66 protein-coding genes and 1 other annotated feature (2 of these 67 only partly in view) are annotated in these 56603 nt (G+C 41.8%); of the genes, 51 read left to right on the top strand and 15 right to left on the bottom strand.

Translation table 11 applies throughout. The annotated features are described in order from the left end of the window. Positions 1-1173 carry the 5' portion of a glucose-6-phosphate dehydrogenase gene (gene zwf / locus NR125_RS04920; protein WP_019380210.1) on the bottom strand. Its footprint begins 330 nt before the window's first position, so 1173 of the gene's 1503 nt are visible here — the first part of the coding sequence; the start codon lies at positions 1171-1173; its stop codon lies beyond the left edge, outside the window. 331 nt (positions 1174-1504) lie between these two features. Here zwf and rnz point away from each other — a divergent pair, with 331 nt between their 5' ends. From rnz to NR125_RS04905, 3 genes are all read left to right on the top strand, one after another. Continuing rightward, a complete protein-coding gene (rnz, locus tag NR125_RS04915) occupies positions 1505-2443 on the top strand; it encodes a ribonuclease Z (RefSeq protein ID WP_256814783.1) in 939 nt (312 codons plus the stop codon). Next, positions 2444-2989: a histidine phosphatase family protein gene (locus NR125_RS04910; RefSeq protein ID WP_009332858.1), complete on the top strand. Its 546-nt coding sequence runs from the start codon at positions 2444-2446 to the stop codon at positions 2987-2989. It abuts the gene before it with no gap. A gap of 87 nt (positions 2990-3076) precedes the next feature. Next, positions 3077-3292, top strand: a binding site (T-box leader). A 143-nt stretch (positions 3293-3435) separates the two neighbouring features. Continuing rightward, positions 3436-4773, top strand: a complete 1338-nt coding sequence (locus tag NR125_RS04905; protein ID WP_256814782.1) for a sodium-dependent transporter — start codon at positions 3436-3438, stop codon at positions 4771-4773. Between the two features lie 256 nt (positions 4774-5029). Here the strand turns inward: NR125_RS04905 and namA are convergent, their stop codons facing one another. The 3 genes from namA to proC form a co-directional block, all read right to left on the bottom strand. After that, a complete protein-coding gene (namA, locus tag NR125_RS04900; protein WP_256814781.1) occupies positions 5030-6049 on the bottom strand; it encodes an NADPH dehydrogenase NamA in 1020 nt (339 codons plus the stop codon). A gap of 97 nt (positions 6050-6146) precedes the next feature. Further along, the gene (locus NR125_RS04895) at positions 6147-7286 is read right to left on the bottom strand and encodes a glycosyltransferase family 2 protein (RefSeq protein WP_009332855.1); all 1140 of its coding nucleotides are present in this window, start codon (positions 7284-7286) and stop codon (positions 6147-6149) included. A 69-nt stretch (positions 7287-7355) separates the two neighbouring features. Further along, positions 7356-8186, bottom strand: coding sequence for a pyrroline-5-carboxylate reductase (gene proC, locus NR125_RS04890; RefSeq protein WP_009332854.1), 831 nt, complete (start codon positions 8184-8186; stop codon positions 7356-7358). Between the two features lie 677 nt (positions 8187-8863). Here proC and NR125_RS04885 point away from each other — a divergent pair. Continuing rightward, positions 8864-9838, top strand: a complete 975-nt coding sequence (locus NR125_RS04885) for an MBL fold metallo-hydrolase (protein WP_009332853.1) — start codon at positions 8864-8866, stop codon at positions 9836-9838. 1 nt (position 9839) lies between these two features. Beyond that, positions 9840-10634, top strand: coding sequence for an SDR family NAD(P)-dependent oxidoreductase (locus NR125_RS04880; protein ID WP_009332852.1), 795 nt, complete (start codon positions 9840-9842; stop codon positions 10632-10634). Between the two features lie 37 nt (positions 10635-10671). Here the strand turns inward: NR125_RS04880 and NR125_RS04875 are convergent, their stop codons facing one another. Further along, complete coding sequence (locus NR125_RS04875; RefSeq protein ID WP_009332851.1) at positions 10672-10878, bottom strand: YqzH family protein; 207 nt, start codon at positions 10876-10878, stop codon at positions 10672-10674. A 239-nt stretch (positions 10879-11117) separates the two neighbouring features. Between NR125_RS04875 and NR125_RS04870 the strand changes: the two genes are divergently transcribed. The 3 genes from NR125_RS04870 (at position 11118) to NR125_RS04860 (ending at position 12966) form a co-directional block, all read left to right on the top strand. After that, positions 11118-12377: a Y-family DNA polymerase gene (locus NR125_RS04870; RefSeq protein ID WP_009332850.1), complete on the top strand. Its 1260-nt coding sequence runs from the start codon at positions 11118-11120 to the stop codon at positions 12375-12377. A 14-nt stretch (positions 12378-12391) separates the two neighbouring features. After that, positions 12392-12727, top strand: a complete 336-nt coding sequence (locus NR125_RS04865; protein WP_009332849.1) for a YolD-like family protein — start codon at positions 12392-12394, stop codon at positions 12725-12727. A gap of 80 nt (positions 12728-12807) precedes the next feature. Next, positions 12808-12966 carry a hypothetical protein gene (locus NR125_RS04860; RefSeq protein ID WP_019380330.1) on the top strand — a complete coding sequence of 53 codons (159 nt, stop codon included), beginning with the start codon at positions 12808-12810 and terminating at the stop codon, positions 12964-12966. Positions 12967-12985: 19 nt separating this feature from the next. Here NR125_RS04860 and NR125_RS04855 read toward each other — a convergent pair whose 3' ends face one another. Next, positions 12986-13204, bottom strand: a complete 219-nt coding sequence (locus tag NR125_RS04855; RefSeq protein ID WP_009332847.1) for a CDGSH iron-sulfur domain-containing protein — start codon at positions 13202-13204, stop codon at positions 12986-12988. Between the two features lie 114 nt (positions 13205-13318). On the opposite strand from NR125_RS04855, the gene NR125_RS04850 reads away from it, so the two are divergent. Both NR125_RS04850 and NR125_RS04845 read left to right on the top strand, forming a co-directional pair. After that, entirely contained in the window at positions 13319-13645 is a 327-nt protein-coding gene (locus NR125_RS04850) for an iron-sulfur cluster biosynthesis family protein (protein WP_009332846.1), read from the top strand. 191 nt (positions 13646-13836) lie between these two features. After that, the gene (locus NR125_RS04845) at positions 13837-14373 is read left to right on the top strand and encodes a hypothetical protein (RefSeq protein WP_009332845.1); all 537 of its coding nucleotides are present in this window, start codon (positions 13837-13839) and stop codon (positions 14371-14373) included. Positions 14374-14418: 45 nt separating this feature from the next. On the opposite strand, the gene NR125_RS04840 is transcribed toward NR125_RS04845, so the two are convergent. From NR125_RS04840 to NR125_RS04830, 3 genes are all read right to left on the bottom strand, one after another. Further along, on the bottom strand, positions 14419-15345 hold the full coding sequence (locus NR125_RS04840; RefSeq protein ID WP_009332844.1) for an alpha/beta hydrolase: 927 nt from the start codon (positions 15343-15345) through the stop codon (positions 14419-14421). Between the two features lie 124 nt (positions 15346-15469). Continuing rightward, entirely contained in the window at positions 15470-15601 is a 132-nt protein-coding gene (locus NR125_RS04835; protein WP_019380331.1) for a hypothetical protein, read from the bottom strand. A 117-nt stretch (positions 15602-15718) separates the two neighbouring features. Next, positions 15719-16627, bottom strand: coding sequence for a hydroxymethylglutaryl-CoA lyase (locus tag NR125_RS04830; protein ID WP_009332843.1), 909 nt, complete (start codon positions 16625-16627; stop codon positions 15719-15721). Positions 16628-16819: 192 nt separating this feature from the next. Between NR125_RS04830 and NR125_RS04825 the strand changes: the two genes are divergently transcribed. The 5 genes from NR125_RS04825 (at position 16820) to NR125_RS04805 (ending at position 20389) form a co-directional block, all read left to right on the top strand. Further along, the gene (locus NR125_RS04825; protein WP_009332842.1) at positions 16820-18007 is read left to right on the top strand and encodes an acetyl-CoA C-acetyltransferase; all 1188 of its coding nucleotides are present in this window, start codon (positions 16820-16822) and stop codon (positions 18005-18007) included. Positions 18008-18068: 61 nt separating this feature from the next. Beyond that, positions 18069-18758 (top strand): CoA transferase subunit A, encoded by a 690-nt coding sequence (locus NR125_RS04820; RefSeq protein ID WP_019380334.1) that lies wholly within the window; start codon positions 18069-18071, stop codon positions 18756-18758. Positions 18759-18782: 24 nt separating this feature from the next. After that, positions 18783-19451, top strand: coding sequence for a CoA transferase subunit B (locus NR125_RS04815; protein ID WP_009332840.1), 669 nt, complete (start codon positions 18783-18785; stop codon positions 19449-19451). Between the two features lie 243 nt (positions 19452-19694). Continuing rightward, on the top strand, positions 19695-20066 hold the full coding sequence (locus NR125_RS04810) for a VOC family protein (RefSeq protein ID WP_009332839.1): 372 nt from the start codon (positions 19695-19697) through the stop codon (positions 20064-20066). A 77-nt stretch (positions 20067-20143) separates the two neighbouring features. Then, positions 20144-20389 carry a YqkE family protein gene (locus tag NR125_RS04805; protein ID WP_009332838.1) on the top strand — a complete coding sequence of 82 codons (246 nt, stop codon included), beginning with the start codon at positions 20144-20146 and terminating at the stop codon, positions 20387-20389. Between the two features lie 163 nt (positions 20390-20552). Here NR125_RS04805 and NR125_RS04800 read toward each other — a convergent pair whose 3' ends face one another. Beyond that, entirely contained in the window at positions 20553-21476 is a 924-nt protein-coding gene (locus NR125_RS04800; RefSeq protein ID WP_256814779.1) for an aldo/keto reductase, read from the bottom strand. Between the two features lie 75 nt (positions 21477-21551). Then, on the bottom strand, positions 21552-21686 hold the full coding sequence (mciZ, locus tag NR125_RS04795) for a Z-ring formation inhibitor MciZ (protein ID WP_019380336.1): 135 nt from the start codon (positions 21684-21686) through the stop codon (positions 21552-21554). A gap of 78 nt (positions 21687-21764) precedes the next feature. On the opposite strand from mciZ, the gene NR125_RS04790 reads away from it, so the two are divergent. Both NR125_RS04790 and NR125_RS04785 read left to right on the top strand, forming a co-directional pair. After that, complete coding sequence (locus NR125_RS04790; protein WP_256814778.1) at positions 21765-22316, top strand: NUDIX hydrolase; 552 nt, start codon at positions 21765-21767, stop codon at positions 22314-22316. A 1-nt stretch (position 22317) separates the two neighbouring features. Further along, positions 22318-23484, top strand: a complete 1167-nt coding sequence (locus NR125_RS04785) for an endonuclease Q family protein (RefSeq protein ID WP_009332835.1) — start codon at positions 22318-22320, stop codon at positions 23482-23484. A 15-nt stretch (positions 23485-23499) separates the two neighbouring features. Here NR125_RS04785 and NR125_RS04780 read toward each other — a convergent pair whose 3' ends face one another. Continuing rightward, a complete protein-coding gene (locus tag NR125_RS04780) occupies positions 23500-24075 on the bottom strand; it encodes a GNAT family N-acetyltransferase (protein ID WP_009332834.1) in 576 nt (191 codons plus the stop codon). 169 nt (positions 24076-24244) lie between these two features. Between NR125_RS04780 and spoIIM the strand changes: the two genes are divergently transcribed. The 17 genes from spoIIM to lysA all read left to right on the top strand — a co-directional run bounded on the left by spoIIM (position 24245) and on the right by lysA (position 39075). Further along, the gene (gene spoIIM / locus NR125_RS04775) at positions 24245-24889 is read left to right on the top strand and encodes a stage II sporulation protein M (protein ID WP_256814777.1); all 645 of its coding nucleotides are present in this window, start codon (positions 24245-24247) and stop codon (positions 24887-24889) included. Between the two features lie 235 nt (positions 24890-25124). Then, positions 25125-25598: a ferric iron uptake transcriptional regulator gene (gene fur, locus NR125_RS04770; RefSeq protein ID WP_009332832.1), complete on the top strand. Its 474-nt coding sequence runs from the start codon at positions 25125-25127 to the stop codon at positions 25596-25598. 79 nt (positions 25599-25677) lie between these two features. Continuing rightward, positions 25678-25929 (top strand): hypothetical protein, encoded by a 252-nt coding sequence (locus tag NR125_RS04765; protein ID WP_256814776.1) that lies wholly within the window; start codon positions 25678-25680, stop codon positions 25927-25929. A gap of 153 nt (positions 25930-26082) precedes the next feature. Continuing rightward, complete coding sequence (locus NR125_RS04760) at positions 26083-26310, top strand: YqzK family protein (RefSeq protein WP_009332831.1); 228 nt, start codon at positions 26083-26085, stop codon at positions 26308-26310. 9 nt (positions 26311-26319) lie between these two features. Beyond that, positions 26320-27213 (top strand): site-specific tyrosine recombinase XerD, encoded by an 894-nt coding sequence (gene xerD / locus NR125_RS04755; protein ID WP_256814775.1) that lies wholly within the window; start codon positions 26320-26322, stop codon positions 27211-27213. 321 nt (positions 27214-27534) lie between these two features. Further along, complete coding sequence (deoB, locus tag NR125_RS04750; protein ID WP_256814774.1) at positions 27535-28719, top strand: phosphopentomutase; 1185 nt, start codon at positions 27535-27537, stop codon at positions 28717-28719. Positions 28720-28750: 31 nt separating this feature from the next. Continuing rightward, entirely contained in the window at positions 28751-29572 is an 822-nt protein-coding gene (locus NR125_RS04745) for a purine-nucleoside phosphorylase (RefSeq protein ID WP_019380339.1), read from the top strand. Between the two features lie 228 nt (positions 29573-29800). Further along, positions 29801-31105: a pyrimidine-nucleoside phosphorylase gene (locus tag NR125_RS04740; protein ID WP_019380340.1), complete on the top strand. Its 1305-nt coding sequence runs from the start codon at positions 29801-29803 to the stop codon at positions 31103-31105. A gap of 148 nt (positions 31106-31253) precedes the next feature. Further along, a complete protein-coding gene (locus NR125_RS04735) occupies positions 31254-32417 on the top strand; it encodes a D-alanyl-D-alanine carboxypeptidase family protein (protein WP_009332826.1) in 1164 nt (387 codons plus the stop codon). A gap of 225 nt (positions 32418-32642) precedes the next feature. Further along, positions 32643-32993 (top strand): anti-sigma F factor antagonist, encoded by a 351-nt coding sequence (gene spoIIAA, locus NR125_RS04730; RefSeq protein WP_009332825.1) that lies wholly within the window; start codon positions 32643-32645, stop codon positions 32991-32993. A 3-nt stretch (positions 32994-32996) separates the two neighbouring features. Further along, positions 32997-33437, top strand: coding sequence for an anti-sigma F factor (gene spoIIAB / locus NR125_RS04725; RefSeq protein WP_009332824.1), 441 nt, complete (start codon positions 32997-32999; stop codon positions 33435-33437). A gap of 12 nt (positions 33438-33449) precedes the next feature. Then, positions 33450-34208: an RNA polymerase sporulation sigma factor SigF gene (gene sigF, locus NR125_RS04720; protein WP_009332823.1), complete on the top strand. Its 759-nt coding sequence runs from the start codon at positions 33450-33452 to the stop codon at positions 34206-34208. A gap of 226 nt (positions 34209-34434) precedes the next feature. Next, positions 34435-35055 (top strand): stage V sporulation protein AA, encoded by a 621-nt coding sequence (locus NR125_RS04715; RefSeq protein ID WP_009332822.1) that lies wholly within the window; start codon positions 34435-34437, stop codon positions 35053-35055. Continuing rightward, the gene (locus NR125_RS04710) at positions 35045-35467 is read left to right on the top strand and encodes a stage V sporulation protein AB (protein WP_113884466.1); all 423 of its coding nucleotides are present in this window, start codon (positions 35045-35047) and stop codon (positions 35465-35467) included. The genes NR125_RS04715 and NR125_RS04710 overlap by 11 nt, the downstream gene beginning before the upstream one ends. A 56-nt stretch (positions 35468-35523) precedes the next feature. Then, entirely contained in the window at positions 35524-36114 is a 591-nt protein-coding gene (spoVAEA, locus tag NR125_RS04705) for a stage V sporulation protein SpoVABEA (protein ID WP_019380344.1), read from the top strand. Beyond that, a complete protein-coding gene (locus NR125_RS04700) occupies positions 36086-37570 on the top strand; it encodes a spore germination protein (protein WP_009332819.1) in 1485 nt (494 codons plus the stop codon). The genes spoVAEA and NR125_RS04700 overlap by 29 nt, the downstream gene beginning before the upstream one ends. Before the next feature lie 185 nt (positions 37571-37755). After that, entirely contained in the window at positions 37756-39075 is a 1320-nt protein-coding gene (lysA, locus tag NR125_RS04695; RefSeq protein ID WP_009332818.1) for a diaminopimelate decarboxylase, read from the top strand. 26 nt (positions 39076-39101) lie between these two features. On the opposite strand, the gene NR125_RS04690 is transcribed toward lysA, so the two are convergent. Continuing rightward, the gene (locus NR125_RS04690; protein WP_009332817.1) at positions 39102-39971 is read right to left on the bottom strand and encodes a DUF1002 domain-containing protein; all 870 of its coding nucleotides are present in this window, start codon (positions 39969-39971) and stop codon (positions 39102-39104) included. Between the two features lie 488 nt (positions 39972-40459). Between NR125_RS04690 and NR125_RS04685 the strand changes: the two genes are divergently transcribed. Next, positions 40460-40834 carry a GNAT family N-acetyltransferase gene (locus tag NR125_RS04685; protein ID WP_019380347.1) on the top strand — a complete coding sequence of 125 codons (375 nt, stop codon included), beginning with the start codon at positions 40460-40462 and terminating at the stop codon, positions 40832-40834. A gap of 3 nt (positions 40835-40837) precedes the next feature. Here NR125_RS04685 and NR125_RS04680 read toward each other — a convergent pair whose 3' ends face one another. Next, positions 40838-41359, bottom strand: coding sequence for a DUF309 domain-containing protein (locus NR125_RS04680; RefSeq protein ID WP_019380348.1), 522 nt, complete (start codon positions 41357-41359; stop codon positions 40838-40840). Positions 41360-41556: 197 nt separating this feature from the next. Beyond that, complete coding sequence (locus tag NR125_RS04675) at positions 41557-41655, bottom strand: YjcZ family sporulation protein (RefSeq protein WP_019380349.1); 99 nt, start codon at positions 41653-41655, stop codon at positions 41557-41559. A 211-nt stretch (positions 41656-41866) separates the two neighbouring features. On the opposite strand from NR125_RS04675, the gene NR125_RS04670 reads away from it, so the two are divergent. The 16 genes from NR125_RS04670 to NR125_RS04595 all read left to right on the top strand — a co-directional run. Next, complete coding sequence (locus tag NR125_RS04670) at positions 41867-42628, top strand: segregation/condensation protein A (protein ID WP_256814773.1); 762 nt, start codon at positions 41867-41869, stop codon at positions 42626-42628. 1 nt (position 42629) lies between these two features. Next, positions 42630-43217 carry an SMC-Scp complex subunit ScpB gene (gene scpB, locus NR125_RS04665; RefSeq protein WP_256814772.1) on the top strand — a complete coding sequence of 196 codons (588 nt, stop codon included), beginning with the start codon at positions 42630-42632 and terminating at the stop codon, positions 43215-43217. Between the two features lie 119 nt (positions 43218-43336). Beyond that, a complete protein-coding gene (locus NR125_RS04660) occupies positions 43337-43756 on the top strand; it encodes a hypothetical protein (protein ID WP_019380351.1) in 420 nt (139 codons plus the stop codon). A 31-nt stretch (positions 43757-43787) separates the two neighbouring features. Beyond that, on the top strand, positions 43788-44276 hold the full coding sequence (locus NR125_RS04655) for a YpuI family protein (protein ID WP_009332810.1): 489 nt from the start codon (positions 43788-43790) through the stop codon (positions 44274-44276). 183 nt (positions 44277-44459) lie between these two features. After that, a complete protein-coding gene (locus tag NR125_RS04650; RefSeq protein ID WP_071157035.1) occupies positions 44460-45350 on the top strand; it encodes a superoxide dismutase in 891 nt (296 codons plus the stop codon). A 224-nt stretch (positions 45351-45574) separates the two neighbouring features. Continuing rightward, positions 45575-46726: a D-alanyl-D-alanine carboxypeptidase family protein gene (locus NR125_RS04645; protein ID WP_034296515.1), complete on the top strand. Its 1152-nt coding sequence runs from the start codon at positions 45575-45577 to the stop codon at positions 46724-46726. Then, a complete protein-coding gene (locus NR125_RS04640) occupies positions 46719-47306 on the top strand; it encodes a nucleoside recognition domain-containing protein (protein ID WP_009332807.1) in 588 nt (195 codons plus the stop codon). Before NR125_RS04645 ends, NR125_RS04640 begins: the two co-directional genes overlap by 8 nt. A 7-nt stretch (positions 47307-47313) precedes the next feature. After that, complete coding sequence (locus NR125_RS04635) at positions 47314-47850, top strand: spore maturation protein (protein WP_009332806.1); 537 nt, start codon at positions 47314-47316, stop codon at positions 47848-47850. Between the two features lie 457 nt (positions 47851-48307). Beyond that, a complete protein-coding gene (rluB, locus tag NR125_RS04630) occupies positions 48308-49033 on the top strand; it encodes a 23S rRNA pseudouridine(2605) synthase RluB (RefSeq protein WP_019380356.1) in 726 nt (241 codons plus the stop codon). 184 nt (positions 49034-49217) lie between these two features. Continuing rightward, positions 49218-49742, top strand: coding sequence for a thiol-disulfide oxidoreductase ResA (resA, locus tag NR125_RS04625; protein WP_009332804.1), 525 nt, complete (start codon positions 49218-49220; stop codon positions 49740-49742). Between the two features lie 19 nt (positions 49743-49761). Then, positions 49762-51393 (top strand): cytochrome c biogenesis protein ResB, encoded by a 1632-nt coding sequence (gene resB, locus NR125_RS04620; RefSeq protein WP_009332803.1) that lies wholly within the window; start codon positions 49762-49764, stop codon positions 51391-51393. A gap of 12 nt (positions 51394-51405) precedes the next feature. Further along, positions 51406-52587, top strand: a complete 1182-nt coding sequence (gene ccsB, locus NR125_RS04615; protein ID WP_009332802.1) for a c-type cytochrome biogenesis protein CcsB — start codon at positions 51406-51408, stop codon at positions 52585-52587. Between the two features lie 623 nt (positions 52588-53210). Continuing rightward, positions 53211-53927, top strand: coding sequence for a response regulator transcription factor (locus tag NR125_RS04610; protein WP_019380359.1), 717 nt, complete (start codon positions 53211-53213; stop codon positions 53925-53927). Then, a complete protein-coding gene (locus NR125_RS04605) occupies positions 53924-55708 on the top strand; it encodes an ATP-binding protein (protein WP_256814771.1) in 1785 nt (594 codons plus the stop codon). The genes NR125_RS04610 and NR125_RS04605 overlap by 4 nt, the downstream gene beginning before the upstream one ends. A 254-nt stretch (positions 55709-55962) precedes the next feature. Then, complete coding sequence (sigX, locus tag NR125_RS04600; protein WP_009332798.1) at positions 55963-56514, top strand: RNA polymerase sigma factor SigX; 552 nt, start codon at positions 55963-55965, stop codon at positions 56512-56514. Beyond that, positions 56489-56603, top strand: the 5' end (the start) of a protein-coding gene (locus NR125_RS04595; RefSeq protein ID WP_071157037.1) for a hypothetical protein. Its footprint extends 1151 nt past the window's final position; only the first 115 of its 1266 coding nucleotides appear in the window; it begins with the start codon at positions 56489-56491; the stop codon falls past the right edge of the window. Before sigX ends, NR125_RS04595 begins: the two co-directional genes overlap by 26 nt.

The following is a 56603-nucleotide window of genomic DNA, read 5'->3' as shown; positions in this document are numbered from 1 at the left end:
ATTCAAATATAGAGTAATGCCTTCTTCAGGCTGAATATGGATGACCAGCAGGTTCGGATTTAACGTTTGCTCAGTCTGATAGTATAAGTTCATCGGAATATCCTTGAACTGGATAACAATTTTCGTTGATTTTGCAGCCATTCTTTTTCCAGTACGAATGTAGATTGGTACACCTGCCCAGCGGAAATTGTCAATCATCAGCTTGCCAGCTACAAAAGTTTCGGTGTTTGATTGTTCATCCACCATCGGCTCTTCATTGTATGCAGGGACTTCCTGTCCGTTTAATTGGCCTTTTCCGTACTGGCCGCGGACAAAGTATTCTTTCACCTGGTCCCCTTCAAGCGGACGCATGGCTCTTAATACCTTCACTTTTTCGGATCTGATTTCATCTGTTGTCAGGCGGATTGGCGGCTCCATTGCCAGGAGGGCAACCATTTGCAGCATATGGTTTTGAACCATATCACGAAGGGCGCCGCTTTTTTCATAGTAACGGCCGCGTTCTTCTACACCCAGTACTTCGCTTGATGTAACCTGGATATTTGAGATGTAGCGATTGTTCCATAAAGGTTCGAAAATGGCATTGGCAAAACGGATAACTTCAATATTTTGTACCATATCTTTCCCTAAGTAGTGGTCAATCCGGTAAATTTCATTTTCTGAAAAAGCTTTTCGAATTTGCTTATTAAGCTGTTTCGCTGATTCCAAATCATGACCAAAAGGCTTTTCAATGACAAGGCGCTTAAAGCCATCCACATCCGTCAGTCCATCTGCTTTTAAATGCTCTGCAATGGTACCGAAAAATTCAGGGGCCATGGCAAGGTAAAAAATGCGGTTGCCTTCAAGGGAATAATGAGCATCCAATTTTTCAGCCACACTTTTTAATGCCAAATAGGAGCCTGAATCCGTCACATCGTGCGAATGATAGTAAAAATGAGAAATAAAATCTTCAAGTTCTCCGTTATCTTTAATAGCTGACTCAACAGAGGCTTTGACACTTGCCTGAAACTCTTCATTCGAGAGCGGCCTTCTGGCGATCCCGACTACCGCGAAACGTTCAGACAGCCTGCCTTTTTTGTACAAGCGGTAAAGTGAGGGAAACAATTTTCTTTTTGCCAAATCCCCCGTTGCCCCAAATATCATTATTAATGCGGTCGGTTTTTCGTTTGATTTCACGATTCTAGAACCTCTTTTCGAAAATATTTCTGTATGTAAGGCTGGACTGGCATTTGCCCGCCCGCAGCTTGAATAAAAGCTGTTATATTGCATTCGCAAAAAACGTCTGTACAAGTATAAAATTGTATCTGTTTAAAGCTATTTTCGCAAATATTAAGTTTGCCTTTTTAACATAGTTTCTTTCTAAAGGCCAGGAACTATCCTGTTAAATAAAACAAAAAACAATTGATTTAAATATTCCGCAGTTGCTGTGGTATATTGTTTATATTCGAACTGGCAAGCTCTGACAGATTTTTTTATCCTGACTGCTGGAAAGGAGGTTGTTTTTTCAATGGATGTTTTTTTCTTGGGAACGGGTGCAGGTATTCCAGCTAAACTGAGGAATGTATCTTCGATGGCTTTAAAGCTCCTGGATGAAAGAGGGAGCATTTGGCTTTTTGACTGTGGGGAGGCTACCCAGCATCAAATACTGCATACAAGCATTAAACCGAGGAGAATTGAAAAAATCTTTATTACACATCTGCATGGAGATCATATCTATGGTCTGCCCGGATTGCTCTCCAGCCGCTCTTTTCAGGGCGGTGATACGGAGGTGACTCTCTACGGGCCAAAAGGGCTGAAAGAATATATTGAAGTCTCGCTCTCTGTCAGCGGTACATACCTTAAATACCCTTTGAAAGTTGCTGAAATCAGTGATGGCACTATATTGGATGAAAAAGACTTTAAGGTGGAAGCGCGCTTGCTCGAGCACGGGATTCCTTCATATGGCTACCGGGTTACTGAAAAGGACCGTCCGGGAACATTGCTCGCGGATAAACTTGCAGAAGCGGGAATTAAGCCGGGTCCGATATATAAGAAAATAAAAAATGGCGAAAACATAGAGCTTGAGAATGGGAGTATTCTGGAAGCAAAAAACTTTCTGGGCCCGGCTCAAAAGGGCAGAATCATCACGGTGCTGGGAGATACCAGGATTTGCGATGCGGCAATAGAATTAGCGGCTCATGCAGACCTATTAATTCATGAGGCAACCTTCTCACAGGGAGAAGAAAAGCTTGCATACGATTATTTCCATTCGACAACCCGGCAGGCTGCCAAAGTCGCGCTTGAGGCGAATGCAAGGAAGCTTTGTCTGAATCATATCAGTTCACGATATGAACGCCAGGATTGGGAACAGCTTGTGAAGGAATCGCAGACAATTTTCCCCAATACGGTAATTGCTGAGGACTTTAAAGAAATTCATATACCGCTTGATAAAGGAGAGGTGAATTAATTGAAAACTTTCTATGTCGTGCGCCATGCAAAGGCTGAGGGCCAGCCTTTCTCTGCCAGATTGACAGAAAGCGGAAGGGAACAGGCATTAAAATTAATTGATTTCTTTAAAGACAAGGAAATTAATCGCATCTATTCAAGCCCTTTTGTGCGGGCGATGGAAACTATCCGGCCGCTTGCACAGTCGAGAAACCTTGAGATTGTGGAGGAAAGCCGTTTGGGGGAAAGGGTGCTATCCTCCATTCTTTTTGATGATTGGCAGGAGAAGCTTAAGCAAAGCTTTTCCGATTTTGAACTGGTTTTCGAAGGGGGAGAATCCCATTCGTCAGGCATGGAACGAGCTGCTTCCCTGCTGGATGAATTAATCGCTTCCAGTGAAAATCATATCGTTCTGGTCAGTCATGGCAATTTATCCACTTTGCTGCTGCGCTATTTTGATGAAAATGCAGGCTTTGAGCATCTTATGAAGATGAGCAACCCGGATGTTTTCGAGATTAAGGCAGATAGTGAGGGTGCGGCATGGAGGCGGATTTGGAACGAAAAGTAATGTCTGGAAAAATTGAATTTTCAAATTTGGCATTGACGGTTTCCTGCAGGCATAATATAATCACACTTATACTTTAAAACATTATATTAAAAAGCTATGAAGAGACTCTATTAAGTCTTATCTCCCTGTTTATAGAGAGCCAGTGGATGGTGAAAACTGGCACAAAGATAAGATGAATTTCATCTTGGAGCTTATCTTTTCTGCTCAATAGCAGGAAAGACGGTTAATCCGTTATATTTCGAGTGGAAAGTCACATGCTTTCAAAAAGGGTGGTACCGCGTGAATCTGATTCGCGTCCCTTTTGAAGTATGTGGCTTTTTTGTTTTTTTGGGAAAGTTCTAAAAAATGGAAACCCGGCCGGTTTCTATTAAGAAAAGCTCCAGGCGCCAGCTTATCGCCGCCTGGAACCAGGCAGTATCTATATTGTAAATTATGGAGGTACAGGCATGCAGCAAAATGAGCAATGGTCATCGAAGATAGGATTTATTTTAGCCTCGGCCGGTTCGGCAATCGGACTTGGAGCTATCTGGAAGCTTCCTTATGTTACCGGGACAAGCGGTGGTGGAGCATTTATATTATTATTTCTGCTATTTTCACTATTAATTGGTTTTCCGCTTTTGCTGGCTGAGTTTGTGATCGGCCGCAGCACGGGGAAAGAGGCAATCTCGGCATACAAGGATATTGCTCCGGGAACTAAATGGCACTGGATTGGCTACCTTGGCGTATTTACCTGTTTTCTGCTTTTATCGTTTTATAGTGTAATAGGCGGGTGGATTCTGAAGTACATTGTATACGGGGTTACCGGTTCTATGAATGGAGCCGGCAATTATGAAGAGTTATTTGGCACATCCGTGTCAGACTCTGTGTCTGTTGTAGCGGCACAAGGGCTCTTTTTATTAATAACTGTTTTAGTGGTTGCTAAAGGTATCCAGAAGGGTATCGAGCAGGTCAGCAAAATTATGATGCCGGCTTTGTTCCTTTTATTTATTATCTTGATTGCACGATCCCTAACACTGGAAAATGCCATGGAAGGCGTCGCATTCTTCTTAAAGCCTGATTTTTCAAATCTGACGTCTGAAACCGTCCTTTATGCGATGGGTCAATCGTTTTTCTCTCTAAGTGTCGGGGTATCGGTTATGGTAACATACAGCTCTTATCTATCTAAAAATGAAAATCTGATGCAGCCGGCCTTTTCCGTTGTCGGAATGAATTTATTTATTTCTATTCTAGCTGGATTGGCTATTTTCCCGGCCGTTTTCTCACTGGGATTTGAGCCGGCTGCAGGTCCTGGTTTATTGTTCATTGTTCTGCCATCTGTTTTTGATCAGATTCTGTTCGGACGAGTGTTCTTGCTCTTATTCCTTGCACTGTTTCTATTTGCAACCTTAACTTCCGCTTTTTCAATGCTTGAGATAGTGGTGGCTGCTCTGACGAATAAGAAGGGAAGAGGCAGAACCCGTGCAGCCTGGCTGACAGGATTGGCAATCTTTATCGTAGGAGTCCCATCTGCACTTTCCTTCAGCAGCCTATCTGGTATTTCAATTTTCGGCAAAACGATATTTGACAGTGCTGATTTTCTTGTCAGCAATGTATTAATGCCGGTAGGGGCGCTCTTCATTTCTATTTTTGTTTCATACAAAATGAAGAAGGATCTGCTGAGAAATGAATTGATTCAAGGTTCAAAATCGCTGAATGGAATCTTTTCCGCCTGGTATTTCCTTTTGCGTTATGTAGTGCCTTTGGTTATCATCATTGTATTCCTTGATTCACTGCAGATTATTTAATAGAAAAGGGATGGCGAACCGCCATCCCTTTTCTTTATTTTAATTTCAGAATTTATAACTTTGTATACCTTGAGAGCTGTCTAGCGCAAGCAGCCTGCCCCCTCGAGGTGAGGCCCCACGATGGGGGTCATGCAGACGTTGCCGCAGGTCAAGGAAAGCTGCGGCAGCGATCGCACATCCGAAAGCGGCAGCTTTTTGGGAGGATGTGGCGTTCTTAGTCTGCGTTCCTTCGTGGGTAAGGTGCTTCTGCTTTTCTTTAAATCCAGCCGCGTTCATATTGCTTAGGCGGTTCAATTGCTGCTCCAAGTTCCTTTGCTGCTGTGCGAGGCCAATAAGGGTCCCTCAGCAATTCCCTCGCAATGAAGATTAAATCTGCCCGTCCGTTTTGCAGAATTTCTTCTGCCTGCAGGCCGGATGTAATTAGCCCGACTGCACCAGTCTGAATATTGGCACCTTCCTTAATGGTTTCAGAGAATTTGACCTGGTAGCCCGGGTAGCTATTTATTCTAGCCGGCACTACCGCTCCGGAACTTACGTCAATAAGATCCACTCCCTGCTCCTTCATCCATTTTCCCATTTCTGCATAATCCTCTGCAGTTAACCCCTCATCATGATAATCATGTGCTGATACTCTAACAAACAAAGGCCCATCCCAAACGGTTTTAACTGCTTCAATGACTTCACGGAGGAAACGGTAGCGGTTTTCGGCTGATCCCCCATACTCATCACTTCGTTTATTGCTTAGCGGTGAAAGAAACTCATTGATCAAGTAGCCGTGTGCCGCATGAATTTCAATTACTTCAAAGCCGGCTTTCTTCGCCCTTTCAGCCCCTTTTTTGAATGCCTCCACAGTTTCAGACACTTCTTCTTTTGTCATTTCTTTAGGTGTTTTCATTTTTTCATTAAAAGCAATAGCTGATGGGGCGAGAATTTCCCCTTCGACAGTCGCTTTTCTGCCGGCATGTGCAAGCTGTATCCCAGCTGATGCCCCGTGATCTTTCATTAGCCCGGTTAATTCTTTCAGGCCTGCGATATGGTCATCGTTCCATATTCCCAGATCCTGCGGAGAAATACGTCCCTGCGGAGTTACAGCAGTTGCCTCCAGGATGATTAATCCCACCTGGCCAACAGCCCGGCTCGTATAATGTGTCCGGTGCCAGTTTTCAACCATGCCGTCTTCATTATGGCTTGAGTACATGCACATCGGTGCCATAACAATTCTGTTCTTAAAGGTGATTCCTTTAATTGTTAAAGGGGAAAAAAGCTTTGTTTCCATAATCAATGCCTCCTTATTTCGCTATCCTAAATATTAAGTATATCAGGCGATTCCGCAAATGAAAAAGAACATGCACTTAGGAAGGTGTTTGCTTACTTCAGCGTTTATTCCTGAGTTCGCTTAATCTATATAATGTACCTCTCCAGACAATGCCGCCCCTTACAAAGGTTAGAATGCTGGCACGAAGTATGGAATAAATAAACAGGAGAGCTGTAATTGGAAATACAACAAACAGAAGCGGGGAAAATTTGGACATTCTTTTTGTAATAATTGTATAAACAACTGCTAAAAAAATGATGTTTACAAGGCTTAAACTGAAAATAACTTTTTCGGCTGAAAAAATTGTGATAAAGGGAAGCACCTGAGAAATGAATGTGCCGGCAATTGCAAACAGAACCATGCTAACCCGGTAATGAAGGCCTGCAAAAGTATTTTTCTCCAATCCTTTGAAGGCCTCTTTTAAGCTTTCATACCATTCAACTTCAATCAGGTCCATCGCCGTTGCAAATTTCTGTTTGAGGCCATTTTGTTTTATTTTCATTCCAAGCATTAAATCATCATCAGGCCGCATTCTTATTGCTTTATGTGTTCCGATTGCTTCATAGGATTGCCTGGATACCATGTTAAATGCCCCAATGCCAATGCCGGTTTTGGAACGTTGATTGTTCGCCAGCCAGGGGCGTTTATAATAGGAAAAACCGAAAAGAAAAAAAGCAATGAACGTGTTGAGCCAGAAACTCCTTCCCATCAAGCTCGGTGCCGCGGTTAAATGGTCAAGGTCATTCTTACTAAAATAATGAACCGCCCTGCTGAGGGCGTCCTTTTTAAATAATACATCAGCATCTGTGAACAAAATTAATTCCCCTGATGACTCCAAATATCCCATGTAAAGGGCATGGTTTTTTCCAAGCCATCCACTGGGAAGAGTCTTGATATCGATACACTTAACCCTTGAATCACTTTTCTGGAGGCGGTCCATGATGCTTCCTGTGCTGTCGGTTGAACGATCATTGACCAATATCCATTCAATGCGTTTATAGCTTTGCTGCAGCTGGGTTTTTAAGCTCTCCTCAAGCCTGGCTTCTTCATTCCTTGCCGCTGTTATGATAGAAAGAAGAGGGCCATCAGTCATCGTATTGCTATCTTCAAGGCGGTCCAGGCTTTTTAGTCCCAGAACGGCATCAATTAGTACTGCAATCCATACAAGGAGGCTTGCGCTTAATAGAATAGTGAGCATTTGCGTGTTTTTCATCCTTTTTTCATAGTTTGCAATAAGAAGACGTAATTACAGGGGAGATGCCCCTAGCTAAATTTTCACTGTGCTGCTGAAGCTTTGGCCAAGCCGTCTGGATTGGGCTGTCGCTTCCTTGATGCATTCAATAAAGGCTCGCTGCACCCCGTTTGCTTCAAGCACTTTTACACCTGCTTCTGTGGTGCCGCCGGGGCTTGTTACTTCCTTCCTAAGCTGCTGAGGATCCTTGGCCGACCTGGCCAGCATTTCGGCTGCCCCGATGAGGGTTTGGATGATGAATTCTTTCGCCATCTCCTTTTCGAGCCCGATTTCTTCCGCGCTTTTTTCCATGGCTTCTGCAAGATAATAAATATACGCTGGTCCGCTGCCTGACAGACCTGTCACGGCATCGAGCTGACGTTCCTCAACAAACGCTGACTTTCCCACTGTATCAAAAATGCCTCTTACTGCTTCCATCTGTTCTTTGGTCACTCTTTCATTAGCCGATAAGGCGCTCGCTGACTTTCCGACGGCTGCCGATGTATTCGGCATGGCTCTCACGACTGGCAGCTTTTTTTCCGCCAATAGTTCAATGCTTTCGATTGAAACGCCTGCCAGAACAGAAATGATCAGCATATCTTCCTGTAAATAAGGTTTTATTAGAGTAATGGCATCCGCTGCATCTTTTGGCTTCATCGCTAAAATAACCGTTTCAGCCCCCCTGAACAGTTCACTGTGATTATAAGTTGCCTGAACGCCATAGGCTTTTTGCATGGATTGCAGCTTTTCCCTGCTGCATTTGTTTGTGACCCAAATATTGCTGCCGGTTATGAGCCGGCTTTCAATCATTCCTGATATTAACGCTTCTGCCATTGATCCTGCTCCAACAATAACTAATTTTTTCATTTGCTGTTATTCCTCCTTTATTGATCCAAATGCCGGCTGACTAAAATAAAAAAAGCCTTTCCATCCAGTAAAGGACGAAAAGACTATGCTTCCGCGGTACCACCTTCATTGCCTTTCCTTCTGAGTGCAGCATGCCTGCTGCATCCGCTGTCTTTGAAAAGGGCATCTCGATCCCGATAACGCCGGGGGTGCGTTTAGGTTTTCCTAACAGCTCATAAGGCAGGTTCAATGGTCAAGTGGACTGTGAAGCCTTTCAGCCGCTGAGCTTCACTCTCTTTCGCCGTTTTCCATTTACTAATCTTATTCATCGCTATTTTCCTGCTGTCCAATAGTGCAGCTTGGTTTGTGAAATCAAATTTTAATTGTGATTATGCAAGAAGACACGCTTATTTGTCAAGCAGTATTTTCCTAAAAAATATTAATAATGTGCAAAAGTTATGTGAAAATAATGACAATTGATAAAAAGAACGGTACACTTATTTTTATATATGAAGATTTCTAAATTATGTTATGGAATTTCGGTAATTTGTACGCATGGCAAATGCTGATATTTTAAGGGTAAAACAAGTTGGTTTATCTAAAGGGCATATGGACTGTATGACTTGGATGGCCTGCGGAAGTATATAAAAAAACAGCTTTATTTTATTTAAATATAGTGATTTAGGGGGATTGTTAAAATGGCAAATTGGAAGAATGGAATTGCAAAGCTTGTTATCCCGACACCTTTTCCTGTCGGTGACGTTAATGTATATGCAGTGAAAGGGGAAAAGCTGACTCTTGTTGATGCCGGCCCTAAAACGGATGAAGCATGGGAAGCCTTAAAATCCCAGCTTAAAGAGCTGAATTTAACTCCCGGTGATTTTGAACAGGTTGTCCTCACACATCATCATCCCGATCATGCCGGGCTGCTTGACTTTTTCCCTGATAATCTCGATGTGTTCGGGCACCGGGTTAACCAAAGGTGGCTGTCCCGGACGGACCAATTTCTAAAATTTCATGATGAATTTTACATAAAACTGTTCAATGAATTTGGGATTCCTGAAAGTTATTTTTCCTTTATAAATAAGATGAAAAAGACTCTGCGCTATTCCTGCAATCGTACTCTGACGGGCGAACTGGAGGAAGGCAGGCAGCCTGAAGGGCTGGACGATTGGACGGTAATGGAGACACCCGGGCATGCACAGAGCCATATAGGTTTGTTCAGGGAGAAAGATGGTGTATTTCTTGGAGGAGACCATTTGCTTGCACACATTTCTCCTAATCCCATCCTGGAGCCGCCGCTTCCCGGCAATACGGAACGGCCAAAGCCGCAGATTCAGTATAATGAGTCGCTGAAAAAGCTGCAGCAGCTTCCAATATCCCTTTTTTACTCTGGACATGGTGAGGATATTACAAATGTGAATGAGTTAATAAACGAAAGGCTTGGCCGGCAGCATGAGCGGGCAATGAAAGTAAAGGCATGGCTCGAGTCCGAATCGCTCACTGTTTTTGAAGTGTGCCGCCGCCTTTTTCCGAAAGTTTATGAGAAGGAGCTTTCCCTGACGATTTCCGAAACGGTCGCTCAGCTTGACTATTTACATTCAATAGGAGAGATTTATATAAATAAAGAGGAGGAAGCATTCTTGTATTCCGCATCAAAAGAGGTGGTTTGATTTGTCAGACAGATTAAAGAATAAAAATGTGATTATTACAGGTGCATCCGGAGGGATCGGGGCCCAGATGGCTGTCCTTTGTGCCGAGAGGGGAGCGAACCTTGTCCTTCTTGCCCGCAGTTTTGACAAATTGCAGGAACTGCAGGCAGATTTGCTGAGGCGTTTTTCAGTGGATGTTTACATACATAAACTTGATGTTTCGGACACTGACGAGGTCTCGGCTGTTTTTTCCGAGGTACTTGCCCGGTTTGATCATATAGATGTTCTTGTGAATAATGCCGGGTTCGGCGTTTTCCGGGAAGCGCATGAAGCAAACGTTGAAGAAATAAAGGGAATGTTTGATGTAAATGTAGTTGGTTTAATGGCTTGCACCAGCATGGTGCTACCGGTGATGAGGAAGCAGAGGAGCGGCCATATTATCAACATCGCCTCACAGGCGGGCAAAATTGCCACACCGAAATCCAGTGTCTATTCCGCAACCAAGCATGCTGTTCTTGGCTATACGAACAGCCTTCGGATGGAGCTGGCTGACAGCAATGTCTTTGTGACTGCTGTTAATCCCGGACCGATTGAGACAAACTTCTTCAATATTGCCGATGAAAAAGGCACATATGTGAAAAATGTCAGCAAATTTATGCTTAAGCCCGAATATGTTGCGCTCAAGGTAGTTAATGCAATGCTCCGGCCGGTCAGGGAAATTAATCTTCCTCGGTGGATGAATGCGGGAAGCATCGTCTATACACTTTTTCCAGGGCTTTTCGAAAAAATTGGAAAACGTGCATTCAATCAGAAATGAAAAGAAGCCGGAGCAATCGCTTTGGCTTCTTTTTCATTCAAAAATATGGTGAACCAGTAATATACCCGTATACCACATCATTTACTATTTCATGCAGCTCGCTGTCTGCTTCTTTATTTTTCTCCTCTATTACTTTATTGAATATCTCTGCAAATTCCCTGCTCTCAAACGAAATGGAATGGCTGTCCTCGTTATATTGCTTTAAACAGTTTTGAACCATTTTATATATCAGTTTTTTGTTCATTATTTTTGCACCTCAAGCTGATTATACTGGCTTCTGGTAATATCGGCACCTGGCAAAAGAACCTGTTTTAAGAAAAAACGCGTAAAATTTCCATTGAAACCGAACGCATATTCGCTTAATATAATGGGTATACATATATAGAACGGATGTTCTTGTTTGTTTTTATTGGATTCAGGAGCTGCCGGCCAGCATAAGCAGGTACGGCGCCTTGCGCTTTTCTGAAGGAGGATGTCGATGTCATGGTTGATTACAGCGCAATGCCGAATAATCAAATTTTGTGTGTTGATATGAAGAGCTTTTATGCAAGCTGTTCTGCTGTCATGCTTGGTCTGGATCCTCTTGATTGCTATCTTGTAATTGCCGGGAATGTGGAACGGAAGGGCAGCGTTGTTCTGGCTGCCTCTCCGCGAATGAAAAAAGAGTTTGGGATAAAGACAGGGGCCCGGCTTTTTGAGGTTCCAAATGATCCGCGCATTAGAATTGAGGAGCCGAAAATGGCGACTTATTTAAGAATCTCCACTGAAATCACCAGGGTGTTTAACCGTTATGTCCCCAAGGAAGCCATCCATACCTACAGTGTCGATGAAAGTTTTATAAAGGTAGACGGTGCAGTGCATCTCTGGGGTGATGCCCAGACAATTGCCTGGAAAATAAAAGATGATATTGAACGGGAATTTCAGCTCCCCTGTGCCATAGGAATAGGGCCTAATTTGCTTATGTCAAAGCTCTGCCTGGATCTTGAGGCGAAAAAAAAGGGGGTTGCTGAATGGACGTACGAAGATGTGAAAGCAAAGCTGTGGAATGTATCCCCTTTAAGGGAAATGTGGGGCATCGGCCGCCGTGTTGAAAAGACATTGAATGGAATGGGGATTTTTACAGTTGGACAGCTTGCCCGCTATGATCTGGCTAAGCTTGAAAAAAAGTTTGGGATTATGGGCAATCAGCTCTATCACCATGCATGGGGTATTGATCTGTCGGAAATAGGGGCACCGATCATGGAAGGGCAGATCAGCTTTGGGAAAAGCCAGATTTTACTGAGGGATTATAAAGAGGAAAAGGAAATTAAGCATGTGGTCCTTGAGATGTGTGAGGAAGTGGCAAGAAGGGCCCGCAGCCACCGCAAAGCCGGAAGGACCATCAGTTTTGGCCTTGGCTACAGCCAGGATGAATTTGGAGGAGGCTTTTACCGCTCAAGGACAGTTGACCAGCCAACCAATATTACGATGGATCTTTATCGCGTTTGCCTCGAGCTTTTTGACGAGAATTATGAGGGCAAAACAGTGCGTCAGATTTCCATTTCCCTCGGCAATATTACGGATGACAGCGAAATGCAGCTGAATCTGTTCGATTTGGATGGCTGGAAAAAAAGGGAGCTCGGCTACACAGTGGACCGGATCCGCTCCAAGTTTGGAGGAGGAGCTTTGCTAAGAGCCGTCTCTTATACAAGCGCAGGAACCGCCAAGCACCGTGCGACATTGGTTGGCGGCCATAAGATGTAAAAGGGGGTCAGCTCATGATTCGCGATCGGGGCAGAATAAAATGGACTTCTATGATGCTGCCGGAACATGTAAAGCTCTTGAGAGACTGGGCAGAGGAAGATACGTACGAGCAAAAGCGGGAATTGGATGAGCAGAAATTTGAATATATGAATGAAATTCTTTCGGAGGCAATGGAATTTCAAAAAAGCGTTACACTTACTCATTACAGGGGCAGAAATTATGAACTGGTCATCGGGAGCATCCATTACTGGGATGAACTTGGCCAAAAGCTTCATATTGTTGATCGATTTGGGGAGATTCACCGTATTTCCATTAACGCTATAGCGGATGCGCGGTTCACGGAAGAATAGAGCTGTCTGAACTGGATGAATTTAAAACGGGTAGTTTTTGGGCGCGGGAAGCACCTTAACAGCAGGGGGGTGTAAGAAATATGCCTAGAGGAAAAGAACTGGAACAGCTGCCGATGGCTAATATCGCACCAGGGGCAGGAGAAGACAGTACGGACAGGGACCGGGAAATGCTACAGGGGATTGTACAGGATGAAAGAGCAACACCCGCAGGAATAAAAAATGAAAAAAAACGGGGATGACTGTCCCCGTTTTCCACCCTTATTGCTTGTCGTCGAGAGCTTTCTCCGCACGGACACAGGATTGGAAAGTTCCTTTATGAGTGCCGTCACAAAATGGGATTTTTTGGGACCTCCCGCAGCGGCAAAGGGAGAAGGTTTGTTTTGTTTCAAATTTATTGCCATCCATATCAATTAACTCTACATCACCTGTTACACGCAGCGATCCATTATCCATTACTTTAATCTGCGCCTTTGACATATCCAATCATCCTTTCACATTTTGGTGGCTGAATAAGCAACTGTCTCTTTCAGAAGCATGTTATTCCTATCTGTGTTAAAATACAGCATATGCAAAGGGGAGGTAGTTTTAAACATGGAAATTGCATTAACTGAATTGGCGGCTGAAAAATTGTCCGAACGGATTGCCGGCAAAGATGGATTCATAAAACTAAAGTATGATATAGATGGCTGCGGCTGTGTAGTAAGCGGGGTAACGGCTCTCTGGCTTGTTAATGACCTGGATGAAGATGACAGGGAAATTAAAACGAACGCTGGCAGCATATATGCGGAAAAATCAAAGGAAGTATTTTTGGATGACGATTTAACAATAGACTTTTCAGTGAAAGCAAATTGCTTTCAGTTAAAAAGCCCAAATCAGTATTTAAACCCTAGGATGAGCTTTATTGATAAAACAAAATAATGATGTAGCAGGCGGCCGCTGAGGGAAGGCGGTCTTTTTTAATAGGTTACATAGGTAAAAATACCCTTCCAAAATTCTGGAAAATAAGGTTTTAATATATTAGTAAAAGGTTACAGGCTAAATAGAATAACAATAACAAAGATGTTTTGTCATTATTGGTGAAGAGAGAGTGCTGATGGGGGGAGATTCGAATGAAGCAGAAGTTATTTTTGCTGGCAGCAGCTTTCCTGATGCTGTCAGGGTGCAGTACAGCAACAATGGGCCAGGCGATTGATGATGGAATTCCATTCAACGTAAAAGAAGTCTTACATAAAGAAAAAGTAAAAGATGGAGTCATACTGCTGTATTTAACGCAGCAGAATGATGGACAAAACGAGGTCGAGGCCATGGCGGCTGCCTATTTGAAGGGCAGTGACAAAAAAGGCTGGAAAAATGAAGGCCATAACCATTGGGAATATTATGAGAATGAACATATGACCGTTTATAAAGATACTTTTTATGATTACGATAAGGAAGGTAAATTAGAAAACAGATTACCGATTATTTTTGGCGAGATTCAGAGCGGAGATATAAAAAAAGTAGAGGTGGCCGGCAAGGAAGAGAAATTTGAAGAAGCGGCTATTATTAAAAAAGAAAACAAACGCTATTATTTTAAAATGGGAGATTTTCATACTGCAAGAGGGCTGTCGGCAGAGGGCAAGGAAATCATAAAGAAAAAGAAAAATTAGAGGATCCTATATGAAGCAGCTGGCTCACATTGAAGCCAGCTGTTTCTATTGTGATAAAGTATCTTTGCTGCTGACATACTGATCCAAAAACTCGTCGATGACTTTTTCATAATCTTCTCTGTTTTCATTGAAGGATTGGGCATGGATTCCATTGACAGCAAGGTAAAGTTGTTTAGGGCCTTTTTTCTTCTCGTATAAAGCCTCGGACATGGTCGGCAAAATAAAATCATCTTTTTCACTGTGTATGAACAGGATGGGTTTCTTTATATTTTCAATTACAGAAATAGGCGATACATCTGCGATGGAGTATTTCTCACGCATCCGCAGAAATAGATCGGCAACAGGCAAAAAGAGCTTTGGAGACAGCCTCATTTCTGCTTTCAGACGGTAAGCCAGCTGCTCTTTAAAGTCTGAAAAAGGGCAATCGGCGATGTAAAAGTCGGCACCGTCTTCGAGCATTCCCGCATAGAGGATCATTGTAGCAGCTCCCATGCTTTCGCCATGAATGCCAATCTGAATAGTTGGCCCTTTTTCCGCTTTAAGCCAATCAATAATTGCTTTTAAATCAAACTTTTCATAATGTCCGTAACTTGTCGTTCTTCCTCCGGATTCTCCGTGGCGGCGATGATCATAGATAACCGCATTAAATCCCCGGTCCAAAAAAAGGTTCATATATTTAATCGAGTTCATTTTATTTTCCGTAACCCCGTGGGAAATAACAATATAGCGACTATTTTTATGCGGTTCGACAGCCACAGCTTTTAAGTTATAGCCAAATGGGGAGGGAATAAGCACTTCTCTTTTTGGCAGGCTTTCATACTTGATAAGATCAAGTCTGCCGGACTCCTTCTCCCTTTCTAAAATAAAGTCATCTTCCTTCTTTCTCATAAACATAAGCCTATTGGTAAAATAGACGCCGAGTGATGAAAGAAAGAGTACGATGGAAAATAAATAACGTAAAAACCTTCTCAAACCCATCCCTCCATCTTTTTTCTTTATTTTACCATTCCGGATAAAATTAAAACAGAGATGTGAGCCGGGACATGCAGAAATTTCAGAAGGAATCTCGGCATGAAAAAAGCCGCTTTTCGGCGGCTTATTGCTTTGCGTTTTGTCTTTTAGTTGGATGAATTGCCTTTTCTAAATCCTCGGCAGCAATCGTCTGGTTTACTGTATCGGAATTCGGCTTTCCCTTCTGGCTATATCCTTTATCGCGTTTTTGGCTCATCGGATAATCCCCCTTCTAATAGGCTTCAGCTGATTTGAGTTCGTCAGCTGCTTTAGCAGTTGCTTTCATCTAATAAGATGCTATAAGAAAGGGCGTATTATTCATCTTAAGAAGCTGCTATTGAACAGTTTGAGCGTTCAGCCTGAAATAGGTGCTTTCAATCGGCCTGGAAAGATGAGGCTGAACAATTTTTACCGCTTCAAGTAATTGATTAAGATTAACATTGGTTTCAATTCCCATACGCTCTAGCATATACACAACATCTTCAGTTGCCGCATTGCCTGCAGCGCCCGGGGCAAATGGGCATCCGCCAAGTCCTCCGGCGGAAGTATCAAAGCGGTCGACACCTGCCTGTAAGGCTGCAAAAATATTAGTGAGAGCCATTTTTCTTGTGTCATGGAAATGTGCAGTCAGCAGGGTAGTTGGAAACTCTTCTTTTAAACGGGAAAAAAGCCCGTGCGATTCATGGGGAGCAGCCATCCCGATTGTATCTGCCACGCTTAATTCATCAGCCCCTGCGTCAACAAATTGACGGCATAGCCCAACTGTATCTTCAGGGTCGATTGCTCCTTCATACGGACAATGAAATGCCGTAGAGATGCAGGCGCGGACAAAGTAACCTTTCTCCTTCAGTTCTCCGATAATCGGCTTTAGTTCATCCATGCTTTCCTGAGTGGATTTATTAATATTTTTCTTATTAAATGTATTACTTACACCGACGAAAACGGCAACGGCCCGGCATTCAGTCATATATACCCTTTCAATGCCCTTGCGGTTTGGGGCCAGCACGATATCCCTTGTATTTGCATCAAGGCAATCTGCCGTAATTTCAGCTGCATCCCCCATCTGCGGAACCCACTTAGGAGACACAAATGAAGTAAGCTCCAATTCTGTTAATCCTGCATTTTTTAAACTTCTAATAAAGTCTTTCTTGACTTCGGTGGGTACAAAGGACTTTTCATTTTGCAGTCCATCCCGAGGGCCCACTTCAATGATGGTTACTTTATTTGGAATTGCAAGCGTCATGTTTTCCTCTCCCGTTACATATTTTAGATTGTGCCTGGTAAGCGTTTTCTTAAAAATGTTAAATCCCTTGAATTTATTGTAGTAGGAAAGCATTTTTGATTGCAAGAATAATAAAAATTTTGACAAAATAAAAGGAATTTTGAGATCTTGGCACGAATACAAGCAGAGAGATGTTTTGAAAGGATGAGAGAGATGGCACAAACAGAAGTCGTAATAGTCAGCGCTGTCCGGACAGCAATCGGCAGTTTTAATGGAAGCCTTAAAGACGTATCAGCACCAGAGCTTGGGGCGATTGCGATAAAAGGCGCACTTGAAAAAGCAGGTGTAACCCCAGATCAGATAGATGAAGTAATCCTGGGGAATGTCCTGCAGGCAGGTCTGGGACAGAATCCGGCAAGGCAGGCAGCTCTTAAAGCGGGCCTTCCTGAAAGCGTTTCCGCGATGACGATTAATAAGGTCTGCGGTTCCGGGCTGAAAGCAGTTCATTTAGCTGCACAGGCCATTTTAGCCGGTGATGCAGAAGCGGTGATTGCTGGCGGCATGGAGAATATGAGTCAGGCTCCTTACATACTGAAAAATGCAAGAAATGGCTTTAAAATGGGAGATCAAAAGCTTATAGATTCGATGATATCAGACGGGCTCTGGTGTGCATTTAATGATTACCATATGGGAGTTACTGCTGAGAATCTCTGCTCTAAATACGAGCTGAGCCGGGAAGAACAGGACGAATTCGCAGCAGCCAGCCAGGAAAAGGCGGCAAAGGCAATTGAAGAAGGAAAATTCAATGATGAAATCGTTCCTGTGGAAATTCCTCAGCGAAAAGGGGATCCGATTGTTTTTAATACAGACGAGTATCCAAAAAAAGGGACGAATGCTGAAAAGCTCGCAGGCCTGCGCCCGGCGTTTAAGAAAGACGGCAGCGTAACAGCCGGTAATGCTTCCGGGATTAATGACGGTGCTGCGGTATTGCTTGTTATGAGCAAAAAGAAAGCAGATGCACTTGGACTTAAGCCATTAGTAACGATTAAAGGAAATGCAAGTGCAGGTGTGGATCCAAGCATCATGGGCATTGGCCCTGTTGCTGCGGTAAAAAAAGCTCTTGAAAAGGCTTCTGTTTCCATGGATGAATTGGAGCTTATTGAAGCAAACGAAGCATTTGCAGCCCAGTCGCTCGCAGTTGACAGGGAGCTTCGTTTTAACAAGGAGATTCTGAATGTAAATGGCGGGGCAATTGCGCTCGGACATCCAATCGGCGCAAGCGGTGCAAGAATTCTTGTAACTCTTATTCATGAGATGCAAAAAAGACAGGCGAAAAAAGGCCTTGCAACTCTATGCATCGGCGGTGGCCAGGGGGTAGCCACGGTGGTGGAGCTTGCATAGGAATATCGAAAATAAATGAAAAGCAAAAAAATTGAGTATTTCAATGAAAGGAGTGATTGAAGTGAAGAAAATTTGTACTTCCTTCAGTGAAGCAGTTCAGGAAATTCATGATGGCGCTGTCCTTATGGTTGGCGGCTTCGGTCTGTGCGGAATCCCTGAAAACCTTATTCTTGCTTTAGTTGATAAAGGGGTCAAGGACCTTACTGTCATTTCAAATAACTGCGGTGTTGATGATTGGGGGCTTGGGCTGCTATTAAAAAATAAACAGATTAAGAAAATGGTCGGTTCTTATGTCGGCGAAAACAAAGAGTTTGAGAGACAGGTTCTTTCAGGCGAAATTGAAGTAGAGCTGCTGCCTCAAGGAACGCTGGCGGAAAAAATTCGTGCAGGCGGTGCCGGCATTCCTGCTTTTTATACGCCGGCAGGAGTAGGCACACCGATTGCAGAGGGGAAAGAAACCAAGGTTTTTGACGGCAAGGAATATCTCCTTGAAGAGGCACTGAAAGCAGACTTCAGCCTTGTAAGAGCATGGAAGGGCGATAAAATGGGCAATCTTGTATATCACAAAACTGCCCGGAACTTCAATCCGATGATTGCAGCAGCAGGCAAAGTGACAATTGCAGAAGTGGAGACACTTTATGAAATTGGTGAATTGGATCCTAACTATATTCATACGCCGAGCATCTATGTCCAGTCGCTGATTGAGGGAAAACAGGAAAAGCGCATTGAAAGACTGACTGTGAAGAAATAGATACGGACGGAAGGAGAGGGACTCATGAGTAACGATAAAGCAGCAGTCCGCGAGAAAATTGCCAGACGTGCTGAGAAAGAAATTGAAAATGGCTTTTACGTTAATTTGGGAATCGGCATGCCGACATTGGTTGCAAACTATATTTCTGATAATAAAGAAGTAGTCCTTCAATCTGAAAATGGATTACTGGGAATTGGACCATACCCTGCCGAAAGCGAAGTTGATCCGGATTTAATTAATGCAGGAAAAGAAACAGTTACCGCAATTTCGGGGGCCTCCTATTTTGATAGTGCTGAATCTTTTGCGATGATCAGGGGAGGCCATGTGAATATTGCCATTCTCGGCGGCATGGAGGTTTCTGAAAAAGGGGATCTGGCAAACTGGATGATTCCCGGGAAAATGATCAAGGGAATGGGCGGTGCAATGGATCTGGTTCATGGCGCCAATAAAATCATCGTCATCATGGACCACACCAATAAAAATGGAGATTCGAAAATCCTTAAAGAATGCAGCCTGCCTTTAACAGGAAAAAACGTTGTTGACCGCATTATAACTGAGCGGGCAGTCATCGATGTCACTGATTCTGGTTTGAAGCTTGTTGAAGTCGCTAAAGGCTTCACAATCGAGGACATAATCAATTCAACAGAACCTGAATTGCAAATTGATGAAAACGTTGTAACAGAAGCTTATTAATTTCTTTTGAAAAGTACAGCTGCATGCTGTGCTTTTCATTATTTTTGAATTGTTTTTAATAAATTTCAGTGTTTATATTTGCACATAACTCAATGTCCTGCGGGAGGAGGCTCTCGTTCCTCTCCGCGGGAAAGCTTGAGTGCCTGCAGCGGAAATCAACGGGCAGCATTCAAAAGTGCAAACAACTAATGAGAAATAGAAATAGGCCTCTTAATAAGAGGTTGAAAGAAAAGAGGAGAAAAAATGAGTTTTTCATTTAAAGGAATCGATCATATCCAGCTGGCAGCTCCAAAAGGCTGCGAGGATGCAGCGAGGAAATTTTACGGTGAGCAGCTTGGACTGAAGGAAATTCCCAAGCCTGAAAATCTTCAGAAGCGCGGCGGCTGCTGGTTTATATGCGGAGATCAGGAAATCCATATCGGGGTGCAGGAAGGCTTCCTGCCGGCCAAAAAAGCCCACCCTGGATTTATTGTAGAAAACCTCGAAGACTTGAGAAGCAGTCTCCAAGAGCAGAAGATAGCTATAAAGGAAGAACCGCCAATAGAAGGAAGGAAGCGATTCTTTGTTGATGATCCATTCGGAAACAGAATTGAGTTCCTGGAGTATTTGTCGTAATAGCCATGCAGCCTGTTCCTTCATGAATAGAAAAATATGATATAATAAATGGCAAAATTAGTTGATGAGGGGATTATATGAAAAAGAAAAAACACCATTCCCAGCCTAAAAAAGACGATAAGCCAGTCACGCTTGGCGATATGCTAAACCAGGACTTAATGGAGCAATTAAAAGGGAAAAAGCAGGAATTAAAAGCTGCCGAAGATAAACAGAAGGAAGAAGATGAGCGCAAAAAAAGAGAGGAAAGAAGACTGCGCGAAAAAAATAAAAGTTTTGAAGAACTGCTTGGAGAAAGCGATCTTAACTGGAAAGAGTTCAAATAATAAGAAAAGCGGAAGGCGCACGCTTAGCAGCTTAGGCCCGAGAGCCGATGGTGCCTGAGCTGGACAGGTATCTAACTTCAGAAATTACATATTCTTATCTTTCAAAAAAAGAAGGGGCTGACTTTCCATCAGCCCCTTCTTTTCTCATTATTACAAGCTATTATTATCGATGCTGCTCATATTTGTTTAGCTTGGCAATGGATTGAATAATAGTCAATTCGTCTTTATTCAGGGGATTAGCTCTTACTGCTCTTGCATTTGCTCTTACTTGCTCTGCCTTGCTGGCACCTGCCGTCACGGAAGCGACAGCGGGATCCGCAAGATTATACTGAAATGCTATCTCAGTCATGGAGCGCTCATCTGGAATTTTTCCCCTGATGCTGGTAAGTGTTTCTTCCAATTCAGCATAGCTGTAATCCAAATAGCCTTTCTTTTTAACTGACTCCGTTGCCTTATCCAGCATTTTGTCGCTGAGCAGACCTTTAGCGAGCGGACCTCTTGTAACCGCGCTGATGCCTTTTTGATTTAGAAGCGGTAAAGCTTCTTCTTCCGGTCGCCGATCTAGAATGCTGTATTGCATCATGACTGAAATGATGGAGGACTTTGAAGCATATTCACGGATCACATTTGGACGGATGGAGGATATGCCATATTGCCGGATGTATCCTTCTTCCTTCAGTTCCTCAAATGCTTCAATGGTTTCATCAATAGGATCTTCAATTGTGCCTCCATGAAGCTGATATAAATCAATATAGTCTGTGCCCAGCCTTTTTAAACTGTCCTTTACAGCTTCTTTGATGTGGCTTTTTGAGGGATCCCAGCTCCAGCCATCTTTATTATTATTCCAGCGGTTGCCGGCTTTGGTAGCAATGATAACCTGTTCCCGGACACTCTTTAAGGATTGTCCGACAAGCTTTTCATTTTCGCCAAAGTCATATAAGTCAGCTGTATCAAAATAATTGATTCCTTCCTCAAGGGCAGCTTCAATAATCTCCTGAGCCTGGGAAGGGTTGGTGCCAATTGACATGCAGCCCAGCCCAAGCTCGCTTACGTACAAGTCTGAGTTTCCAAGTCTTCTCTTTTTCAATTACCCACCTCATTTGAGTGTTTTCTATAATTGTACATAAACAAATGAGGCATACTCAAATTTAGAGGCTTATCATTATTTTATATTGTTCTGAGATTCAACCCAGTCTTTTACAAGAACGTACTGCCTGCTGTATTGTTTTAATTTCTCACGGACTTCCCAGGCTTTTCCGGTCAGAATAATTCCCCTTTTGTGGACATACACCTTCATGCCATACTCCCCCTCATCAAGTATGATAAAATGTATGAGCAATCATTATCGGAATAGAACAGGAGTGACTTAAAAACAATGAGCCGCCTAGAAGAAAGAACGATTAATACGGAAAAAATCTTCACTGGTAAAGTCATTACTCTGCAGGTGGAAGATGTTGAATTGCCGAATGGCAAAACATCGAAGCGGGAAATTATCAAACATCCCGGGGCAGTAGCTGTATTGGCTGTAACAGAAGATAATAAAATAGTGATGGTCGAACAATATAGAAAAGCGCTGGATAAGATTATTGCTGAAATCCCTGCCGGAAAGCTTGAAGCAGGAGAAGAGCCCAGAGTTTGTGCAGAAAGGGAACTTGAAGAAGAAACGGGGTACGGCTGCACGGAAATGGAATGGCTGATCTCATTCTACACTTCTCCTGGATTTGCCGATGAGCTGGTACATTTATATATAGCAAAGGGTCTTATGAAAAAAGAAAATGCCGCTTCGCCTGATGAGGATGAATTTGTGAATCTTATGGAAGTAACGCTTGATGAAGCAATTTCCCTGCTGAAGCAGCAAAGGATTTATGATGCGAAAACCGCCTATGCTATCCAATATCTGCAGCTGCAAGAGGCGCAGAAAAAATAGCATGAAGCGCTTTTTTACTGATCTCCATATCCATATTGGACGTACGTTTACGGGAAAGCCGGTTAAAATAACAGGCGCTAAATCCTTAACCTTCACAAATATCATCAGGCATGCCCGAAATGAAAAAGGGCTTGATATCATCGGCATTATTGATTGTCATTCTCCTGAAGTCATTCTTGAAATCGAGGATTTGGCTCAAAAAGGACTGGTAACTGAACATAGCGACGGGGGACTTCAGTATGGAGATTTAACGATTATACCTGGCTCAGAGCTTGAAATATATGATGAATTCTGTAAAGGCCCCATTCATGTTCTTTGCTTCTTTCCGACCCTTTCAGCTATGAAGGTTTTCTCAGCCTGGCTATCGGGACATTTAAAGAATATAACATTAAGCTCACAGAGAATTTATGCCTCAGGCAGAATTCTTCAGAAAAAAGTGAAGGAACTGGATGGGCTTTTTATACCTGCCCATGTTTTTACCCCATTTAAAAGTTTATTCGGGAAAGGGGTGGAGCGGTCGCTGTCAGAAGTGTTTGATCCTGGCTTAATTGATGCAATAGAGCTGGGGCTCAGTGCAGATACTATGATGGCTGACCAAATAGCTGAACTACACAGATATACCTTTTTAACCAACTCAGATGCCCATTCACTAAAAAAAATTGCAAGAGAATATCAAATCCTTGAAATGGAGTCACCAACATTTGCTGGCCTGAAAAAGGCTTTGGCTGAAAAAGAAAAATGCAAGGTGAAAGCCAATTTCGGGCTCGATCCGCTGCTTGGAAAATACCATCAGACTGTTTGCTCTGAATGTTTTGCCCCATTTGATGGAGCAAAGGGCATATGCAGAAATTGCGGTAACCACAAATTTATCAAAGGCGTGGCTGACCGGATCTCTGAACTAAAATCATCTGGAGAATTGCTCGTTGAACGGCCTCCCTATATTCATCAAGTACCGCTTGAGTTCATTCCAGGGTTAGGCCCGAAAATGCTGGAGAAGCTGCTGAATCATTTCGGCACTGAAATGGCCATTCTTCACGATGTTCCTTTATCAGAAATAAGCAAAGTAATCCCTGAGAAAACAGCCAGGCTTATTGAGAAAGCCCGAGGAGGAACATTAAACCTCAAGGCAGGGGGCGGGGGCAAGTACGGCAAAATTATGGATATCTAAAAAACATAGAGCCCATCAGGCTCTATGTTTTTTAGATACTTTAGCATAAATGCATGTATCCCTAAGCTCTTTTCCATCTGCGCTCAGACTGTCATTGATTAGTACCCCTTCAAGCGTGTATCCCAGCCTTTCGGGAATCCTTCGGCTGTTTATGTTTTTCGGATCACATCTAATTTCCACTCTGTTCGCTTGAAAATGCTCAAAGGCAAATTTCGTCAAACCTTCGGCAGCTTCAGTAATATATCCTTTTTTCTGAAACCTCGAATCTCCCCAATAACCTATTTCGAATTTGCGGACATCCCAATCAATACGATGCAGGCCAGTGGAGCCAATAAAGACATCGTCTTCTTTCCTATAAATATGGATACGGAAATCTTCCCTAAGGATAAACTTGGCATAAGATTTGCGGATGCCAGCTTCAGTTTCTTCCACTGATTGTTCATTCTGTGCAAAAGGAAGCCATTTTCTTAGCTCAGCAGCTGAAACTAATATAGCTTCATGCACTGTTTTCCCATCTCCGGGCAAGGCAGGTCTCATATATAGCCTTTCGGTTTCAATCCTCTCTGGAAACTCATTTAAAATCGAATCCATTTTCTCATTCCCCTCTATGACAATTTAAATAATTTTGAAAATTATAGCGGAAATAACTGAAGTATTCAAGACTTTTTTTCCATTGGGGAGTAACCAATTCTTTGTCATACAAATCTGGGACAGGCATAGAATTTAATATCCAATCTGTTTTGTTTTAGGAGGAAGAGCAATGAAGAAAAAAATGTACCAGAACGCTGCAGCAGCCCACTTTCGCGAACATTCCTCAATCTATTTATTTGTTGTTGTATTATTCCTGATGGGTGTCATTTTTGGGGCTATCGTTGTGAATAGCTTAAGCTTTACACAAAAGGAAGATTTATTTTATTATCTGTCGCAGTTTTTTGGCCAGGTATCAGATGGACATGTTGCAGCAGCAGATGAATTATTCAAACAGAGCTTTTTTCATAATACAAAATTTATAGGAATGATGTGGATTTTGGGAATCTCCATAATTGGACTGCCTGTCATTCTGATTCTTCTATTTATGAAAGGGATGGTGGTTGGCTTTACAGTTGGTTTTCTCGTTAACCAAATGGGATGGGAAGGGTTTTTGCTTTCCTTTGTATCGGTCCTTCCCCAGAATCTGATCATTATACCTATATTTATTCTCGCTGCAGCACTGGCTGTTTCTTTCTCTTTAAAAATGATAAGAAGACAATTTATGAAAAAAGTCGGTCAGCCCATGATGCCTCTTTTTGGAAGGTATATGGTTGCTTTTGCAGTAGCCATTCTGTTTCTAATTGCTGCAGCCGGAGTGGAGGCGTTTATCTCGCCTGTCTTAATGAAGTCTGTTGTCAACTCAATCCAATCCTAACATATGAATGAATGTAATGGCAGAGCTACCAGCTCTGTCTTTTGTTTGTGCAGGAAAAGGGATAGAAACAAAGAAGATAGGGTACATATAAAGAGGTTTAAATATGTTTTGAATCATATTATAATAATTATTATATGAAAGTAATTTTTATCTGTTATTTATAATTATTTTATTTTGAATGTGATCTCATTTCTGTTATAATGAGAATGTTAGTGGCGAGGGAGGGACTTTCGGTATGGAAAGCAGAATTGAAAGAATAAAAAAACAGTTGCATTCATCCAGCTATAAACTAACACCACAGCGAGAGGCAACAGTTCGCGTCCTGTTAGAACACGAAGAGGATCATTTAAGTGCGGAAGATGTCTACCTCCTAGTAAAAGAGAAATCGCCTGAGATAGGCTTGGCAACTGTATATAGAACACTTGAATTGCTGACTGAACTAAAAATTGTCGATAAAATTAACTTTGGTGATGGAGTTTCCCGTTATGACCTGCGTCAGGAAGGGGCAGCCCATTTTCACCACCATTTAGTCTGTATTGAGTGCGGAGCTGTTGATGAAATTCAGGAAGATTTGCTTGAAGACGTAGAGGAAGTGGTTGAACGCCGCTGGAACTTTAAAATAAAGGATCACCGCCTTACGTTTCATGGCATCTGCTACCGCTGCCAGGATAAACAGACAGACAACGAAACCGAAACAGAAGAAAACTAATATTTATTGACAAAGCTTATTCTTACATTAGAATGGGCTTTTTATTTTGATCTATTTTCACAAAGTTTGCTGTTTTCGAATGGATAAAAATATTTTTTACCGCAAAGTTGATTGGAGCGGAGGGCACTTGATCCTCGAAAATGCTATCGCATTTCCTTCGTGCGGTGTTCATTCAAGGAGGTTTATTCAATGTTCTGCGGGAGGAGAGGGAAGGGAGAGACGCGAAGCCGAGGAGGCTCTCATTCCTCCCCGCGGGAAAGCTGGAGTGCCCCGTGCTGAAATCAACGGGCTTCTTTCAGAAAAACAACAATCCATAAGAGCCTGGTTATAAAAGTAAATCCCCAATAACAAACAAAAAGGAAGAGTGCCCTGAAGAAACGCCAATTATGCAGATTCAGGTATAATTCTTGTCCAAAATGGCATACCTTTTAATAATAGAAAGCATTTGAATCTTTGCTTATTAAAAGTGATGGAGGACCAAACAATGAAATCCTGGCTGAGTATGGCTTTTCAGACCATTAAAGTGTTTGTCATTTTTACTGGATGCACAATCCTTTTTTATTATGGTATTATGTGGTTAAACGAAGAATACCAGGATTATCACCGCTATGACGAACCACAGGGAGCGGCTGTTAAGGTGTCGGCGAGCGGTACAGATGAAGATAGGAGCTTGCTGGACCGGTTAATTCTTTTCTATTTAAATGGGGAGTAATGCAATCATATGGATGATCAGTTAAGGGACTTTATTCATTATTTACTTGTAGAAAAAGGCTTGGCCAAAAATACAATTGTATCTTATGAAAGAGATTTGAAAAGTTATCTGAAATATCTCAAGTCTGAAGAGAAGATTCCAAGCCTTGAGAGTGTGCAGCGGACACAGATTGTCCAATTTCTCGGCTTTTTAAAAAAACAGGGCAAATCCTCAAAAACCTTGGCCCGGCATATAGCCTCCATAAGGGCCTTTCACCAATTTCTGCTCCGCGAAAAAGCAGTTGGCCATGACCCTTCGGTCCATATAGAAACACCGCAAATGGAACGTTCGCTTCCAAAAGTATTAAATATGCTGGAAGTGGAAACTTTATTGGATTTTCCAGAGATAAAGGATCACTTTGGTTTGCGCGATAAAGCCATGCTTGAACTTTTATATGCTACAGGCATTCGCGTAAGTGAGCTGATTGGCCTGAACATAGGTGATGTCCATTTAACGATGGGCTTTGTAAGATGTATAGGCAAAGGAAACAAGGAGCGGATTGTGCCTATTGGCAAAACAGCCTCAGAAGCGCTGGAAAAATATTTAAATGAAGGAAGAGGAAAGTTTGCTCCAAAAAAGCATAAAGATGAAGCGTTATTTTTAAATCATCACGGCAAACGTCTTTCAAGACAGGGATTTTGGAAAATATTGAAGCGGCTGGCTCAGGAGGCAGGGATCGAGAAGGAACTTACTCCGCATACGCTGAGGCATTCATTTGCTACTCATCTGCTTGAAAATGGTGCGGATTTGCGGGCAGTCCAGGAAATGCTTGGACATGCCGATATTTCCACCACGCAAATTTATACGCATGTAACCAAAACTCGCCTTAAAGATGTGTACAGCCAATATCATCCCCGTGCTTAAACCATTAATTAACTAAGTAAATATAAATGTCATAAAGCTGCCATGAAAAATAGGCAGCTTTTTCTTGTCTTTTTACCTGTTTATTATGTAAAATATAGATGTCAGACTTCTGACGAATGAAAGGGCTATCTATATATTTATTTAACTGAAAGAATTACCTTTTTTACTGTCCAGGTCCATCGCCTGCCTCCTTGAGGTGTGTGGGCAGACAAGGCGTTCCGCTTTTCTTTCAGCAAGAGAATCAGTGTTAAATAAACCTAAAAAGGGTACTATACGAATATGATTTTTGTAACCGTATTCAAATAATTAGGAGGTTTACATATGTCTGCATATACATATAAGCGCGTTTTTTTAATCGTAATGGACTCAGTAGGAATTGGAGAAGCGCCTGATGCCGATAAGTTCGGTGATAAAGGCGCTGATACGATTGGCCACATTGCAGAAAAAATGAATGGCCTGAAGATGCCGAATATGGGCAAACTCGGGCTTAGTAATATCAGTGAAATCAAAGGAATCGAAAAAGCAGAGAAGCCAATGGCATTTTACACTAAAATGCAGGAAGCATCTAACGGAAAAGACACAATGACTGGACATTGGGAGATCATGGGCTTGAATATCCAAACCCCCTTTCGGGTATTTCCAGACGGGTTCCCGCAGGAATTGATTTCTGAACTTGAAGCCCGTACCGGGAGAAAAATAATCGGCAATAAACCGGCGAGCGGAACGGAAATTCTAGTTGAACTCGGGGAAGAGCATATGAAAACCGGCGCTTTGATTGTTTATACATCAGCCGATTCAGTACTGCAGATCGCGGCACATGAAGATATAATACCAATCGAAGAACAGTATGAAATCTGTAAGATTGCACGCGAACTGACGCTGGATGAAAAATATATGGTCGGCAGAGTGATTGCCAGACCATTCATTGGCGAGCCGGGAAATTTCCAAAGAACATCCAATAGACATGATTATGCGTTAAAGCCTTTTGACCGCACGGTAATGAACGAAATGGCAGACATTGGCCTCGATGTATTGGCAATCGGCAAAATTTCCGACATTTTTGATGGCGAAGGGGTAACGGAAGCCATTCGTACAACTTCAAATATGGACGGAATGGATAAGCTGATTGAAACATTTGAAAAAGAGTTTACGGGCCTGAGCTTTTTGAATCTTGTTGACTTTGATGCATTATTTGGGCATAGACGTGATCCGGTAGGCTATGGAAAAGCACTTGAAGAATTTGATGAGCGCCTGCCTGAAGTATTTGAAAAAATGCAGGACGGCGACCTATTAATGATCACTGCGGACCATGGTAATGACCCGGTCCACCATGGCACAGATCATACACGTGAATATGTTCCTCTTCTTGTTTACTCAAAAGACATGGAGGAAGGGCAAGAGCTTCCAATTAGCGAAACCTTTGCAGATATTGGAGCAACAATTGCTGATAACTTTAATGTAAAGATGCCGGCTTTTGGCAAAAGCTTTTTAAATCAATTGAAATAACGAATAAAAAAAGCAGATGAGGAGAATGACGATGAATTATAGCAAAATTCAAAATGCGGCTGAATTTCTTAAAAATAAGTATACTGGACAGCCAAAGATTGGGCTGATATTAGGGTCAGGACTTGGAGTGCTGGCAGACGAAATTGAAGAACCGGTTAAAATCCCTTATAACGAAATCCCTGATTTTCCTGTATCAACAGTAGAGGGCCATGCAGGACAACTGGTATTCGGACGTTTGAACGGCATTGAAGTGGTTGCTATGCAAGGCCGTTTCCATTATTACGAAGGATACTCATTTGATAAAGTAACCTTTCCGGTAAGAGTTATGAACGAAATGGGTGTTGAGAAGCTTATTGTTACGAATGCAGCAGGCGGAGTGAATGAAGCCTATTCACCTGGTGATCTCATGCTTATTTCAGACCATATCAACAATATGGGCAGCAATCCGCTTATTGGTCCCAATGATTCCCGCATGGGTCCGCGTTTTCCGGATATGTCAGAAGCATATTCCAAAGAATTGAGAAAGCTTGCCAGAGATATAGCCGATAAGCTAGACCTGAAGATTCAGGAAGGAGTTTATGTCGGCAATACAGGGCCAACTTATGAAACACCTGCAGAAATTCGCATGCTGAGAACAATGGGCGGAGATGCAGTCGGCATGTCAACTGTTCCAGAAGTCATTGTGGCACAGCATTCAGGAATGAATGTTCTTGGAATCTCCTGTATCTCAAATATGGCTGCAGGTATCCTGGATCAGCCGCTGAACCACGAAGAAGTAATCGAAACAACTGAGAAAGTCAAAGCCGATTTCCTTCGTTATGTGAAAGCAATTGTTAAGGAACTTGGTGTATAAGATTTTTTAAGGCATGTTGATTCTGAGGCTATGCGGCTAACTTAGTTTAATTACTAAGTTGGTTGGAGCGGAGGGCACTTGACTCCTGCTCAGAGGAGGCTCTCGTTCCTCCCTGCGGGAAGCAAGTGTCCCGTGCTGAAATCAACGGGCTGCTTATTGAACAAAAACAACAATCCGATTAGATTAGAGCCATAAGAAAAGAATAAATGAAAGCAGTGGTGTTTGATGATGAGAATGGTGGATCTTATTGAAAAGAAAAGGGATGGACTTGAGTTAACAACAGAAGAAATTCAGTTTGTCATTAAAGGATATACAGACGGATCAATCCCGGATTATCAGGTAAGTGCTTTAACAATGGCTATCTTTTTCCAGGGAATGACAGAGAGCGAAAGAGCCGACTTGACTATGGCGATGGTAGAATCCGGTGATCAAATCGACTTATCGAAAATAGAAGGCATTAAAGTAGATAAACATTCAACTGGCGGTGTTGGCGATACAACAACACTGGTCCTGGGGCCGCTTGTAGCGGCAGTGGGTGTTCCGGTTGCGAAGATGTCAGGCAGGGGACTCGGACATACAGGCGGAACAATCGACAAACTTGAGTCTGTAGTAGGTTTCCATGTGGAAATTGAAAATGATGAATTTATAAAGCTTGTTAATCAAAATAAAATTGCAGTAATTGGACAGAGCGGAAACTTAACACCAGCTGACAAAAAGTTGTATGCACTGCGCGATGTTACAGCTACAGTCGACAGCATTCCTCTAATTGCAAGTTCGATTATGAGCAAAAAAATCGCTGCAGGTGCTGACGCCATTGTCCTTGATGTTAAAACAGGCGCTGGCGCATTTATGAAGACACTTGATGATTCACGTGAATTAGCGAAAGCGATGGTTCGAATCGGAAATAATGTTGGCAGAAACACAATGGCAGTTATCTCCGATATGAGCCAGCCGCTGGGCTATGCAATTGGAAATGCCCTTGAAGTAAAAGAAGCGATCGATACATTAAAAGGCGAAGGTCCTGAAGATTTGACAGAACTTTGCCTGACCTTGGGCAGCCATATGGTTTTCTTGGCGAAAAAAGCGAATTCATTGAAGGAAGCGCGTGAGAAGCTTGAAAATGTTATTAAAGACGGTTCCGCTTTAGACACATTCAAAGTATTCTTAAGCTCTCAGGGCGGAGATGCTTCCGTTGTTGATGATCCGCAAAAATTGCCTCAGGCAAAATATACATTTGAATTAGAAGCAAAGCAGGATGGCTATGTTTCTGAGATTGCAGCAGATGAAATCGGAACAGCAGCCATGCTTTTAGGAGCAGGAAGAGCAACCAAGGAATCCGAAATCGACCTTGCTGTCGGCCTTATGTTAAGAAAGAAAATCGGCGACCAGGTACAGAAGGGCGAATCTCTCGTAACCATCTACAGCAACTTCGAAAATGTAGAAGAAGTAAGAAATATGCTTTATGAAAACATTGCTATGTCGACTGAAAAAGTACCGGCTCCAGTATTGATTCATGAAGAAATAACTGAATAATATAGCAGCAAAAAGCCGCCAGGACTTCATGTCTGGCGGCTTTTTGCTGTGGTGCTGTTTCTCTTATTTTCTTTTTAGTCAGCCAGAACTGTATAAATTTTCTTTGAATGGAAAAAATGGAGGCTATAAAGAATGGAGGTATTGTGTGATGAAACGACTCGTCTCATTGATGTTAATAACATTATTAATGGCAACAATCTTTGTTCCTTCAGGATTTGCAAGAGAAAGCAGTGCAGATTTAGCGGATAATGTGAAATCCGCAATTCTTATCGAACGTGATACCGGATCGATATTGTATGAAAAAAATAGCGGTGAACAGCTGCCGCCTGCGAGTATGACTAAAGTAATGACAATGCTTCTAATCATGGAAGCTATAGATGAAGGAAAGCTGTCATGGGATGAGAAAATCCGGACAAGCGAGTATGCGGCATCAATGGGCGGCTCGCAAATTTTCCTTGAGCCAGGTGAAGAAATGACCACAAAGCAAATGCTGCAGGGAATCGCTATTGGTTCAGGAAATGATGCGTCCGTTGCAATGGCTGAGAGAATTGCTGGTTCAGAAGAAGCTTTCGTTGAAATGATGAATAATAAGGCAAAGGAATTAGGCCTTAAGAACACTAATTTCCAAAACCCTACAGGCCTGTCAGCTAAAGAACATTACAGTACTGCACATGATATGGCAATAATGGCAAAAGAGCTCCTTAAATATGAAAAGATAACAGATTTTACTGGAACCTATGAAGCCTATCTTCGTGAAGACACAGATAAAAAATTCTGGCTTGTCAATACAAATCGCCTTGTGCGATTTTATCCAGGAGTTGATGGGCTTAAAACAGGTTTCACATCTGAAGCAAAATACTGCTTGACAGCAACTGCCGAGAAAGATGGCATGCGGGTAATAGCAGTTGTATTTGGCGCACCGACTTCCAAAGAACGCAATGCCCAAGTGACTAAAATGCTCGACTATGCATTTAGCCAATATAAGACACATCCAATGTATGAAAGAAATCATGTCCTTGGCAAAGTTGCAGTAAGCAAAGGGGAGAAGAAAATGGTTGAAGCCCTGACAAGCGAACCGATTTCCCTATTAACTAAAAAAGGTGAAAGCATTGAGGAAATTGAACAAAAAGTTACATTAAATAAAAATATTAAAGCACCTGTCCAAAAGGGCGATCAAATCGGGACACTAACCTTGAAAAAGAATGGAAAAGTCTTAGTTGAAAGCCCTCTGGTTGCTAAAGAAGATAGTATGGAAGCATCATGGTGGACCTTGTTTAAGAGATCTATGGGATTATTTTCAAAAGCTGAGTAAATAACCATTCATTTTTGTCGAAAAGAATCTTTATGTTAATTATTTTTAGCGAAAATGCACTAGTTTTGTCTCCAGGAAGGAAATGAAACATCATGCATCGAAATTGACTCACTATAAGGGCGGATACCGGAATTTTTTGAGATTCCGGCTTATCCTATCCGGAGAAAGAGCATGGAGTATTAGCGGCTTTTTCAGTTACGGGTACCAGATAAGGAGGCTAAGATAGTGAGTCTTAACATTAATTTGGAAGTGAAGCATGATGTCTTATGTATTCGTTTAAGCGGGGAGCTGGACCACCATTCGGCAGATGAGCTGCGTGAACAGGCAACAAGGGCGATTGAAGAGCATGACATCCATCACATTATTTTAAACCTTGAGCAGCTTTCTTTTATGGATAGTTCAGGGTTGGGAGTTATTTTGGGCAGATACAAACAAATCAAACAAAAGCATGGTGAAATGGTTGTTTGTGCGATTTCTCCAGCGGTGCAGAGACTATTTGATATGTCGGGTTTATTTAAGATTATCCGTTTAGAACCGACAGAAGAAAACGCACTGCAAAGATTGGGGGTTGCCTGAAATATGAAAAATGTGATGAACCTCGAATTCAGCGCACTTAGCCAAAATGAATCATTCGCTCGTGTCACTGTTGCTGCTTTTATTGCTCAGCTTGACCCGACAATGGATGAACTGACAGAAATTAAAACTGTCGTTTCCGAAGCTGTAACCAACTCCATTATTCACGGCTATGAAAATGATCCTAATGGGATTGTCTATATTTCTGTCCTGATTGAAGATGGATTCATTGATTTGACCATTAAGGATAAAGGCCTTGGAATTATGGATGTGGAGGAGGCACGTCAGCCGTTATTTACAACCAAACCTGAACTGGAAAGATCAGGTATGGGCTTTACCATCATGGAAAATTTCATGGACGAAATCGAAATCAAATCGCAGCCGGGGATAGGCACAGAGATCCGTTTAAGGAAGCATTTATCAAATAGTAAAATGCTATGCAATTAAGGGAGTCTTGCTATGGATGTGGAGGTTAAAGCAGAGAAGGGCCAAACCTATTTAAAGGACAATGAAGTCAAGGAGCTTATAAAGCAAAGCCAAAGCGGAGATCAGGGTGCGAGAGACAAAATTGTTCAAAAAAATATGCGTCTTGTCTGGTCTGTCGTCCAGAGATTCTTGAATAGAGGATATGAACCGGATGACCTTTTCCAAATTGGCTGTATTGGCTTGTTGAAATCGGTTGATAAATTTGATCTCAGTTATGATGTGAAGTTTTCAACCTATGCGGTTCCAATGATTATCGGAGAAATCCAAAGATTCATCCGCGATGATGGAACGGTGAAGGTAAGCCGTTCATTGAAGGAAATGGGCAATAAAATCAGGAAGGCCAAAGATGAGCTATCAAAAACGCTTGGCCGCATCCCAACAGTTACAGAGCTTTCCGAGTTTCTGGAAATCTCTCCGGAAGATATTATCCTAGCCCAGGAAGCAAGCCGGATACCTTCATCAATACATGAAACAGTTTATGAAAATGATGGAGATCCCATAACGCTGCTCGATCAGATAGATGATGGCAATGAAGGGAAATGGTTTGATAAAATAGCTCTAAAAGAAGCGATCCGCGAATTGGATGAGCGGGAAAGACTGATAGTTTATTTGCGCTATTATAAAGATCAGACTCAATCTGAAGTGGCAGCAAGGCTTGGTATTTCCCAGGTTCAGGTATCGCGTCTTGAAAAAAAGATACTCCAGCAAATGAAAGATCGAATGGATATATAAATCCATCCGGTCTTTTTTTTTATTTTCAAAATACCAAAGCATAAAGCTTTGGACATCGATAACTGTCTAGATCCCCCACTTCTGCTGCTTTTCTAAACAGCCAATTATTGGAGTTCATGAAGCTAATATATGTAACTCATACTAAATATAGACACAAAAGCGGAAACGCTCTAAATAGTCGTACCAAGTTTATAAAAAGGAAATCACTTTGTGGGAAGTGAGCGTTTTGGAGAAAACAGTTTATATTCGCTTGCGGCACCGTCTGCAAATACGGCCCAATCAGATAATACTGCTTAAAGATATTGCACAGGTCATTGCCGATGATGATATTTATGTAAAGCTTTGTGCACTTCCGCTATATAAAGTAAATGAGCATGACCAAAATATTGTGATAATTGACGTTATGAAGGTAATTCGTGCCATTACCCAATTATTTTCAAACCTGGAGGTCCAGTCGATTGGGCCGGCTCAATCGATAGTTGAGGTTGTTACAAAAAAGCAAAAAGTATCATTCCCTCTTTTCCTGCTGGTTTGGCTGCTTCTGTTTATTGGTGCCGCCCTGGCAATTATGAATTTTCATGAAGATGTGAGCATGCAGGCTGTACAGCTTAGAATTTACACTCTCATAACTGGGGAAGTGGACAGAAAGCCCCTCATTTTTCAAATTCCCTATTCCATAGGCCTGGGGCTCGGCATGATCATATTCTTTAATCATGTTTTTAAGAAGCGGCTTAATGAAGAGCCTAGCCCATTGGAAGTGGAAATGTTCAATTATCAGCTGGATCTTGATAATTATGTTGCATTGAAAGAAAACAAGGAGAGTATGAAGTATCTTGATGACCATTAATGTTGTCCTGGTAATGATCATTGGATTTGCGGGGGGGCTCGCTGTTGGTTCAGGGTTCGTTGCCTTTCTGGCTGTTTTAGGCATTATCCCGAGGCTGACCCAGCTGACCAAAACGATGAAAATGATCCATCATTATGAAGCTGCAGTTGTTATGGGTGCTTTGGCAGGTGCCCTGGCAACTTTATGGGATCCGGTGCTCCAGTTAACACCGCTGCTTTTAATCCCCCTGGGGCTCGCGTCGGGAATATTTATTGGAATGCTGGCAGCAGCTTTAACCGAAGTTTTGAATGTATTTCCAATCCTTGCGAAAAGAATCGGAGTGGATGGGAAAATTGCGATTTTATTAATGGCATTTGTATTTGGAAAGGTGTTCGGATCACTGTTTCAATGGATTTATTTTGTAAATAAATAAGCAATCGGCTGGGCATATTTAAAGAAAAAATGAGGATTCGGAAAGGAAAAGCCGCTATGGATGAACGGAGGCACGTCATTCTTATAACAGATGGAGACGATTTTGCAAGGAAGACAGTTGAACTTGTTGCTAAGGAAATCGGAGGAAGATGTTTGTCCTTGTCGCATGGAAACCCTTCAATCTTAACCGGTCAGCAAATCGTCAAGCTAATAAAAAAGGTTTCCCATGATCCTGTCCTGGTTATGTTTGATGACAGCGGGTTTATCGGGGAGGGAACTGGAGAGAATGCGCTGAAATATGTTGCGTGCCATAAGGATATCGATGTTCTGGGAATCATAGCAGTTGCCTCAAAAACAAGACAGGCCGAATGGACAAAAGTAGATGTGTGTATTGATAATAATGGCGAATTAACCCCCTACGGAGTTGATAAGTTTGGAGTTCCCGAGATGGAAATAGGCAGAATCAATGGTGATACCGTTTATTGTCTGGATCAGCTGGATGTGCCGATAATCGTGGGAATTGGCGATATCGGGAAGATGTCCAAAAAAGATCATTATGATGCAGGATCACCGATTACTAAAAAGGCAGTAGAACTTGTATTGGAAAGGAGCGGCTATTATGGCACAAAGGAAGACGAAAGAAGATAAGACACCCATATTTGAATCCGTACATGAAATTGAAAAATATATGAAAAATAGAGTCGGCCTGGGAGAAAGCTTCGATCTGGGTGTCAGAAAGCTAACGATCTTAAGGAAGGATGTACATTTCTATTATATTAACGGATTAACGGATACGAATTATATCATTGCTATCATTGAGGGATTGGTTGGAATCAATGACAGTGAAAAACTTTCCGCTAACCTTTTTAAAATCATTGAAAACAGGCTGAGGCATCAATCAATTGAACACATTAAAACAATGGATGAGCTGGTCGATCAGGTGCTCTCAGGTCTAATTGTGGTTGTAGGCGAGGGAGAGGGAGAAGGGCTTGTCATCGATGTCAGAAGCTATCCCGGGAGAACCCCTCAGGAGCCGGATACTGAAAAAGTTGTCCGCGGATCAAGAGATGGCTATGTAGAAAATATTATAGTAAACACGGCCTTAACCCGCAGAAGAATTAGGGATGAGAGACTGCGATTTGAGATAATGCGCGTAGGTGAAAGGTCTAAAACGGATGTTGCTATTGGTTTCATTAAAGATGTGGCCAATCAGGATTTAGTTGATTTAATTAGAAAAGAAATAAAAGCCATTGAAATAGATGGCATTACCATGGCTGATAAAACAGTTGAAGAATTTATATTGAAACAGGGTTACAATCCCTTCCCGCTGGTACGGTATACGGAAAGGGCGGATGTGGCAGCAGCCCATTTGCTTGAAGGGCATGTTATTGTTTTTGTTGATACTTCACCAAGTGTGATTATAACACCTACTACTTATTTCCATCATTTACAGCATGCGGAAGAATACAGGCAATCGCCAGCTGTCGGCACATTTGTCCGCTGGATTCGCTTTTTAGGTCTCTTGGCTTCTGTTGTGCTTTTGCCGCTATGGTTCTTGTTTGTTTTGGAGCCTTCGCTTCTGCCTGAAAGGATCGCGTTTATCGGACCAAACGAAGAAACGAATGTGCCTGTCATAGCCCAGCTGTTTCTTGCAGACATCGGAATTGAGTTTCTAAGGATTGCAGCCATCCATACACCTACACCGCTTTCAACAGCTATGGGCTTAATAGCCGCTGTACTTATAGGCCAAATTGCCATAGATGTTGGCCTGTTTGTTCCTGAAGTCATTTTATATGTATCACTTTCGGCAATTGGAACATATACGACACCAAGCTATGAACTGAGCATTGCCAATAAAATTCTGCGATTGTGTTTGCTTGTGGCAGTTGCCATTTTCCATACACCCGGCCTAGTCGTGGGACTCACACTAATCATTCTCCTGCTGGCAAGCATTAAATCTTTAAATACACCATATCTATGGCCATTTATTCCATTCAGCCCGGTGGCTTTAACCCAAATCCTGATTCGCCGTTCCATGCCCGGTTCAAAGATCAGGCCGAGTATTGTCCAGACTAAAAATCGTTATAAGCAGCCTGTTAAATAAGAAATACGCGTAATGCCGATTGCGGAAATACACGAAATATGGTAAAGTTTTTTTAATTAAATAAAGGATTAAAGGAAACAGAATAGACAGTCTCTTACGCAGCTGTCTTTTTCTTTCATAAACTGATTAATCACGGGGGCAGGGGAACCTGGCCTGGCTCCTGCGGAAAAGGAAGAGGGGGAACAATGTTTTTTCACGGCACCATGAAGGTAAATGAAAAAGGGCATCTTGAAATTGGCGGTATGGACACAGTCGATCTTGCCGGTCAATTTGGAACACCTTTATACGTATATGATGTGGCATTAATAAGAGAACGGGCAAGGGGATTTAAGCAGACTTTCGATAAGCTTGGAATAAAAGCACAAGTGGCATATGCAAGCAAAGCTTTTTCTACAGTGGCTATGGTTCAGCTTGTTGATGAAGAAGGTCTTTCTTTGGATGTAGTTTCAGGAGGAGAGTTATACACGGCTCTTGCTGCAGATTTTCCACCTGAAAGAATTCATTTTCACGGGAATAATAAAAGCAGAGAAGAATTGGAAATGGCTCTTAAGAATCAGGTCGGCTGTATTGTTGTCGATAATTTTTATGAGCTGGAATTATTAGAGGAGATTTGCGAATCTCTTGCAGCCAGGACAAAAATCTTACTGAGGGTTACACCTGGAATTGAAGCCCATACCCATGATTATATCTTAACTGGCCAGGAAGATTCAAAATTTGGGTTTGACCTTCAGAATGGACAGGCGGAAACGGCTTTACAAAAAGCGCTGAATTCAAGCTGGATCGAAACACTTGGACTGCATTGTCATATCGGTTCTCAGATTTTCGATACAACAGGATTCATTTTGGCTGCCAAGAAAATTTTTGAAAAGATGGCAGAATGGAAAGAAAAGCATGCTTATGAACCTATAGTGCTTAACTTAGGCGGAGGTTTTGGAATCCGCTATACAGAAGATGATGATCCGATTCATGCATCTCAATATGTTGAAGAAATCATTGGGGAAGTTAAGAAACAGGCTGAACATTACTCAATGAAGATGCCGGAAATTTGGATTGAGCCGGGGCGCTCCCTTGTGGGAGATGCAGGGACAACTTTATACCAGACGGGATCACGCAAAGAGGTTCCGAATGTCAGAAATTATCTGGCTGTAGACGGAGGCATGAGTGACAATATCAGGCCGGCTCTTTATCAGGCTAAATATGAAGCGGTATTGGCAAACCGGGTATTGGATAAACCCGAAGAGACAGTATCAATTGCCGGTAAATGCTGTGAATCAGGCGATATGCTTATTTGGGATTTGCCTCTTCCAAAAGCAGGGGATCAAGACCTCTTGGCGGTTTTCTGCACCGGCGCATACGGCTATTCCATGGCAAACAACTATAACCGAATTCCAAGGCCGCCTGTCGTTTTTATTGAAAATGGAGAGGCTAAGCTAGTTGTTAAAAGAGAAACATACGAGGACATTCTAAGATTGGATCTGCCAATCAATGAAAAAATAAAAAATTAAGCTGCCCGGCAAGGCAGCTTAATTTTTTAAGAAAAGAAGGCTTTAACAGCGTCTATGACACTCACAAAAAAACGCTTTAAACTTTCTAAAAACCCTTGGCCTTCTTCACTTTCAAGGTATTTGGATATTTTGTCTTTTGCCTGGTTAAGCTGCTCGCCGACCTGATTCCAGTCGATATCAAGCTCTTTCAGCTTGTTGAACAAATCTATTAAACTTAAAATCTCCTGTTCAGTCAGAGTGATGCCGAGTTCCTTGGCGGCATTTTCGATAATAGTTCTTAGTTCTGCATCGGTTTCAGGTGAGTTTTTTGCAATTTCCTCTTTAATTTTGGCAATTAAAGCAGCAGCATTCTCGTTTCCGACCGAATCGCCAAGCTTAGCTGTTTCGACCATTTCTTCATTAGCCGCCTGTTTTACTTCTTCAGGGATTGTTTTTTCGGCCGAAATTTCATATGCCTTGATGATGCCTGTTAAGGCAGCTGTTCCGGAAACATTCGCAGGAGCTGTTATATAGATTTTCGCATCTTTTACACCTGCAGTAATCAAGGCATTAATATACATTTCATCAGTAACCCAGTTGATATTCTTTGTCTCAACTTCAAGTCCGGAGCCTTGTTTTGCTATTGTGACAGCTGAAGAAGATATCGCTCTCGTGCCTATTAAAGCTTTAGAGATATAATTGCCAAGATATTTATGTTCTTCTTCATTTGAAACAGTAATGATGGCCGCATCTTTCGGAGCTTTCATTTCAGCCAGAAGCATATTTTTTTGTTCTTCTGATAGATTCTCTCCTAGGGTGACAATTACGTCACCTTCTGCCATATCGGCAAATGCCTGTATCGGCATAATAAATAATAGCGAAATCATGAATAGCGCAAGCATTTTATTCCATTTCATGCGGTTTCCTCCCGAAGCAAAAATAGGTAAGCCATGTATGACAAGTCTGCCTTAATTATAATGGCTTCCTGTAAATAGACGATTCTTATGCGGAAAAGTTTCAATTCTTCTTTACCTGAAACATTAGCTCAAAATGCCTATTTCAGCAAGCAGAATGGAATTATCAAAAAGAATAGTGTAAAATGAATGATAGTTTGTGAGTCATAGGATTTATATAAATGGGGGCAGTAAGGAATCATGAAAAAAAGCAATTGGCTTCTTTTTATTTTATTGCTTGTCTTAAGTATCGGATGGGGACTGGTTTACTGGTTTTTTATAGTTTAGAGCCGTCTTGTATCAAAAAAGGCGCTAAGGCAATGAATTATACGGTTTTTATTCGAAAATAGCAACATTCAGCATGAATACATATACTGTTATGGTAAGTTTATAAATATTAAAAAGTGGGAAAAATAGTTATGATGTTTTTATTCAAATAATGAGGGATTAATATGCTAATTCGATATAAAAAATCATTTGAAAAAATTGCAATGGGTCTTTTATCTTTCATGCCTAATGAAAAAGACCTGAAAAGGCTGCAGCAGACGATGAAGCAATATGAATCAGAAGAAAATTGGCAGCTGTTTTTGTGGAAGGAAGACGAAGATATAATTGGGCTGGTTGGGGTTACATCAAGTGATCAGACCATGGAGATTCAGCATATCTCTGTTAACCCGTCACACCGGCATCAAGGGATAGGCAAAACAATGATAAAAGCATTGGATGAACTATACCCTGGCAAAACGTTAACTGCAACTGATGAAACGGAAGCTTTTTTGAACAAGTGTGATATCAATAATGAAAATAAAGAAAAAGGCAGCGAATAATTATTATTCCTGCCTTTTTTTCTGATTCAGGGCATCCAGTCTCTCTTTAATGACCATTGTTCTATCTCTTCTTTTATGGCGGTGAACAATTTCTTTATCCAGTAGAATGCTGTCAGAGCACCAGGCAAATCCCTTGGAGGAGCAAACATCCATGCATTTTTCCTTAAGCAAGTGGTCTGTTATTGGCAAATTAACGCTCGTGTACTTACCGCCTTTTTGTATCAGCTCGAGCCTGTCCTTAAGGTCTTTCATCAATTGATCTGCATTAAGTCCCAGTGCCGTCAAATCTGCAGGACTGCACTCCAATATGCCGATTCCTTTGCGGAGAGTACGTTCGGCACCATTATTATTTTCTCTGCGATGATGATAAAAAGAAACTGCCATGAGAATTAGCCCAACCCATGTAGAACTTTTATTGTTTCGATCTGTATTCTTCCAGTATTCCTCCAGTATTTCGTGACATTCAAAATAATCACGGTCACCATGAAAATGGACCATGAACTCGATATATGCATCAGGATACATACTTTCACTCCTTGACAATTCTTTCTTTATTTTAACATAGGAGAAGCGGTTATCAGAAAAATAAAAACCCGGCGATTTAACCGGGCTTTTGAACACGTATATTTTGGCGCTTCTGGCTGGTCTCTGAAAGGCAATCCTTTTTCAGGTCCAGCCAGCAAAGTGCTGAATTTGTTATTTACTGTATTTAACGCAACAATTTAGAAGCACCAGGAAGCTCCTACAATAATTAAAAGGATGAACAACACTACAATTAAAGCAAACCCGGTTCCGCAATCTCCAAATCCAGAATTAGACATTCAAAATACCTCCTGTATCTTTATTTCCATACATCGTATGTAGGCAATTGCCTGAATGATTGGGCGCATCAAAAAAATTTGAAAATGAAATTGGGGGCATTCCGGACATCAGGGTTATTTTTCTATTGGATAACATTAATGAATAATCTATACTAGATATAGTCTTTTGGCGTTTAACGGAATCAATATTAGGAAAATTTGGTGGGTATTTATGCAATATGATCATTATAACGTAAAAATAGATGCGTTCGAGGGGCCGCTGGATCTCCTTCTTCATCTTATCAATCGGCTGGAAATCGATATCTATGACATTCCTGTATCAGAAATAACCGAGCAATACCTCATTTATATACATACAATGAAAGAGCTCCAGCTTGACGTAGCAAGCGAATATCTTGTGATGGCAGCTACACTGCTGGCTATTAAAAGCAAAATGCTCCTGCCAAAGCATGAAGAGGAAGAGCTGGAGGATGAATTTGGAATGGAAATGGAGGAAGATCCAAGAGATGAACTTGTAGAACGGCTGATTGAATACCGTAAATATAAGGAAGCTGCAGAAGAGCTTAAGGAGCGCGAACAGGATAGAAGTTTAATGTATACAAAGCCGCCTGCAGACCTTTCAGAATATGTGAATGATTCTCAGCAGGAAAAAGCTGATTTGAATGTAAGTCTTTATGATATGCTTGGTGCTCTGCAAAAGTTATTAAGAAGAAAGAAACTGCAAAGGCCGCTTTCTGCGAAAGTTGCCCGTCAGGAGATTCCCATAGAGAAGCGGATGTCTGAAATTGTGGACCAATTAAGGAATTTTAAGGGGAGGAAAAAATTCACCGACCTTTTTCCAATATCAGACAGAGAACATATAGTGGTTACTTTCTTGGCGGTGCTGGAGTTAATCAAGCGCAAAGAAATACAGGTCGAGCAGGACAGAAACTTCTCGGATATCTTTGTAGCGTCCAAGGAAGGAGACAAATAGTATGGAGATTATTAATTGGAAAGGAATTGCTGAAAGCCTTCTGTTTGCAGCCGGTGATGAAGGCTTATCCCTAAAGCAAATTGCCCATGTTCTGGAGGTGGAAGAACTTCAGGCCCGTGAAATCATGGACAGCCTTATTGAAGACTACAGCAATAGCAGCCGCGGAATTATGGTGGTTGAACTGGCAGGGACTTTTCAGCTGGTTACGAAAAAAGAGTTTTCTGCGTATTTAAAAAAGCTGGTAGAATCTCCATCGTCCGCTTCCTTATCCCAGGCGGCACTCGAGACATTGGCAATCATTGCTTACAGACAGCCTATTACAAGGACAGAGATTGAAGAGATAAGGGGAGTCAAGACAGAGAGGCCTCTTCAGACATTATCGGCAAAAGTACTGATTAAAGAAGTTGGACGGGCAGAAGGAACAGGGCGGGCCTACCTGTATGGAACGACTAAAGAATTCCTTGATTATTTTGGCCTTAAAAGCATAGAAGAGCTTCCGCCGCTCCACGATAAGGTTAGTGAAGAAGAGGATTCCTTCCAGGAAGAGGCAGATTTATTCTTTGAGAAGTTCCAGGAGCTAGATTCTTGAGTTTTCTGACACATTACATAGGAAGTGTGGTAAAATAGATTTATATTTTTCCCTTTCCTTTTAAAACAGCTGTCATACATATCATCTTAAAACCGTCGGGGGAAATAGGAGGGTTTTGCTTGCTGATTAAACATTGCATTGGATACGAGCTTGAAAAAGAAAAGCCGAACACTTCGGAAGACTTTTTTAACAGAAGCGAGATTGTGTTCGAAGAAGATGGGCAGGAGAAAACTTTTCATGTTTTATATGTCCGTTTCTTTGATGAATCCATGAATGAGTTCACACCCTATGAACAGGACCCGGTCTTCATTGCTGGTTCGAGAGAGGTGCAGTTCAAGGATCTTGTTGCTCTTTCATGTTTATTAAAGAACCCGGGTTTTAGGCATCGCAAACGAATTTATCTTAACTCAAAGGCTGATTTTGCATCCTATTTTCAGGATCTGGACTTTTCCAAGCTTCCATCCATTTTTGAAGCGCTGGAGAATAAAAAATCCTTTGACCTGCGATCACCTTTAGATTTTATTGTTCAACCGCAGTAATAGCCAGTGTATAAATACGGGGGTGTAATGGATGGGGAATTCAATCGTTAAATCACAAATGGAAGATGTGAAAAATTTCCTCGGTAATAGCGTTGCCGCTTTTGAAGATTTCTTAAATAATACAACGATTAAAGATCTTGAAACAGAAAAGCAGGGAAATGTGAATTATTATAAAAGCATTCTTTCACATGTCAGAAAACTCCTGGTTTATTGTGAAGAAGGGCTTGATACCTGCACGATCATTTTAAAAAGTGAACCCTTCCAAAAGGGGGCTGCCGAAAAGACATTATATCGGATTTACCATCAGTGCATTGAAGAGTTTTTCTCTCCGAAAAATGATGCCTGGTTTGAGAATAGCCGTTCAGCATATACTGGAAAAAACTCAATCCAATTCCACGAGGAAGTTCCTGACAGCCTAAAAACAATGTTCAGGCAGCTGGAAGGAGAGTTCCAGCGGATTCGGGAGGAACTTGAATATTACGAAACCGACTACCGGACAAAAATGATTCAATCAAAATAGGAATGTTGAAGAACAGCAGGCGGCTGTTCTTTTTTTTGTGGGCGGGTTTACTGCAGTCTAGCGGGCAGTAAAAGATTGAAGTTTCACTTTATATGCAGGTTTCCAATTTTCTTTGGAAAACGTACAAACTGCCACTCATACAAATAGAAAGTGAGCTATAAAAAGAAGTGAGTGAGGGATTGTATGAGTAAAATGGAAGATTACATCAAGGAAGTTACAAAATGGAACAAAGAGCTAAGAGATTTCTTAGACTCGGAGGATGTTGAACAAAACAATGAACTGTGGCAAAGGCTGGATCATTTTACCGAAATTATGGATGGAATAAACGGTCCCCTCGATATTGAAGCCCTGGAAAAGCTGCAGGAACACGTAGATACTCTTCATTCCGATATGGAGAATTATTTTACTAATAGACAGCAGCTTGGAAATATCTATATCAATGAACCGTACATTTCTGCGGGTAAGCACTTTTTGCCTCCGCTCCCTTATGATTACAGTGCACTTGAACCGCATATCTCAGGTGAAATTATGAGACTGCATCATGATAAGCATCATCAATCTTATGTGGATGGATTGAATAAAGCAGAAGTGATGCTTCAAAATGCGAGAGACAATAATGACTACAGTCTCGTAAAACACTGGTCCCGTGAACTAGCCTTTCATGGATCGGGCCATTATTTGCATACGATATTCTGGAATAATATGAGCCCTGAGGGCGGAGGAAAACCTTCTGGGGCACTCCTCAAAGAAATTAACAAATACTTTGGGAGCTTTGAGAGGTTCAAAAACCATTTCACTGAAGCAGCCAAACAGGTAGAAGGCGTAGGCTGGGCAATCCTGGTCTGGTCGCCAAGAGCGCGCAGACTCGAAATACTTCAGTCGGAAAGACATATGCTCTTAACCCAGTGGGATACGATCCCATTGCTGGTTTTAGATGTATGGGAACATGCATATTATCTGCAATATAAAAATAATCGTGGAGATTATGTGAAAAGTTGGTGGAATGTTGTCAACTGGAAGGATGTAGAAGACAGGTATTTAAAAGCATCTGAGTTAAAATGGAAGCCGTTCTAAATAGGAGCAGAAATAAGAAAAAGGGGAGTACCAAGAGTATTCCCCTCATTTTTGATGGACAAGCCTTTTCCAAAGCCGCCTGACAAGTCAAACTTAATAGTCATATCACTACTTGTCCTGCATAAACTTGTACAAATAAATGAAAAACATGGAGCTCCTCTCTGCGGGGGGATCCTGTATTTCGCTCAATTTGACATTCCACAAAGGAGACGGGGTTTTGTGCAATGAAATGGTTTAGAAGGCTGATGGCCATGGTTTTGGCCACCGCGTTGATGATGATGAATATTCCTCAGAAGGCAGAAGCGTCTGTTTCAGTAAGTGCCCGGAGTGCCATATTAATGGAGCAGGATTCTGGCCGTATCCTTTACCAGAAAGATGCAAATGAAGTGAGGAGAATAGCAAGTATTACAAAAATAATGACAGCAATTCTGGCTATAGAATCCGGAAAAATGGACGACATGGTTAAAGTAAGTGATCGTGCTGTCAGAGCGGAAGGCTCCTCGATTTATTTAAAGGCAGGCGAAAAAATTAAGCTTGAAGATCTGGTCTATGGACTCATGCTTCGTTCAGGCAATGACTCTGCTGTTGCAATCGCAGAGCATGTTGGCGGAAGTCTTGAAGGATTCGGCTTTTTAATGAATAAGAAAGCTGAAGAGATTGGCATGAAGAACACACATTTCGCAAATCCCCATGGTCTGGATGATCATGAAGACCATTATTCGACAGCGTATGATATGGCTTTGCTGACCAGGTATGCAATGAATAATGAGACCTACCAAAAGATTGCTGGTACAAAGGTGCACAGAGCACCAAATCCGAATGAAAGCTGGGACAGGGTGTGGAAAAATAAAAATAGGCTCCTGACTGAATTATATGAGTATTGCACCGGGGGAAAAACAGGATATACAAAAAGGGCAAAAAGAACTCTTGTTACAACAGCATCCAAAGGCAGCCTTAATCTGATTGCCGTAACCTTAAACGGACCCGATGACTGGAATGACCATATTAATATGTATGAGACAGCTTTTAAAACCTATGATATTGTGGAAGTCCTGCCCGAGGGAATTATAGATGATATTGATGAAGAATATTATAAAGGCAAAGTTTATTTAAAGCATCCCTACCACTACCCTGTTTTAAAAGGGGAAAAAGACAAGTTTAAGATTAATATAGAGCTGCAGAAACCTGAAACAGAGTGGAAAGACAGCCGGACAATGCCTGAAGTCATAGGACAGGCAACAGTGTATTTTGAAGATCAGCCTGTTAAAAAACTTCCTTTATATTACAAGCATGATAAAGCAAAAGAAGATAAATCGCTTTTAGAATACTTTAAGGGTCTTTTTACCTCCATTGCGGGAGTGAAGATCAATGGTTAATATCATTTGGGTAATGCTTACCGCTATAGGCATTGTCTTTGCCATGATAAATGGCACCATAAACGAAGTGAACGAAGCCATTTTCAATGGTGCAAAAGAAGCGGTCACGTTATGTATCGGTCTAATCAGCATACTCGTTTTTTGGCTGGGAATGATGAGAATTGCAGAGGATGCCGGATTGCTGAAGAAGCTTGCTTCCTTATTCCGGCCTGTTGTGAGAAGGCTTTTTCCAGAGGTGCCCGGTGATCACCCGGCGATGGGATATATGCTGTCAAACATGATGGCAAATATGTTCGGTCTTGGTAACGCAGCTACCCCGCTCGGCATAAAAGCTATGGAAGAGCTGAAGCAATTGAATGGGGGCAAAAATGAAGCGAGCCGCTCTATGATTACCTTTCTGGCCATCAATACTTCAAGTCTTACTTTAATTCCTACAACCGTGATTGCAATACGGATGAATTATAATTCCGCCTCGCCGACTGATATTGTAGGTCCCACTTTAGTGGCTACATTCTGTTCAACATTGGCCGCAATAATGATTGACCGTTATTTCTATTATCGAAGAACGCGTAAAGGATGAGGTTAGGATGGAGATTGTGTCAGCTGTTTCCCTTTGGTTAATTCCTATTTTAATAGGATTTATATTAATATATGGAACATTTAAAAAAGTTCCTACCTATGAAAGCTTTACTGAAGGCGGAAAAGAAGGCATAAAAATTGCTGTATCCATCATTCCGTTTCTTGTCGGCATGCTTGTAGCCATATCGGTCTTCAGGGCTTCCGGCGCTCTGGAGTATTTTATGGATCTGATCAGGCCCGGACTAGATGCCCTTGGAGTACCTCCTGATATCGTGCCCCTGGCTATCATCCGTCCGATCTCTGGTACTGCAGCTCTGGGAATGACCAGTGATTTAATCGCTGTCCATGGTCCCGACTCGTTCATAGGCAGACTTGCCTCAGTGCTTCAGGGCAGTACAGATACAACTTTTTATGTACTGACGGTCTACTTTGGGGCGGTAGGAATCAAAAAAATGGGAGATGCCCTCAAAGTCGGACTCTTAGCCGATTTGGCAGGCATCATTGCCTCCATAGTGATTGTAACACTTGTTTTTGGAAATATGTAAAACAGAATGGAAAATAAAAGGCGTTTAATATAGGGTCTTAACGATGAGTCAGGTTGTTGCTATTTAACTGCAAACGAAGTTTAACCACCGGGCTGATTGGACTGGAGAGCACTTGATCCTCGAAAATGCATTCGTATTTTCTTCGTGCGGTGTAAATTCACAGAAGAAAATCCAATGTCCGGCGTGAGGAGGCTATCGTTCCTCTCTGCGGGTTCACTAGCCGCAGCGGAAATCAGCGGATATCAGTTTATAAACAAAACATCCTATTAATAAAAAGATACCTAATTAGGTGTCTTTTTTTATTTTTATCCAAATTCCAACATTCAGTAATTACAGACTATTTCTGATGCAAGCTGTTTTAACTATGGTTTGCTTTGAAAACTTGACGAATTATGTCATAATTCAGTAGGAGTGAAAAAGTATGAAATACTGTTAATAAAACTTTGAGGTGACATATATGGAAAGATTGCAGAAGGTTATTGCCCATGCTGGGTTTGCTTCGCGAAGAAAAGCGGAAGAGCTAATGGCTGAAGGCCGTGTAAAGGTTAATGGAAAAACAGTGAAGGAGCTGGGAGTTAAGGTCTCTCCTTCAGATCGGATTGAAGTGGATGGAATTCCAGTTGAGAGAGAGGAGCCCGTTTATTTCCTTCTCTATAAGCCAAGAGGAGTAATTTCTGCCGTTTCCGATGATAAAGGCAGAAAAGTCGTCACGGATTTCTTTGAAGGAATCAAACAAAGAATTTACCCTGTTGGCCGATTGGATTACGATACATCCGGAATTCTCATTCTTACCAATGACGGGGAATTTGCAAATCTTTTAATGCACCCAAGCAATGAGATTGAAAAAGTCTACGTTGCCAAGATAAAAGGCATCCCTTCAAAAGAAAGCATGAGAAGCCTTCAAAGAGGAGTGGTCCTCGAAGATGGAAAAACAGCGCCTGCTAAAACCAAACTTTTATCAATGGATAAGAAAAAACAGACAGCCATTGTGGAAATCAGCATCCATGAAGGACGCAATCGCCAGGTTAGAAGAATGTTTGAAGCCATTGGCCATCCCGTTCTGAAACTGAAGAGGGAGAGATACGGCTATCTTACTTTGCAGGGTTTATCAGCGGGAGATGCGAGAGAACTTACGGCCCATGAAGTTAAACAGCTGCGGGCACTTGCTATGAAGAAGAAATAGTGAGCACAATAAAAATTCATAGAAGTGTCACAGTTACGATAATTTGTTAACAATATAGGTATGATGAAAAATGCTATAATAGTAAACAGCTATGAGGCTAAATTCTTTTTCCATATGTTACATATTAACGTGTTAAAGGTACGATTTTTGATCTGAAAAGGATGCCTTAGGAGGGAAGTTTTTTATGAAGAAGCAGCGTCTGGTAATGAGAACAGTCATATTGCTTGTCCTTGGTGCTGCCGTGGCATATACGCTATACGCTAATTTTACGAAAGACAAGATTCAAAAGGTTGCTGTAGGAGAAAAGGCACCTGATTTCGTTTTGACAGACATGGATGGAAATAAACACCGGTTATCAGATTATGAAGGCCAGGGTGTTTTCCTGAACTTTTGGGGAACATGGTGCAAGCCCTGTGAGAAAGAAATGCCATATATGAACAACCAATACAAGCAATTTAAAGATGAGGGTGTTCAGGTTTTGGCTGTCAATGTAGGAGAAACAGATTTGGCAGTTAATAAATTTTCTGAGCGTTACGATTTATCTTTCCCGATTGTCATTGATAAGAATACCCAGGTTCAATCAGCTTACGGGATTAATCCTCTTCCTGCAACTTTCCTTATCGATAAAGACGGAAAGGTAGTCAAGTATATTACAGGAGAGATGACTGAAGATACAATCAAGAACTATATGGAACAGATTAAACCATAAGTTACGGGGAGTTTTATATATGAAAGAAGTAAAATGCGACTGCGGCCATGTAAATCCCATAGGTACGATACTATGTGAGTCATGCGGCAAGGTATTGGAAGAAAAAGAAAAAGATAAGAAACTTCTGGATATGCGGTATGAAGGTAGTGCACGCCGTTCGCAAACCTATAACAAAACCATAATTGATAAAATATGGAATTTCTTCTCGTCTGTAAAGGTTGGAGTCTGGCTGATTGTCATAACGCTGATTGCTTCAGCCCTAGGAACGATTCTGCCTCAGGAAATGTATATTCCGCCGATCATGCCTGCTGAAGAATATTACGAAGATCAATATGGATGGATAGGCAAATTATACTATGATTTAGGATTCCATAACCTTTACAGCTCATGGTGGTATTTGATTTTGATTGCCTCAATCGGCATATCGCTTGTAATATGCAGTCTGGATAGGGTAATCCCTTTGTACAGGGCTCTAAAAAAACAGAGGGTAAGCCGTCATGAAAGCTATCTCCAGCGCCAGCGGGTTTTTGGGGTTTCACAGGCAGAAGACACTGATCAGGCATTTACTATGGCAAAAGAAAAATTAAAATCAAAGAAATACAGCATCAGAGAAGAGAATGGAAACATCCTTGCCGAGAAGGGACGTTTTTCAAGATGGGGCCCATACGTTAACCATGTAGGGCTTATCATATTTTTAATCGGCGGAATGCTGCGTTTTGTACCAGGCATGTACGTTGACAAAATACTCTGGATCCGGGAAGGCGAGACAAAGGTCATTCCTGAAACCAATGGAGAATACTACCTTAAAAATGATGGCTTCATCCTTGAAATGTACGATAAAGAGAAAGATAAAGAAGTGTTTGAAGAAGCGATCGATAAAGCAGGAATGGTAGCAAAAAATTATCAGTCCAATGTGACTCTTTATAAAAAACAGGGAGATACAGTTGCAGGGGAAGAGGCTGATCTCGAGAAAGTTAAGGATTTTGAAATTAAGGTAAATAAACCTCTGAAGTTTGAAAAATTTGCATTATACCAAGTAGATTACAAGCTTAATGAGCTTAACAAAATGTCCTTTGCCCTGACCAATAAAAAAACGGGTGAAGAATATGGTGATTTAACAGTCGACCTGAACGATCCTCAGGATGTATATGATCTTGGAAATGGCTATAAAGCTGAAGTTGTCAGCTATTTTCCTGATTTTGAATTTGATGAAAATGGGGAACCGATAACAAAGTCCAGAGTTCCTAATAATCCTGCCTTTGTTTTTAAAATGTTTACTCCGGATAAGCCAGATGGCGAAATTAGCTTCGTTGCAATCAGACAGACAATTGAACCTTTTGGTGATAATGAATATAAGATGGCATTTAAAGGCATAGATACTAAAAATGTATCGGCTCTGACTGTCCGAAAAGATTTAACCCTATGGATTATTGCATTGGGCGGTGTTATTTTCATGATAGGTGTTGCACAGGGGTCTTATTGGAACCATCGAAGAATCTGGCTGCGCCGTGTCAATGGAGAAGTATGGGTAGCCGGACACACGAACAAAAACTGGCATGGACTTAAAAGGGAAATAGAGGCAGCATTGGACGGAACCGGAATTAAGGTGCCGGAAGACCAGCTGCAAAATCAAAGTGAAAAGAAAGGCTAAGGAGGAATCTGAGTGGTTACAATAAGCAGCAATTTACTATACACAGCTTTTATCCTCTATTTAATTGCTACTGTCTTTTTTGCTGGCTCCATAAAGGATAAGAAAAATACAAACAAAGGGCCAAACAAATGGGCGGCAATCGGATTATGGATTACCATTATCGGGTTTGCTGCACAGTTGGGCTACTTTATTACGAGATGGATTGCAGCCGGGCATGCGCCTGTCAGTAATTTATTTGAATTTACAACATTCTTTGGAATGTCGCTTGTAGGTGCTTTTATAGTGATTTATTTAATTTATAAAACACCTATTTTAGGAGTCTTTACGCTTCCTGTTGCTTTGCTTATGATCGCTTATGCAAGTATGTTTCCGCGGGAAGTTTCACCCCTGATCCCGGCTCTGCAGAGTGATTGGCTTCATATTCACGTTACAACTGCAGCAGTTGGACAGGCTATTTTAGCTGTAAGCTTTGCTGCAGGAATTATCTATTTGGTTAAATCAGTCGATCAATCAAAGCAAAGCAAACAGAGATTCTGGCTAGAAGCCGTTATGTTTGGCTTGGTTTGTACACTTGGCTTTATTATTATAAGCTCAAGCTTTTCAGCTTCCGGCTACAAGGCTGAATTTAACTGGGTTGATAAGAACGGACAGGAAGATGTTCTTGAGTATCATATGCCCGCTTTAACAGGTCCTAACGAAGGAAAGCTAATTACGGAAGGGAAATTTGAACCGCTGGCAGAAATGCCTGCAATTATTAATGCAAAAAAATTAAATACAGTTATATGGTCATTGGCTTCAGGTATCATTTTATATCTTGCATTAAGATTGATTCTCCGAAAAAGAGTTGGAGCTGCGCTTCAGCCGCTTGCTAAAAATATTAATCTGGATTTGGTTGATGAGATCGGCTACCGTTCAGTATTAATCGGATTTCCGGTATTTACGCTCGGAGCGTTGATATTTGCCATGATATGGGCACAAATCGCCTGGACTCGTTTCTGGGGATGGGATCCAAAGGAAGTATGGGCACTTATTACCTTCCTATTTTATGCTGCCTATCTTCACCTTCGCCTTTCAAAGGGCTGGCATGGTGAAAAGTCTGCGTGGCTTGCAGTAATCGGATTTATCATTATCATGTTTAACCTGGTTGCGGTAAACCTGGTCATTGCAGGATTGCACTCCTACGCCGGATCATAACAAGAAAAGCGGAAGCCGCCTTGCTCACCCCCGACAAGCACAAGACGGGCCTCCCGGAAAGGCGTCCTTTGCCTTTTTTGGAGGATTACTCGAAATGTGGAGGCGCGACTGCCCTATCAACGTACGCAGACTAAGATCGCCACGTCCTGTGGAAACGCCTTATGACCCCGAGTCCCTAGGAGCCGAAACAAGACAAGCTTGTGACCTCGAGGGGGTAGGCGCTGGAGTTAGACAGTTCTCAAAATTCAAAGATAATAATTCTGATATTAATCATACAAGCCTTCACTTCACAACAGTGAAGGCTTTAATTAAAGCTATAATTCTTCTGTGATTTTCTGCTCTATATTTACTATGTGTCACCGGGATTTGATTGGAGCGGAAGGTGAGAGATCCTCGAATATGCATCCGCATTTTCTTCGTGCGGTGTTCTTTCGAGGAAGCTCATTCAACGTCCTACGGGAGTAGCGTACCAGGGGAGACCCCGCAGACGCTAAGCGTCGGAGAATCCAGGCAGCCCCGTGTGTCGCTAAGTGCCTGCAGCGGAAATCAACGGGCAGAATTCTTTAGCTAAAATAGATTTTTGAGAAGAGCCATTTCTATTGAACGTTAGGGGGATTTGAAAAATGGAAAACCAAGTGAAAATTCTACTAGTGGATGATGAAGAAAGAATCCGCCGTTTATTAAAGATGTACCTTGAGCGTGAAAATTATTCGATTGATGAAGCGGAAAATGGAAACCAGGCTTTGTCAAAAGCTCTCGCAAATGATTACGATGTCATCCTTTTGGATTTAATGATGCCCGGCAAAGACGGCATTGAAGTCTGCAGAGAGCTGAGAGAGAAAAAAGCTACTCCTGTGATCATGCTGACAGCCAAAGGGGAAGAAGTTAACCGCGTACAGGGGTTTGAAGTGGGCACAGATGATTATATTGTAAAGCCTTTCAGCCCGAGGGAAGTTGTGCTGCGAGTGAAGGCATTATTGCGCAGGTCTTCTAAAACTACCTACCTTCAAACAGAAACAACAGCAAAGGATGTAATCGTTTTTCCTCATCTAACGATTGATAATGATGCTCACAAAGTGTTGGCTGATGGAAAAGAAGTCAGTTTAACGCCAAAGGAATATGAACTTCTCTATTTCCTGGCAAAGGCACCGGATAAGGTTTTTGACAGGGAGCAGCTGCTTAAGGAAGTTTGGCACTATGAATTTTTCGGAGATTTAAGAACTGTCGATACACATGTGAAGCGCTTGCGTGAAAAATTAAATAAAGTTTCTGAGCAGGCTGCAAGAATGATTGTCACTGTTTGGGGAGTGGGCTACAAGTTCGAGGTTATTAATGAATGATGCTCTTTAGGAGTGTTGCAGGCAAGCTTTGGGGCACAATTCTTTTGTTAGTTTCATTTGTACTGCTGATTTTAACAGTCATGCTGCTTGAGTTTTTTGAAAATTACCATATAAATGAAACAGAGAAAGGATTATCGAATACGGCCCATAAAATAACCAGAATTTTAAAAGAGCATAATCGTGAAGTCGGTTTGGAGATCTCCTGGGAACTTGTCGACGATGTTACAAAAGTAGTCATTATTATCTCGCCGAAAGAGTACTACTATTCTCCAAATCATACAGGTTCATTAAAACTCCCTATCTCCTACCTCACCGAGGAAGATGATTTAAAAGAAGTCCTCACGGAAGATAAGACTGTAAAAAAAGTAACATCCGTTAATCCTGAGTACACAGATGTAGACGCAGATGATGACAGCAAGATTCTTATAATTGGGGTCCCTCTTGAAGGGGACAGCAGCAATGGGGCCGTCTTTATTTATCAATCCATTGAAGTCATGCATGAAACACTGCGTTCAACGACTAAATTTATTTTGCTGGCTGCAGGAGTTGCCATTATCCTAACAACTATCTTTGCATTTTTCTTATCGACAAGAATTAATGCTCCGCTCAGAAAAATGAAAGAAGCTGCCTTTGAGGTAGCAAGAGGTAAATTCGACACAAAGGTTCCGATCCTGACTAATGATGAGGTTGGCGAATTAGCCATGGCTTTTAATCAAATGGGCAGACAGCTGAAATTCAATATGAATGCTCTAAGCCAGGAAAAAGAACAGCTGGCAAGCATTCTAAGCGGGATGGCTGATGGGGTAATCACCTTCAACCGGGATGGCACGATCCTCATCACAAATCCTCCTGCAGAGCGGTTTTTGCAAAGTTGGTTTTATGAACTGGATGACATTGAGAATAATACAGAGGAAGTGCCATCCAAAGTCATGGAGCTTTTCCAGCTTGCTGTTAATACCGAGAAGGAGCAGATCGGAGAAATCTCTATACAAGGACGTTCCTGGGTGATAATCGTAAGCCCTCTTTATAATAATAAATATATAAGAGGAGCGGTTGCGGTTATCAGGGACATGACGGAAGAGCGTAAGCTTGATAAGCTCCGGAACGATTTTATAGCGAATGTTTCTCATGAATTAAGGACGCCGATTTCTATGATGCAGGGGTATAGTGAAGCGATTGTCGATGATATTGCCGGAACGGACGAAGAGAAAAAAGAGATGGCAAGTGTCATTTATGATGAATCCCTGAGAATGGGCCGGCTTGTGAATGAATTGCTGGATCTTGCCAGAATGGAAGCCGGACATATTCAGCTGACAATGGAAGAAACTGAAGTGAATTCCTATCTGCAAAGAATTATCAGGAAGTTCCAGGGGCTGGCAAAAGAGAAGGAAATTAGTCTGGAACATGATCTGCAAAGCAAGGGTGTCCCAATTCAAATTGATCCGGACAGAATTGAACAGGTTATGACTAATCTGATTGATAATGCTATCCGGCATACCCCTCAGAATGGAGAGGTAAAAGTGCTCGAGAGAAGTGATGAACGGGGACTGTTTATCGAAGTGAGAGATTCTGGCTCAGGGATTCCTGAAGAAGACCTGCCGTTTGTATTTGAACGCTTTTATAAAGCGGACAAAGCAAGAACGAGAGGCCGATCTGGAACTGGCCTTGGCCTTGCAATTGCAAAAAATATAATTGAAGCTCATAAAGGCCATATTACCGTTCAAAGCAAGACCGGACACGGTACGACATTTTCAATCTTTATCCCTCGAAATGAAGGATAAAGGCGAGAAATGTGGCGATTGTTCTTGATACACGGGAAACAATTTATCATAGGCTTAGGGAAGGAGATGCATAAAATTTCCTTCCCTTTTTTTTGAAATATAGTTCTAATCAACAGGCCGGGCGTTTTTGAAGGCAAGGGAGTAATCCTGCACCCAAACAGGCTCTTGCGCTTTTCTGCAAAATAATAATATAGTTAAACTGTAACTTTTTTTAGAGAGAGAACGACTATTTTATTGAACGGGGAGGGGAATCCATGGACTCCGTTTTTGATGATCTTTATAAAAAATACCATCATGACGTTTTTCAATTTCTTTTTTATATGGTCAAAAACAAGGAACTGGCTGAGGATTTAGTCCAGGAAGTCTATATAAGAGTATTAAAATCATATGAAAAGTTTGAAGGGAAAAGCAGCGAAAAAACATGGCTCTTTTCCATTGCGCGGAATGTTGCCATAGATTCCTTTCGCAAGCAAAAGGGCTGGAAGCAAAGGATTATGGAGAAATTTGACTGGTCAACTCAGGAGGTAAAGGATGAACTTCCCTTGCCGGAAGAAATTGCCGTGCAAAGAGAAGAAATTCAGCTGATCTACCGCTGTCTGGATTTATGCACCATTGACCAGAGGCTTGTCATAATTATGAGATATATACATGAACTCAGCATTAATGAAACAGCTGATTCACTTGGCTGGTCCGAAAGCAAGGTTAAAACAACCCAGCATCGTGCCTTAAAGGTGCTTAAGAAACATATGGAAGATTTTAAGGTAAAGGAGGGAATGGATAATGAAGGAATCGAAGTGGAGCGATGAGCAGCTTCAGGAATTGCTGAGACAGTTGCCTAAAATTAAAGATGATCGTAATCCGAGAGACATTTATCAAGCCATCGAAATTAAGATGG

Origin of the sequence: Cytobacillus sp. Bac17 (assembly GCF_024519925.1) — a bacterium.
Taxonomy (GTDB): domain Bacteria; phylum Bacillota; class Bacilli; order Bacillales; family Cytobacillaceae; genus Cytobacillus; species Cytobacillus pseudoceanisediminis.
This window is presented reverse-complemented; position numbering and strand designations above follow the sequence as displayed.

Coding starts and splice junctions, on each gene's coding strand:
- rnz (WP_256814783.1), top strand. CDS start 1,505: ATGGATGTTTTTTTCTTGGGAACGGGTGCAGGTATTCCAGCTAAACTG.
- NR125_RS04905 (WP_256814782.1), top strand. CDS start 3,436: ATGCAGCAAAATGAGCAATGGTCATCGAAGATAGGATTTATTTTAGCC.
- namA (WP_256814781.1), bottom strand. CDS start 6,049: ATGGAAACAAAGCTTTTTTCCCCTTTAACAATTAAAGGAATCACCTTT.
- NR125_RS04895 (WP_009332855.1), bottom strand. CDS start 7,286: ATGCTCACTATTCTATTAAGCGCAAGCCTCCTTGTATGGATTGCAGTA.
- proC (WP_009332854.1), bottom strand. CDS start 8,186: ATGAAAAAATTAGTTATTGTTGGAGCAGGATCAATGGCAGAAGCGTTA.
- NR125_RS04885 (WP_009332853.1), top strand. CDS start 8,864: ATGGCAAATTGGAAGAATGGAATTGCAAAGCTTGTTATCCCGACACCT.
- NR125_RS04875 (WP_009332851.1), bottom strand. CDS start 10,878: ATGAACAAAAAACTGATATATAAAATGGTTCAAAACTGTTTAAAGCAA.
- NR125_RS04870 (WP_009332850.1), top strand. CDS start 11,118: ATGGTTGATTACAGCGCAATGCCGAATAATCAAATTTTGTGTGTTGAT.
- NR125_RS04865 (WP_009332849.1), top strand. CDS start 12,392: ATGATTCGCGATCGGGGCAGAATAAAATGGACTTCTATGATGCTGCCG.
- NR125_RS04860 (WP_019380330.1), top strand. CDS start 12,808: ATGCCTAGAGGAAAAGAACTGGAACAGCTGCCGATGGCTAATATCGCA.
- NR125_RS04855 (WP_009332847.1), bottom strand. CDS start 13,204: ATGTCAAAGGCGCAGATTAAAGTAATGGATAATGGATCGCTGCGTGTA.
- NR125_RS04850 (WP_009332846.1), top strand. CDS start 13,319: ATGGAAATTGCATTAACTGAATTGGCGGCTGAAAAATTGTCCGAACGG.
- NR125_RS04845 (WP_009332845.1), top strand. CDS start 13,837: ATGAAGCAGAAGTTATTTTTGCTGGCAGCAGCTTTCCTGATGCTGTCA.
- NR125_RS04835 (WP_019380331.1), bottom strand. CDS start 15,601: ATGAGCCAAAAACGCGATAAAGGATATAGCCAGAAGGGAAAGCCGAAT.
- NR125_RS04830 (WP_009332843.1), bottom strand. CDS start 16,627: ATGACGCTTGCAATTCCAAATAAAGTAACCATCATTGAAGTGGGCCCT.
- NR125_RS04825 (WP_009332842.1), top strand. CDS start 16,820: ATGGCACAAACAGAAGTCGTAATAGTCAGCGCTGTCCGGACAGCAATC.
- NR125_RS04815 (WP_009332840.1), top strand. CDS start 18,783: ATGAGTAACGATAAAGCAGCAGTCCGCGAGAAAATTGCCAGACGTGCT.
- NR125_RS04810 (WP_009332839.1), top strand. CDS start 19,695: ATGAGTTTTTCATTTAAAGGAATCGATCATATCCAGCTGGCAGCTCCA.
- NR125_RS04805 (WP_009332838.1), top strand. CDS start 20,144: ATGAAAAAGAAAAAACACCATTCCCAGCCTAAAAAAGACGATAAGCCA.
- mciZ (WP_019380336.1), bottom strand. CDS start 21,686: ATGAAGGTGTATGTCCACAAAAGGGGAATTATTCTGACCGGAAAAGCC.
- NR125_RS04790 (WP_256814778.1), top strand. CDS start 21,765: ATGAGCCGCCTAGAAGAAAGAACGATTAATACGGAAAAAATCTTCACT.
- NR125_RS04785 (WP_009332835.1), top strand. CDS start 22,318: ATGAAGCGCTTTTTTACTGATCTCCATATCCATATTGGACGTACGTTT.
- NR125_RS04780 (WP_009332834.1), bottom strand. CDS start 24,075: ATGGATTCGATTTTAAATGAGTTTCCAGAGAGGATTGAAACCGAAAGG.
- spoIIM (WP_256814777.1), top strand. CDS start 24,245: ATGAAGAAAAAAATGTACCAGAACGCTGCAGCAGCCCACTTTCGCGAA.
- fur (WP_009332832.1), top strand. CDS start 25,125: ATGGAAAGCAGAATTGAAAGAATAAAAAAACAGTTGCATTCATCCAGC.
- NR125_RS04765 (WP_256814776.1), top strand. CDS start 25,678: ATGGATAAAAATATTTTTTACCGCAAAGTTGATTGGAGCGGAGGGCAC.
- NR125_RS04760 (WP_009332831.1), top strand. CDS start 26,083: ATGAAATCCTGGCTGAGTATGGCTTTTCAGACCATTAAAGTGTTTGTC.
- xerD (WP_256814775.1), top strand. CDS start 26,320: ATGGATGATCAGTTAAGGGACTTTATTCATTATTTACTTGTAGAAAAA.
- deoB (WP_256814774.1), top strand. CDS start 27,535: ATGTCTGCATATACATATAAGCGCGTTTTTTTAATCGTAATGGACTCA.
- NR125_RS04745 (WP_019380339.1), top strand. CDS start 28,751: ATGAATTATAGCAAAATTCAAAATGCGGCTGAATTTCTTAAAAATAAG.
- NR125_RS04740 (WP_019380340.1), top strand. CDS start 29,801: ATGAGAATGGTGGATCTTATTGAAAAGAAAAGGGATGGACTTGAGTTA.
- NR125_RS04735 (WP_009332826.1), top strand. CDS start 31,254: ATGAAACGACTCGTCTCATTGATGTTAATAACATTATTAATGGCAACA.
- spoIIAB (WP_009332824.1), top strand. CDS start 32,997: ATGAAAAATGTGATGAACCTCGAATTCAGCGCACTTAGCCAAAATGAA.
- sigF (WP_009332823.1), top strand. CDS start 33,450: ATGGATGTGGAGGTTAAAGCAGAGAAGGGCCAAACCTATTTAAAGGAC.
- NR125_RS04710 (WP_113884466.1), top strand. CDS start 35,045: ATGACCATTAATGTTGTCCTGGTAATGATCATTGGATTTGCGGGGGGG.
- spoVAEA (WP_019380344.1), top strand. CDS start 35,524: ATGGATGAACGGAGGCACGTCATTCTTATAACAGATGGAGACGATTTT.
- NR125_RS04700 (WP_009332819.1), top strand. CDS start 36,086: ATGGCACAAAGGAAGACGAAAGAAGATAAGACACCCATATTTGAATCC.
- lysA (WP_009332818.1), top strand. CDS start 37,756: ATGTTTTTTCACGGCACCATGAAGGTAAATGAAAAAGGGCATCTTGAA.
- NR125_RS04690 (WP_009332817.1), bottom strand. CDS start 39,971: ATGAAATGGAATAAAATGCTTGCGCTATTCATGATTTCGCTATTATTT.
- NR125_RS04685 (WP_019380347.1), top strand. CDS start 40,460: ATGCTAATTCGATATAAAAAATCATTTGAAAAAATTGCAATGGGTCTT.
- NR125_RS04680 (WP_019380348.1), bottom strand. CDS start 41,359: ATGTATCCTGATGCATATATCGAGTTCATGGTCCATTTTCATGGTGAC.
- NR125_RS04675 (WP_019380349.1), bottom strand. CDS start 41,655: ATGTCTAATTCTGGATTTGGAGATTGCGGAACCGGGTTTGCTTTAATT.
- NR125_RS04670 (WP_256814773.1), top strand. CDS start 41,867: ATGCAATATGATCATTATAACGTAAAAATAGATGCGTTCGAGGGGCCG.
- scpB (WP_256814772.1), top strand. CDS start 42,630: ATGGAGATTATTAATTGGAAAGGAATTGCTGAAAGCCTTCTGTTTGCA.
- NR125_RS04655 (WP_009332810.1), top strand. CDS start 43,788: ATGGGGAATTCAATCGTTAAATCACAAATGGAAGATGTGAAAAATTTC.
- NR125_RS04650 (WP_071157035.1), top strand. CDS start 44,460: ATGAGTAAAATGGAAGATTACATCAAGGAAGTTACAAAATGGAACAAA.
- NR125_RS04645 (WP_034296515.1), top strand. CDS start 45,575: ATGAAATGGTTTAGAAGGCTGATGGCCATGGTTTTGGCCACCGCGTTG.
- NR125_RS04640 (WP_009332807.1), top strand. CDS start 46,719: ATGGTTAATATCATTTGGGTAATGCTTACCGCTATAGGCATTGTCTTT.
- NR125_RS04635 (WP_009332806.1), top strand. CDS start 47,314: ATGGAGATTGTGTCAGCTGTTTCCCTTTGGTTAATTCCTATTTTAATA.
- rluB (WP_019380356.1), top strand. CDS start 48,308: ATGGAAAGATTGCAGAAGGTTATTGCCCATGCTGGGTTTGCTTCGCGA.
- resA (WP_009332804.1), top strand. CDS start 49,218: ATGAAGAAGCAGCGTCTGGTAATGAGAACAGTCATATTGCTTGTCCTT.
- resB (WP_009332803.1), top strand. CDS start 49,762: ATGAAAGAAGTAAAATGCGACTGCGGCCATGTAAATCCCATAGGTACG.
- NR125_RS04610 (WP_019380359.1), top strand. CDS start 53,211: ATGGAAAACCAAGTGAAAATTCTACTAGTGGATGATGAAGAAAGAATC.
- NR125_RS04605 (WP_256814771.1), top strand. CDS start 53,924: ATGATGCTCTTTAGGAGTGTTGCAGGCAAGCTTTGGGGCACAATTCTT.
- sigX (WP_009332798.1), top strand. CDS start 55,963: ATGGACTCCGTTTTTGATGATCTTTATAAAAAATACCATCATGACGTT.